We start from the raw sequence: 51,713 nt of genomic DNA on the forward strand, positions 1-51,713 counted from the left end.
GAGCGTAGAGTTCGGGATAGATATACGGTGTGTCACTCGTCCAACCGCCTACCGTAGTGGACTGGCTCTTGATTTCGCGGAGGATCGCCATCGCCTCCACCAACCTGTCAGGATTGCTCGGGGTGGCGGGGCGAGCGTAGAGAGCGCGGCATTCCTGACCTTGCGCACGGTAATGCGGCAGGTCGTCCTCACTCGCGTCAATCCAGCCCCGATCCGGATGCTTGCGCTGCCACGCCACCGGCTCCTCGTCCGCAGGTTCGGCGGGGCGGGATTGCAGGGCGGCGATGGCGGCCCGGGCATAGTCCCACACCGGATGCCCTTCGCCCATGTCCTCAAGCTCCATGTCGCAACGATCCTCATCGTCGCGAAGCCTGTTCCAGATCGCTCTCGCCACTGTCTCCACCACATCCTCTGCGGCCGGGGTGGGGTTCATGGTCGCGGCAAGTTCTTCACGAGTGTTCTCGACCAGCGCCGCATAGGCAATTGCCGCCATCTCGTCGGCATCCATGGAAACCAGAACGTTACCCTGAATGTCTTCGTCAAAGACTTCGATCTCGTTGCGCGCAATCCGTTGCAGCGCCGCCTTCAGCTTCTCATCGCTCATGTTCTTGGGGTCCTTGGTGGAGGGAGGGAGGTCATGCCGCGGTGTCCCGGCCGTTATCGGGGAGGGCGAAGATCGCGACGGCCGGCGCCGCAGCGGGCAGATCCTTCCCGTCCTTGCCGGTGATCTCGCGCTTGTTGGTGTAGGCGTTGCCCATCTCTTCGGCGGCTTGCTTGTGCAGCTGGGCGGCCAGCGGGAAGTTACCCTTGTCCTCGGCCTTCGTAGCCATGCGCTGGAGCGCGCGGAGCCGGGTCGAGCGGTGTGCGATTGCGATCTGCGAGGAATCGTCCACGAACGATTTGCGGGCAGCCTCGAACAGCGCCCGCCACTTCGGCGCTACCTTGGCGCCGGCAACCTTCGTCGGATCATACTTCTCAACGTTCTGCCGGGTGATCGTCCGGCCAAATTCCTGGTTGACGGCGGCCACCACCTGAGATGGCGTGTCGAAGCATGCGAGAGCCTGCACGATGAAGGTTTTCACGTCGTCGGTAAGCTTGGCATCAGCCACGTTTCTGTCTCCTCTCGGTCAACTAGGCGACCGCGCGCAGGCAGGTGCCGCAGGCCCCATCGATCGAGGCCCGTCCGATCATCGGCGCGCGCTGGGCGGCATCCACCATCGCCGACACGCCAGCAGCCTCCGCGCCATACCGGGCGACGACACCCACGAACTCTTCGACATCATGCCCGCGGATCGCGAACGACGGCGTCCCGTCCTGCTTGAACTTGGGCATCCCGTAGTCGTCGAGCTTCTGGGCGCAGTGGTAGAGTTCATGCTCCACCAGGGCGCAGAACGAGGGATCATCCATCCCGGCAGCAGCCGGCGCGCTGAACGTCAGCAGGAAGTCGGGCATCCCGTCGAACCAGTCGGCGATCTGCTGCTCGGCGCGGGCCTTCTGCCACTTCCCCATTGCCATAGGCGGCATCAGCTCGGCCTGGCCGACGACGGCGCGCATGTTCCGGCTGTTGTCGCAGTTTGTCCAGAGGATGCCGAGGGCTGCATCACGCAGGTGGGCGTGGTCCGGGTTGTAGAGCTTGCTGTCCTCATTGAGGAAGGTCATGCGGATCCAGCTGCGCAGGTCCGGCGCGGGGACGAACCGGTCCATCATCTCCAGATCGGAGAAGGTGGCGAGGTCGTGGGGCGGGTAGGGGCGGCTCACAGCATCTTCTCCGCGCGATTGTCGCTACCCGCAGCGGACCGGCGCGCCAGAAGGAAGTCGGCACTCACTGTTTCGCCTAGGCCGGGCCACGAGATCGACAGGCCGTCGGGCGCGATATCGAACTCTTCCAGCATCGCCGGGCGCGCGGCGCTGAGCATCGGAAACCACTCAAGCGGGGCACAGAGCGTGCGACCGTCGGCGAACTCGACGCAAAGCGCCTTCTTCGCGATCGTGACATCGCAGATGGTATGGTCGAGAGGGACAATCATGCGTGGCGAAGCTCCCGGAGGCGTTGGCGGTAATCTCGGCGCTGCTGGATCAGGGAGCATCCGCCGCACTCCTCCACCCAGCGCTTGTTGCATTCGGTGCGGGATCCGAAGACGGTTTCGACACCTCGCCATCCCCAGCGGATGAAGACCTCTGCGAAACCCGGAGGGGCTGGCTTGCGGCGGGTGTTGCGCTGGAACAGGTGCGCGGCGGAAATGACGGTCGCGGTCTGCATGTTCAGTGCACCTCCTGCTGATCAAACGGCGATGTGCCGGGCTTCCATTGGGTGAGCGCGTAGGCGCGGCAGCGCATGCGATGCGCTTGGGCCGCGCTGTTCATCTTCCGCATGTCGAGGTCAGCGGGGAGGACAGTCACCACCTTGCACATCATGCAGGGCGATGTGCTGGCCGGTGGAGAGATTGACCCAGATCGAGCCGACCGGCGCGAAGGCGGCGGCGCACTGAACTGCTCGGCACGACAGGATGTTGATCGCCTCTATCTCGGACTTGAGGCCGGGGATGCGCTGCATGGCACGGTGGATGGCGTGGGCGGTGATGGGGATCATGCCGCGCGCTCCTCTGCAAACCGGCGCACGCGCGCGATGATGGCTCCCGAGGTTTCTGCGGTGAGCCGTGGGCCTGCTGCGGCGGTTGCGATCGCGACGCTCACCAGCAGAAGGGCTGCGCGCAACTGGTTCACATTACGCACAGAATCCGACGGCCAAGGGCGTTGCCTAACAAAAAAAGGAGACGCCAATGCGCGTACTGGTCGCAATCGCAGCAGCCTCGCTGGCCCTGATGGGAACCGCGAACGCTCACCCTTATGATCACCACCGGCCACCGCCGCCGCGTCACGGCTATCACCGCCCGCCACCGCCGCGACATGCCTATCACCGGCCGCCGCCGCACCGCGATCGGTACTACGATCGCCACCACTATGAGCACTCGCGGTATCGGCATGATGACAGGCACCGGTACTACCGCCACTGATCCCAGTGCGGTCTAACAGCCTCTGGCTTTGAACGGGGGGAGTGGTGCTTGTCGCCGCTCCCCTTTTGCGTGGCGAGGGGCCCTTGAAGCTGGTCGTCCAGATCATGCCACCTCTCCCGCGTCGATCTGTTGCTGGATCAGGTTGCCGTCCACGATGGGGACGAACCACAGGTGGGCCTCGTCCTCTTTCCCGAATGGCCAGCCACCGACATCCCGTGTCGGCAGTTCGATCTGCTCGACGCCGATCTGGATTTCCACGGACATGGTGCGGCCGAGGTCCAGCGGCGATCCGAAATAGGGCGGCTCGGAAATGGGCGAGCGGAACCAGAGCACAGGGCCCAGATCCTCATGCCAGACATCGAACGGGCGTGGCGTGGTCAGCTTCTTGAGGCTCATGCCGACTTCTCCTGCGACCATTCGAGGCCGTTGGGCCCGTCCACGATCCAGCCTTCCTTCAGGCCGATGCGCTTGAGGCTCGGCATGAGGGTGTCCGGGTGGGGCAGGGGTTCGTGATGTGCCGGACCCTCTGGCGCGACCAAGCGCAGCACCGGCGGATGCTTCGGCCGGTTGTGCCAGGCCAGCGCGTCCTTGGTCGCTGCCACCACGGCCGGGACGATCTTCGACGGGTGATCGCAGGTCAGCCGGGCGGCGCGGATGCCGTCGCGGAAGATGTGCAGCGGCAGGTGGGCAAGAGCGTCAAACGCCGCGTCCAGCCAGTCCTCGGCTTCCTTCGAGGTCATCCCGGCGGGCTTCACCAGCGCGAGGCTGGCAGACAGCATCGCGACCATTTCGATTTCAGGTTCATCGTGCACCGATTGCGATCCTTTCCTCTTGCTCCACGCGCTCGCGGCGCTTCCGGGCGGCCAAGTCCATGCCGATCTCCCGGACGGACGCGCGTTCCTCGGTTTGGTGCTGGGGTTGTGGTGCCTGACCGGCCGCGCGCTGTTGCTCGGCTTGCAGGGCCTTGGTGATCCACTCGATCGGGCTCGAAGGCGCGGGCTGGGCAGTCTGGCAGCGAGCCAGAACAGCGAGCACGGTGCCGTCCGAGTAGGTTTTTCTCCACCGGCCGATGATCGAGCGGGCTGCGGGCTCCTTGTGGCCAGATGCCATCAGGAGCTTGAGGCCGGTGCGGAAGATTGCTCCTGCGAGGTCCAGTGCCAGAGGCTCCGGCGCGTCGCGCCCGTCACCGATAGGTGACGGAATATCTTTGGTTCCCTTGTTTCCTTGTTCTTTTATGTCCCGCTTCTGTCCCAACTCTGTCCCATTTTCAGGTTCAGATGCTGTCCCAGCTTGCGGGTTGAAGTCCTGATATTTGCCGTAATTACATACGTTTATGACGAGACGGTCTGTCCCAACGCTTGTCCCACGGGCTGTCCCGGTTTTTGCGCGGGTCAGATTCACCATGCCTTCGGCTTCGAGGCGCTTGAGGAAACGGTCGACCGTCGACTTTGACCAGCCCCACTGATCTGCAAGCTCACGGATCGAATAGGAGAGCTGGCCGCGCTCCAGGGTGATCATCTTGCCACCTACATCGAACGGTGCCGGCTGCCACCGCGCGCGAGCGACGATCCAGAACCACGCACGGAAGCGCTCCGCATCCTTGAGGAGCGGGTGATCCAGCGCGCCGCGGTCCATGGCGATAAAGCCGCTCACAGGTGGGCGCCCCCGTCGATCAGCAGGGCACGCGCGTGCAGGTCAGCACGGGCAACCTTGGCCGCGTCAGCAGCAGCGAAGTCGCTGGGGTAGGTTTCCTGAGGGTAGACCAGGGCTCGGCCGCAGCTGCCGATCAGGCGCCACGAGAAGCCACCGTCTACCGGCACAACCTCGAAGGGGGCAGGGACGCTCAAATGGTCCTCCAGTCGATCGAGGGCCACATGGAGCGCGCGAAGGCGAGGCGCAGGGTGGAGGCTTCCGTGTTGGTCGCGGATCCGCCCTTCACGTCTTCGCAGACCTTCCGCCCCGCCTCGATGTATGAGAAATCGGGCGTGTAGACGGCGCGGCGGCCGTTCAGGTGCATCACCGGCTTGCCCTCGATGGCGAAGGTGAAGACAGGCTCGACCTCAAGGCCGACGATCTCCCCGGCGCGCTGGAGCAGGTGCAGCTCATTGCAGCGGCGCGCTTCCTTGGCACTGGCGTGCTTGTGGCCGTGCTGGCAGGGCGTCTTGCGGGCGCCGAACTTGTTGGGGCGTCCGGTCATTGGCCGATCTCCATCAGTTCGCTGACCTTGCGGGTGGCGCGCTCGACACCACGGCTCCACCAGAAGCCGCGCTTGGTGCCCCGGCTGTACGGGTTGCTCAGAGGCTCGCCGCGGAACCGGTGCGCGATCAGGGCGTCACGCCCCTCGCGCATCAGCTGTTCGATACCGATCACAGGGTGCTCCAATCGATCGGCTCCATGTCGGTGCGCCCCTTGGCGCGCAGGTCGGCGCGGATCTGGTCGACCATCGCGCGCTTGCGCGCCTTGGCGTCATCCCGTGCGATCTGGCCAAGGGCGCGCCCGGCTTCGCGGGCGGTGGTGGGCGTGGTGGCACGCCGGAAGAGACGGCCCAGCACGGTTAGAATTCCAAGCCGAGTTGGACGGAATAAGTCTCGATCAGAGCTTCGCGCTCGGCCAGTTTCTGGCGGTCCATCGCGCGGCGCTTGATCATTTCCTTCATGATGACCGGGTCGAAGCCCTCGGCCTTTGCCAGGCTAAAACGCTCCTTGATGTCTTCGTTGAGGCCTTTCCGCTCCTCGATCAGGCGTTCGGCAGCCTCGATGTGCTGGCGGAGGATCTTGGCGGTGGTGCTGTCGTCAGCCATTGCAGGCGGCTCCCTTGATCTGATCGGCTTCGAGGCAGATGGCCGTCAGTGCGGCCATGATCGGGCGAATGGTGTCGGCGAGCTGGCAAGTTTCGCGGTGGTCGCGATGTCCATCGGACAGGGCCTCGGCGAATTGGCCAGCGAGATTAGACAGGCGCGAAATGGTCGCGAGGTCGTTGGCAGGCTCGGAGGTCAGCGGCTTCAGCGCTACGCCATAGAGCGCCAGAACCTCGTCCAGCGCTGTGGGGTCGAATGCGAGGCTGTTTAACGCGGTGTGTAGTTCCGGGAGGGAATCGCCGGTCAGCGCGCGGTTGACGGTCGCCATGCTGCTGTCGATCGTATCGACGAAGGCACCCTTCTTCCCGGCAGATACGCGAGCCCAACCAGCGGCAAGTTTGCCCTGCACATCCGATTTCGAATTACGGCGAATTGCTCGGACATGATTTGTGCGGTGCGTCATACGTTCACTCATGTTCGAAGTGGTTGAAATCGTTGGCGGGCGCCGAAACGCGGGTGCAGTGGTGGCGCCAGTGCGTCAGGGCGGCAGTGCGAACGATCGCTCGGAAGAGGCAGGGAGCCATGGGTTATGGCCGCCGGTCAGCGCCGAGAGCCTGCGCGACTTCATGATTGGGCTGGAGGACGGCGACGCCCCGGCGGGCCAGCTCGGCAACGAGTGCCTCGGTGGGCACGCCGTTCAGGGGGCCGATGTCCACGAGTTCAATCGCGCGCGCACGGTGCGGCACCCGGCGGATGAATCCGCGCTCTTCGAGGGCCATCACGAGCCGATACGCCGAGGACTTCCCCGCGCAGCCAACTGCAACAGCCATCTCGTCGTACGAGGGAGCTATTCCGCCCGCGCTCGCGAGATTGCTCTTAAGGTAGGTGAGCAAGCGGCTCTGCTGTGCGGTGAGGCCGATCATGCGGCAGCGTCCCGAAGCTCCTGCGGAAGCAGGTCGGAGACGCTCAGGGCGCTTCCTTCGTTCTTCGCCGCGCCGAGCACCTCTTCCCAACGATCCAGTGGAATCCGGTTTCGGTCGAACCAGGCCTGCACGGTCGTATGACTGTTATGGCCGAGCTTGCGGGCCAAGGCGCGAATGCCGCCAAGGTCGGTGATGATCGTTTGGTGGTCCATACGCATGGTGTACACAGCGTGCGTACGCTGGTCAACGTGGAAAGTGTACCCATCCCGCGCGATAAGGCGGACATGGAAAATGTACGCACTACAGGTCAGACGATAGCCGGGCTGGTGGCTCGCGCAGGATTATCCATGCGCGCCTTTGCTAAGGCGTGCGGATATGCGGCGGCTTCGGGCGTGCAGCGCTACATGGATGCGGACTTTGATGGGAAACTAAGTCCGGCAGTCGCGGCGCGGATGGTTGAAGCGCTTGCAGGAAAGGGTGATCCTTCCATTTCTGCCGATGAGGTGTACGCGCTGGTCGGAATTCCCACGACAAATGCTGAACCTGTCCAGTACGAGGGCGCGTCTACGCAGCGGATGCGGCAGGATGTGCCGATCCTTGGAACTGCATTGGGGGCAGACCGCATCGACGACGATATCGCCATTGAGCAAACATACCTCTTTGCAGACGAGATCGTTGGATTTGCTAAGCGACCGGTGATTCTGGACGGTCGAGCTGATGTTTACGGCATCTATGTGCAGGGTTCTTCCATGTGGCCGGCATTTGAGGACGGGACGATTGCGTTTGCCGAGACCAAGCGCCCGCCGCGCATAGGCGACAGCGTTATCATCTATCTCCGTAGAAACGGTGAGGAGCACGAGGGTGATGATGGTGAAAGTGCCAGGACCGTCCTTGTGAAACGGCTAATCAAGCGCAGTGCATCGTTCGTCGAGCTGGAGCAGTACAACCCGCGCTTGACGTTTCAGGTGTCGACGAAAGAGGTGCTGAAGATGCACCGCGTGCTCACAATGAACGATCTGCTTTCGTGACTTCAAGCATCGATAAGCATCGAGACAGCACCGAGAAGGCGCTGAGGCAGGCGCGGCAGGCTGGGATTGATACTGTTAAGTTTCGCTTCGGCCATATGTTGGCGGGGCACTGCGCATACTCCAAGAAAATGGATGGCCGAAAGGTGCCTATAACTCGCGCCGGTGCGCTTCCGCATGAGAGTTGCGAACACCCCGATCAGTGCGGATGCCGCTGGCAGTCGTGGATGCCCTTGATGGACTGATTCTGGCGTACATGGGGTGTACGCAAAAAATGTATGATTGAGTATTGACGGGGCGTACACACCGTGTGTACATAACCTTCATCAGGCAAGAACGCCTGCATGGAGGTTCCCTTGAACGCCATCACCAAGATTTCGAGCGCGGCCTGGCACGAAACGCCTGCCGTCGCTGCATACCTCGCCACTGTCACCGTTGACGATCTGTCCCTGATCCGTCCGCTGATCGTGATGGGCGACGATCAGCTGCGCTACACCGGCGATCCGGTCGAGCAGCTTTCGGAAATGCGCCGCGAGGTCATCGACGCTCTGTTCGGTTGCACCTTCCGCAAGGCGCACGCTTCCGGCCGTGCCTACGAATATCTCGACTTCGAAGACGAGAATCCGAGTGTCGATGCGGTGCTTTCGGAGCGCTTCGGCGATCCGCGCCGGTTCGGCAACGAGCATCCCGACCGGGCCACGCGCCTGATGCGCTTCGATGCCCAGATCAAGGCCGCTCACCAGCGCCACGGGATCGGAGAGGCGGCATGAGCGCGCGCTACACCTTCACCACTTTCATCGCGTGGATGGACGGCGAGGACGAGCGGGATGCGTGCGTGGCCGTGACCTACACGCATTACAAAGGCTCGCGCCAGACGATGACTGATCCGGCTGAGCCCCCTTCGGTCGAGATCGTCGAAATCACGCCGATCGATCCCAGCGTGACCCTGCCCGGCGAATGGACCGACGGCAGCCGCGACGAGGAACTGCACGACGAGTGCTTCGAAGATTTCGCCGCCGAGATGGAGGAAGCCGCCGAATGGCGCGCCCAGTCCCGCCGCGACCAGATGATGGAGGGCTTCTAATGTCCAGCACCTATCGCGACTGGAACGTCTACTTCGACCCCAAGCCCATCCCGCACGCCGGGTTCGACTGGGAAGCCACTCACCCCGATTACGACGGGGAGAGTGATACCCGCATGGTTCACGCCGCCACTTTCAAGGAGCTGGCTGCCGAGATCGACAGCGCAATCTACGAGGCCTTGGAAGGCCCGGAGAGCGGCGCGGTTGACGCGATCACCGGCTACTTCGGCTACAGCTCCTTTTCGAGCGAGAGCAAGGCGCGCCAGATCGTGGCCGTGCTCGACAAGGCCGGTTTCGAGATCGTGGTTCGGGAGCGGACGGCATGATCCGCGCCGTATCCATCACCGTCGCGCTGGGCGCCGCTGCGCTGTTCGGCCTCGATCACTGGTCCGCCAGCTACATGGAAAGCCACCGCGCCGCGCGTGAGTTCGCGATGACGGACGCCTTCGGCACTGCCGTCGTCATCCTTGGCGGATTGGCGCTCTCCATGATCGCTTTCGGCGCGCTGGCGCTGATCCTCTTTCCCCGCCCGACGGGTCGCCCGGAGCTGGAGGATCACAACCAGTGACCTCCGGCTCCACCCTGACCCGCCACGATCTCGGTCGCATCGCTCTCATGCTCTCCAGCGGCTTCGCCATCGGCGCGGCTTGGGCGCTCTGCGGCTTCTGACCCTCTCCCAACCGCTGCGTCGCCGGTACCCCCCCCACCGGAAGCGGCAACAGTCCCCAGGCATCGGCGCTGTCTCGGGCAAGGATTCCAGCAATGAACGCTGTGACCCCCATTGAAGCTTCGGCCAGTGCTGATGTCCCGGCTGTCTACATGGCGATTTCAAACGTCATGGAGCAGATGGCGAAGGAAGGCATCGGCAAGGATCGTCGCAACACCCAGCAGGGCTACAACTTCCGCGGCATCGACGACGTGTACAACGCGCTCTGCGGCGTGCTGGCGTCCAACCGGCTGCTGATGCTGCCCTTCGTCGTCGATCAGAAGCGGGAAGAGCGCCAGACCGCGAAGGGCGGCGTCCTCAACTACACGATCCTGACTGTCGACTTCAAACTGGTCTCGGCGTTGGACGGCTCCAAGGACACTGTCCGCATGGTCGGCGAGGCCATGGATAGCGCCGACAAGAGCAGCAACAAAGCTCAGTCGGCGGCCATGAAGTACGCCGCGCTGCAGGTCTTCATGATCCCGACCGAGGGCGACAACGACGCAGACTCGACGACGCACGAGCTGGCGCCGCGCGAGCAGGGCATGCCCAATACTGAGTTCGCGCGTCTCGCCCAACTTCAGCAGGCTTCCGGCATCTCCACGGCCCGGCTCTGCAAGGAATACGGAGTCAGCGACCTCCGGCAACTCAATCAGGACCAGTACGGCAACGCTGTCGAGCGCCTGACCAACGCCATCGCCAACAAGGCGAAGGAAGAGACGAACCGCGCCGCGAAGGCCGAGCAGCCCGCCGAGAACAGGCAGGCCAACCGGACCGGACAAACCGGCGGCGATTTCACCGACATCGACGAATCCGACGTCCCTTTCTGATGGAAGCGATCGTGAACACTCCTCTCCTCGAATTTGAAGAATGGCGCGCGGTGCCGGGATTTGAAGGTCGTTATGAGGCATCCAGCTTCGGGCGCGTCCGCAGCCTGCGCAACGCAGGACACGGCTATGACCGGCCGCGAGCTAAGCCGCGCGTCCTCAAGGACTATACGAATAGTCGCGGTTATCGCGTGGTGACCCTTGGTCGTTCCGAGAATCCGACTGGAGTGCACCGCGTTGTCTGCCTGACGTTTCACGGGCAGCCGCCCAGTCCAGACCATACCGCCGCGCACCGTGACGGATACAAGCCCAACTGTCGCGCGGACAATTTGCGCTGGGCGACGTGGGACGAGCAGGCCGGTGATCGTCGCCGCCACGGCACCATCGCGCGCGGTGAGAGACAAGGTCTCTCCAAACTAACGCGCGGGCAGGTCGACGCAATTCGCGCGCAGTCCCCCTCCAAGCCCCAGTCCCAACTCGCCGCCGAGTTCGGCGTTGGCCAACCCCACATCAGTTCAATCATTCGCGGAGCCGTATGGTCATGATTACGCACTACGAATCCTCGTCGCGCGGCAGCATCGAAATTGCGACGATGCCGCTTTCGTTCGCGAAAAACTCGCTGAACAAGCTCACGCGCACCGAACCCGGCCGTACCGCTGAGATCGAAGCCCTTCAGGCCCACGTCGACAAGCTGGCAACGGAGGCCGAGGCCGCTGCGCTCGCCGGTGGCGAAGATGTGAACCCCCGTGCCGTGGTTGGCGGAAACAATCCCCCCGCCGACGAAGAGACTGCCGCTGTGATCGAACCGAAGTGGGATGCCGTGAAGGTCCACCTCGACGACCTGCTGACTGAGGCCCAGAACTGGGCGGACGGCATCGCGATCACAACGCAGGGGCAGGCCGACCAGGTCGCTACGCTGCGGCAGAGCCTTCAGGAGGCGATGAGCCTCGCCGACGAAGCCCGCAAGGTCGAGAAGGCGCCGCTCGACGCGCAGGTTGCGGAGATCCAAGACCGCTACAACGAGTACATCGCGCCCCTGAAGAACAAGAAGGCGGGCAGCGCGACCAAGGCGGCCTATGCGCTCGGCAACCTGCTGACCCCGTGGCTCCAGAAGCTGGAGGACGAGAAGCGGGAGCGCGAGAAGAAGGCCCGCGAGGAAGCTGAGGCAATCGCCGCCGCCGCCCGCGAGGCGCATCAGGAAGCAGCCGGTTCGGCTGACCTTGGCGCGATCGATGAGGCCGCCGAACTGATGGACGCCGCCGATCAGGCCGCGCGTACGCTCCGCTCGGTCGAGCGCGAAAAGGTGCAGGCAGTCGGCGATAACCGCGCGGTCGGCATGCGGTCTTACTGGAAGGCCATCCCGGTCGAAGGGCAGGGCGGCAAGGCTCTGGTCCACTACGCCCAGCGCCAGCCCGAGCGCATGAAGGCCTTCCTTCAGCAGCTGGCCGACGAAGACGTGCGCGCCGGTATCCGCACCATCCCCGGCTTCACGGTCGAGGAAGAGCGGAGGGTTGCGTAATGGCCGGCTCTGTCAACAAGGTCATCCTCGTCGGCAACCTCGGTGCCGATCCCGAGGTGAAGAGCTTCCAGAACGGCGGCCGCATCGCAACCCTGCGCATGGCGACCTCGGAAAGCTGGAAGGACCGCGCCACCGGTGAGCGCAAGGAGCGTACCGAGTGGCATTCGGTCACCGTCCAGAGCGAAGGTCTCGTCGGCGTGGTCGAGCGCTTCCTGCGCAAGGGCTCCAAAATCTACGTCGAGGGCCAGCTGCGCACTCGCAAGTGGCAGGACCAGAACGGCAACGACCGCTACACCACGGAGGTTTCGGTGGGCGGCGTTGGTGGCGTGCTGACGATGCTCGACGGCGCAAACAGCGGCGGGGACGGGCAGGGCGGACAGCGCCAGTCGCGCGGCAATGGCCAGCGTGACGGCAATGACCGTGGCGGCCAGCGCACCGGTGGCAGCTGGGGCAAGCAGTCGGGCGACAAGGAGGTCTACAACTCCGGTCGCGGTGGGTGGCAGGACGGCGGCGATGGCAGCCGTGGGTCGGCGGCCGACAACTGGCACAATGACGGCGGCTTCGGGGATGACCTCGACGACGATATCCCGTTCATGACCGACCGGAGCATCTGGTGATGCTCGGCGCCGAGCTGATTGCCGCGCCGGGGCGCGATGACGAGCCCGAGAAGTTCGACTTCGATTCACCCGAAGACGTTCTCATCGAGGTGCTTGCTCACGACAATGCGGATCAGACCCTTCCGCATTGGCCTTTCCACACCATCGAGACCTGCACGGTTATCGGCGGTGTCGGGGGTGTCTCCGGTGCTGCAAGCTACGAGAGCAGCTACGGGGGATTCCTCGACTATACGGTGCAGGATCTGATCGATTGCCCCGGTGAAGGCTGGTGGATCGTGGAAGGCGTGACCGGCGATTACCGCAAGGGTGATGGCTGGATGACCGACGATGACATGCGGTTCGATTGCAAAGGCTTCCGCCGAGCAACCGCCGCTGAAATCGCGGAGGCCTGAGCCATGGCACTCCCACCTCGCAAGTTCAAAGAGCCCGCGCCCAAGAAGGAGCGCCGCGAAGGCCGCTGGAAATCTCAGGCTCACCTGAAGTTCGTCCGGTCGTTCCATTGCGCTTGGCCCGGTTGCCAGCGCGCGCCGACCGAAGCGGCTCACGTCCGCATCGGTAGCGGGGCGGGAATGGGCCAGAAGCCGGACGACCATCGCGCAGTTCCGTTGTGCGGGGCCGATCTCGACTTCATGGGCCACCATGCCCAGCAGCACGCGATCGGCGAGCGCTCATTCTGGCGCGCCTATGAGGCCGCGTCGGGCCAGCCCGTGGAAAAGCTCATCGACAGCTTGTGCGACGCCTCGCCGCGCCGCCGGGAAATCCGGGAGCATCGCAATGGCTAAGCCTGTCTCCATGGCATTCAAGGACATGTCGTGTTCGAAGCGGTGCGAGAACTGCGGCAACCCGTTCTATCGCGATAAGCGGAACACCCGTGCCTACTGGCAAAAGGCGAAGTTCTGCTCGCGCGAGTGCTTCGGGGCCTTCGATGCACGTCGGAAGGTCGATACCCGTCTGCCGTTTGAGCAGGATTTTCTGCGCTGGTTTTCAAAGGGCGACGGCTGCTGGGAATGGATCGGCGCCATCGATCGCGATGGATATGGCATCTTCTCGTACGCCGGAAAGACTTATCGCGCGCACCGGATCGCCATGCAACTCGATGGCCGTGACCCAGGCGACATGATGGCGTGCCATCACTGCGACAACCCGGTGTGCGTCCGTCCCGACCATCTGTTCGCAGGCACCAACGCTGACAACATGCAGGACATGGTGGCGAAGGGCCGGAACCCCAATCGCTTCGGCGCCAACAATCCTAATTTCAAGCACGGCAGAACCGCAAGGGAGCACTGCAATGGCTAATGGCCAGACCCTCATTCTCGCGAATGCAGAAGTACGCCGTCGTGCGCATCGTCTGATCGATCTCGCGCCGGATCGGGCAGTGGTGAACATCCGCGCCGAGGCTCGCAGCCTCGATCAGAACGCGAAGATGCACGCAATGCTGTCCGATATCGCGCGGGCCAAGCCCGATGGCCGCGTCCTCACTACCGAGGTCTGGAAGGCGCTCTTCATGAACGCCGCCGGCTTCACGTGCGAGTTCGAGCCCACCCTGGACGGGCGCGGCGTGATCCCTCTCGGCTTCAAGTCGAGCCGCCTCAACAAGGCCGAGTTCTCGGATTTGATCGAGGCCATCCACTGCTTCGCTGCCGAGCACGGCATCGAGTTCACCGATCCCATCGAAAGGAAGGCTGCATGAGCACCACCTCAGATATCGCTGCGGGCGATGACCGCACCACCGCTCAGTTCTTCTTCGATGTCGGCTATTTCGCGGCTTGGTCCGACGCCTACATGCAGAACGGGAAGAAGGCCGCCTTCACGATCAGCGACGGGGATCTTGACCGGGCTTGGGCTATCGCGCCGGAAGCTCATGACGACCGCGAAGAGTGGGATCGCCACATGGCTGCGACCCAACCTGGCTGGCAGCCTATCGAGACCGCGCCGAAGGACGCGCCTTTCGGCACCTGGATCATCGGCTGCCGAGCGGGCCAGCCCGAAAGTGTAGGCCCTGTGACTTGGCGCAACGGCTTCTGGTTCCAGACGGACGGCGAACGTTGGATTGAGAACTGGCTGACCCACTGGATGCCTCTCCCCTCCGCCCCCTCTCAGATCGAGGAGGGGAAGGACAATGGCTGAGAACAGCGCAATCGAGTGGACGCACCACACCTTCAATCCGTGGATCGGCTGCACCAAGGTCGGGCCCGGCTGTGACAACTGCTATGCAGCCGACCTGTCCAATGCCCGCCTTGGCGTTGAATGGGGACCGGGCAAGCCGCGCCGCCACACCGCTGCATCGACGTGGAAGCAGCCGCGCGCGTGGAACCGGAAGGCGGAGGCTGCTGGCGTTCGCTACCGCGTGTTCTGCGCCTCGCTGGCGGACGTGTTCGACAACGAGGTTCCGGCCGAGTGGCGCGCCGAACTGTTCCAGTTGATCCGCGAGACGCCGCGCCTCGACTGGCTGCTGGTGACGAAGCGCATCGGCAACGTCGCGAAGATGGCCGATGCCGCTGGCGGGCTTCCGAGCAATGTCTGGCTGGGCGCGACGATCGTCAACCAGCTCGAAGCTGACCGCGACATTCCGAAGCTGCTCCAGACCAACGGGCCGCGTTTCCGCTTCCTGTCCATGGAACCTCTGCTCTCCGATGTGAGCATCGAGCCATGGCTGAACCCGGACCTGACCTGTCAGGGATGCGACGACGGCGAAGGGTACGGCAACCGTTGCGCCAGTGATCGCGTCCCGCGCGGAGAGCAGTGCCCCTGGAATCGCGCTGTGCAGATCGTGACGGATCATGGCCCTTATTCCGATGACGGCGAACCGACATCCGTCACGTGCGACGTGCGAACGCTGGATTGGGTCATCGCTGGCGGCGAGAGCGGTCCCAACGCCCGGCCTATGCACCCGGACTGGGCGCGTTCGCTGCGCGACCAGTGTGCAGCTGCGGGCGTCCCGTTCCTGTTCAAGCAGTGGGGCGAGTGGTTCCCCTTCGGCGAGCGGGACGCTGATGGCCACATCAACTCGCGGACGATGGGCGAACAGTCAGGCAAGTGGCTGGAGTGGCCAGATGCTCGGGGTTTTAGCGCCCGCATCGGCAAGAAGCAGGCAGGCCGCTTCCTCGATGGCGTTCAGCACGACGGATATCCGAAGGACGCATCCAATGCCTGACACCCGCACTGAGCATACGCCGGGGCCTTGGGGCTGGTTCGGCAACGCCAACAGCCACAGCCTCTATCTCGCCACCAAGCATAGCGGCCGCCGCTACGTCATGGGCTTCAAGCGGTGGGGCTTCTCCGGCGGGCAGCCGGAGTTTCAGCCTGGCGGGCGCGGCATGGTCGACGCTAGCGAGCTTCTGCAGTTCGAGGTCGGCGACCGCGATGTCGTCGGCGTCGAGGCCGCGCGCAAGAACACCAGCGTCTATCGCATGGACGTTCGCGGGATCGATTGCGCCGACGCCCGCCTGATCGCCGCGGCACCATGCTTGCTGAGCGCGTTGGAGACTGCCCGCGCCGCCCTCCACCAGCATTACATCGACTGGGACGGTGAGCGGGAAGACGCGGTTCCGCTGCAAGAGGCGCGCGCCGCCTGTGACGCCGCCATCGCCAAAGCCCGAGGTGAAGCATGAGCCTGCCGAGGGACATCCGCTGGCTTCGTAAGGATGCCGAATACTTCCGCCTCGAACGTGAAACCTGCACCTACGAATGGAGGGGCACGGAGGACCAACAATGGCGGGAAGGCCGCAAAGCCTGCATCGACCGGCGCAAAACCTGGGGGCAGGACGACTGCGAAGAGCGGGGGTCTGATCGCGGGACCTGCGCGGAATGTCGGCAGGACATTGCGGAGGCGCTTGAGACCAAAGCCTCCAAACAGCGCCGCGCCGACGCCTGCGCCGCCATGCGTGCCCGTGCAACTGCCCTGCGCGCAGAGAACCGCCAGCGCAAATCTGGCGCCGCGAAAGCGATCGAAGCCCGCAGGGCCGAGACGGGAACCGGCTCGGTTCACGAGAGCGCGGTGCCGCAGGCATTCGCCCAGAATATCCCCGGAGACTCCGCATGAAGACCTTCACCGTAGAGGTGACCCAGGTTGTCACCGTGGAGCTGGATGAGACGAAGTTCGACGAGGCTTTCCTCGCTGAGTTTCGGAAGCATTTCTATCGGTTCGACGACATCGATGAGCATGCGAAGCACATCGCCCAGTTGGAAGCGCGCGGGCTCATCACGGGCTGGCCGGTCTTCATCGAGGGGTACGGCCCCACCGAGGACATGGGCATCAAGGCCACCGCCGTAGTGGAATCCATCGAGATCGTGAAGGAGTACGCCAATGGCTGAGGAAAAGACCGGCCTTTCGGTAGATCAGATCGCAGCCACCCGTCCCGCACCCATCAGCCTGAAGCCTGATGCGACCGATATCCGCTTGGTGCTCGAAGGGACGCTTCCGCGCTGCCCATTCTGCAACGGCACGCCATCGACCCACACACGGTTCTTTCCGCATTCCGGGATATACCAGTCCATCGTGCATTGCGCGGGCTGCATGGCGGAAGTCATGGTCAACCAGCGCGACCGCGAAGAGGCGCGGCAGGATGCTATTGCGCACTGGACAGTCCGCGCGCCGGTTCAACCCGACGACCTCACCGCCGCCGCCCAGCTTCAGCGCTCCGGCCTCATCACCCCCGAGAAGTACAATCACATCTGCGAGAACATCAGGGCTCGCGATGCTGTGCGGGAGGCGATGGCGTGACATGGCTGTTCGTACCCGGAATATCCTCTCCTGCTGCGCCGGAGTTGGCGGCCTTGAACTCGGAATTCTGCTCGCCCTCCGCCATCGGGGAGAGGATGGGCGCGGTATATGTTACCTGGAGGGGGAAGCCGCAGCTGCCGCAAGTCTGGTCGCGTCGATGGAAGCAGGGTGGTTTCATCCGGCTCCTGTCTGGTCTGACATGCGAACCTTCGACGCTCGACCGTGGCGTGGCCACGTTCATATCCTCGCTTCGGGTGACCCCTGCCAAGACAACTCAGTCGCAGGAAAGCGCGCCGGGGCCGATGGCGAGCGCTTCCTTGCCTCCGAAGTCACCCGCCTTGCCGAAGAGTGCCGGCCTGATTCTATCTTCCGCGAGAACGTCCCGGGGAACGCGGACGGACAGCTTGCGGCCATCGCTCCGTCACTGGAAGGGCTGGGCTACCGCGTTGCGGCAGGAATATTCAGCTCGGCCGGAACTTACAACACCATGCGACGTGAGCGACTGTTCATCATGGCCGTCCGCCAAGACGGTGAGTGGGGGATGGGAGCGGGATCGGAACGGGAACGTCTATCCGACGCTGGAAGGTGCGGCCGAGATGTGGCCCGGCCCCATGGCGGGTGCGGCGGGGACGGATGCATACAATGCGGCGGGGAATTCCGACTTCTCGCGGAAGGCAATGCTGCAGGCGGAAGAGTTGATCTCGCGCTGGTCGAGCCCGAAGGCGTCGGATCCGGAAAAGGCCGGGCCGAACATGCGGGGCAGCAAGGGCGACGTGCCGTTACCGGGGCAGGCGGCACAGTGGGAAGCACCTTCGGTTGCGGTGACGGACGGGTCGCGGATGACGCGCGGCGGGGATCGATCGCACGAATTGCTCCTGACGGGTCAGGCGACGGACGCCTCGAAGCGCTGGGCAGCACCAGCAGCACAGAACCACAAGGGCAGCAGCGAGGGCAGCAGCGAGGGCAGCATCACGCGCTCGGACGGCAAGTCAAGGGAGGACATCCTCTCGTATCAGGCCGAGCAGTTCTTCCGCCTGCCGTCATCCCTGGACCGACCGATAGCCGGTGGATCGACATCCTCGACCGATTCTCCGAACTCCAACCAGCCCTCAGTGAAGAGGAAGCTGAATCCCATCTTCGTCGAGGCGTTGATGCGATGGCCCACCGGATTGAGCGGCTTCGAGCGACAGGAAATGGCGTGGACCCGTTGGTGGCTGCTCATGCCTTCCTTTCTCTCGGCGCTCTACTCGGCATCTGAGCCGGATCAGTTGGACCTTTTCGGAGCAGCAGCATGACCCGCATCGAACGCATCGGTGATGCGAGCCTCACCGACTTGGCTGCCCAGCTCGAAGCAATGCTGCGGACCGGCAAGAGCGCTGAAGAGGTAGCGACCGAACTTGGGGGCTTTGTCATCACTCTCGAAGCGAACAGCGTCGATGATGCGGCCAAACAGGCCCAGCGGATGCACGAACAAATGGGGACGAAGCAGTGACCCAGAACACCAGCAGCGCAGTCATGCAGCAGCGGCGTGAAGCAAAGGACGCGCTCGATGACTTCCCAACACCGCCCTGGGCGACGCGCGCGTTGTGCGAGTGGATCAAGGCGAACATTCGCGAAGACCTCCGCTATGACAGTTGCCGTGAACCCGCGGCTAACCGCGGGCACATGGTCAAGCCGCTGTCCGAGTACTTCGCGACCGTTTTTGCCGCCGACGTTCACGATTATGGCGCCGGCTTCGCAGTGGAGGACTACCTCTTTGGCCCTCTACCAACCCCTGTAGACTGGACGATCACGAACCCGCCTTTCCGGCTTGCCGAGCAGTTCATCGAACGGGCGCTCGCAACGAGTGACTGCGTGGCGGTGATCGTGCGCGCCGCCTTCCTTGAAGGGCAGGGCCGTTTCGAGCGCCTGTTCGCCAAGAACCCGCCCAGCCACGTCCTGCAGTTCACCGAGCGGGTCGTGATGCACAAGGGCAGGCTCGCGCCCGAAGGCTCGACCGCGACCGCTTACGCCTGGTTGGTTTGGGCAGACCGGGCCGCCGACACGAAACTGCGCTGGATCGCGCCCTGCCGGAAGAGGCTGGAACGCCCGGAGGACTACCTATGAGCCTGAACGTGACTGACGAGCGATGCGAATCGCTGGTGAAGCTCGACCGCAAACTATCGCGGGCCAGCTTCAACCAGAGGGGCATCAATTTGACTGCCGAGGAACTTAGCCTTCTGGCAGAATTGGGAACGCTGGCCGACGTTTCGGCCGCAAAATCGAAATCTCTGGAGGAGCGCGCCAAGTGTCGGCAGTTAAGGGTGGTGTCTACCAACGAGGGCCTTTCTGGCTCGACCTCGAAAGGGGAGCAGCCGGCGCGCCCAAGAGCGATCGATGGTACATCTGGTGGTACGACACCGGGGCAGGGCGCCAAAAGCGGAGAAGCACGAGCACATCGGATGTTCGGGTAGCCTGCGACAAGCTTGATGAGCATTATCTAGCTACCCACCGGTCTACCGACGATGATCTCGACACCTATGGGGTCGCGGACGCCATGGCGGACTACTGGATCGAGCATGCCCAGAACATCGCCAGCAAGGACGCGAAGCGCGCGCAGCTGAAGCTGTTCAACCGCTTCCGCGAGATCGAGCAGGCCGCCGGGCGCATGCCCGTTCCATTGATGCCCGCTCAAATCGATGATGCCATGCTCACCCGGTTTCGGGCATGGGGCGTGGCAGATCCCATTGTCGCGCGAAAGAAAGACGCTGCCGGCAACTGGGTGGCTGGCAAGTCGCGCAAGCGCTCGGCCTCCACCGTCGAGGAGAGCGTCATCACCCTGAAGGCGGCGCTCAACCATGCCTTCCGGAACCGGCGCACCAGATACGTGCCCCCGCTCCAGCACAAGACGCGGGATCAGGTAACCCCCGAGCGAGATTACCGCCTATCGGTCGACGCGATCGGCGAGCTGTTGGACTTCAGCCTAAATGGCGCTGGGAACTACGCAGGGCATGGCGACAGGCTTCTGCCGCTGCGCAGGTATCTGATCGCCGGTATTTGCACTCTCGCGCGCCCGGACGCCATTTTCGATATGAACGTGCTGATCAACCGCGAGCAGTGGATGCAGAATGAGCGCCGGTTCGCGCTCAACCCGGCCGGGCGGATCCAGACAAAGAAGGTGCGCCCGGTCGTGCCCATCGTCGACCTGTTGCACTCATGGCTTCAGCAGACTGACGAATGGTTCGTTTGCAGCGAGCGGACGAGTTTCGATGCGAAACAGCAAATCGACGTGGTCACGCAGCATGGGGTGCGGTCGATTCGCAGTGCTTGGGGATCTGCACGCGAGCAACTTCGAATTCCAGATGGCTGGGGACCGAAGCTGATTCGGCACTCGATGGCGACCATCCTCGCGAATCGCGGCGTCGATCTGATCCAGCTGGAAATGGCGCTTGGGCACCGCGTGCTCGGCAAGACTTCGAGCCGCTATGCGCGCTTCGATCCGGAGTACCTGGCGACGGTTCGCGACGGCATCAACGATGTGGTTGGGGATTTGATGAAAGCGGCCGGATCGGCCCTTCACCCGAAACTCACCCGAAAATCGGAGAATGTAACGGTGTTGAGGGCTTGATGAAAAACCGGCTAAACCCTTGGTTTTCAAGGAGATTCCGAATGGTGGGCGTAGCAAGGATTGAACTTGCGACCCCTACGATGTCAACATAGTGCTCTACCACTGAGCTATACGCCCACACCATTCGGTCGGTCCGTTGCAGCGTGGTGTGCCGCTCGGAGGACTGGCCCTCTAGCTGCGGTGTTTCGGGTTGGCAACAAGGAATTTCAAAAAAGTTCAGCCTTGGTTTTTCGAGGCTGTGGAAGACCTGTGGATGAAATGAATCAGAGCTGGGCGTGCTCGGACAGACCGAACACCCGCTGCACTTCCATCACGATGTCGCGCAAGTGGAAGGGTTTCGACAGCACCTTGGCATGCGGCGCCTCGCGGCTGGCGCGCAGGGTGACGGCGGCGAAGCCGGTGATGAACATCACTTTCGTCGTCGGCGAAACTTCGGCGCAGCGCTGGGCCAGTTCAATGCCGTCCATCTCGGGCATGACAATGTCCGAGAGCAGCAGGTCGTAATGCTCGCGCTCCAGCAGGGGCAGGGCGGCCGTGCCGCGATCGACCGCGGTGACATCGTAGCCGGCGTTCTCCAGAGCCCTGGCAAGGTAGGTGCGCATGGCCTGGTCGTCTTCGGCAAGCAGGATGCGGATCATCGGCGTCATGTCCTGAATCGTTCGTCTACAGCGTGTCGCGCTGGTTAAGAGCACCAGCATAGCGCTTAACCGGTTAAAATTCTCGCCTGGAATAACGGGTGACCGGTTACGGGACGCTTTGACTTGTAGATGTTGAAGCGCCAGTTTTGGGCCATGGCGACAGGCACCGGCGAGAACGATTCGCAAAGGCAGGCGGGTGGCTGGATTCCCGGGGCTCCCGGGATTCCGGCCTTTACCTTCGAAGGTTCGGAACCGTCCGTTGTGCCGGTGCTGATCGCGGCGCCGCATGCAGGGCGCGCCTATCCCCGTTCACTGCTCGACGATTTGCGCCATCCCGATTCGGTCGCGCTGCGGCTGGAGGATCGCTATGTCGACCGGATCGCCCAGGCGGTTGCGCGCGAGACGGGGGCAGGGCTGCTGCTGGCGCAGGCGCCCCGCGCGATGATCGATCTCAATCGCGCGCCCGACGATATCGATTGGGACATGTTCGGCCGTGGTGCCCGTCCCGAATCGCCGGGCTTGCCGAGTCGCCGTGCGCGCAGCGGCCTTGGCCTGATTCCCCGCCGCCTGCCGGGCGTGGGCGAACTCTGGCGTCGTCGTCATGAGCGTGCAGACCTTGCCGCGCGGATCGAGGGCATTCACCAACCCTATCATGAGGCGCTGGCGCGCGAACTGGCCTCGCTTCGCGAGCGCTGGGGCGCGGCACTGCTGCTGGACCTTCATTCGATGCCGCCGCTGCCGACGCGGATCGGCAGTGAGCCGCCGCGATTCGTTATCGGAGACCGCTTCGGCGCGACGTGCCATGGCAGCCTGATTGCCGGTGCCTTTTCGTGGTTCGCGGCCCATGGCTGCGTGGCTGCGCACAATCGCCCTTATGCGGGCGGCTATGTGCTCGAACGTCATGCCGCGCCTGCCGAGGGCATCCACGCGGTTCAACTCGAAGTGGACCGTACTTGCTATCTGGATTCGCGGCTGTCGGAGCCGGGGCCGGGCATGGCTGCCACCGTGGAACTGCTATCGGGACTGGTACGCCGGCTTGCGGCCGGTGTCAGCGAACTGGGCGGCAAGGGCTTTGTGCAAGCGGCCGAGTAGCTGATTCGCGCTTGAGGGCGCGTTCTCTCCAACCGTCATGGCGAAATGCTGGAGGTAATAAAAAACCACCCCGCGCTATGCGCGAGGTGGCCAAGGTTCAGGGAGGAGGTGCACGATGTGCACCAAACCTGACCGGGCCATGAGGGTAGCGCCGATCAGGCATTGCCAACATAGCAAACCTTCGGCGACATTCAACCCTTAGAATGAAGCAAAGTGTATCGGCTTTGCAAGCGTGGGAGAGAATGCCGATACAGATTGGGGTGGAACTGTGACAAAAATGTCAAAATTCCACCCCGAAATCAGGATTTAGGCCGGTTCGCGGCCGAGAGATCAGGCGTTGACCGGGATCTGCGGACCCTTACCCTGCGCAACCTGGCGACCGAAAATGTCGCGCACGAGGTCGAGCGAGAAGAGGTGGGCGTAGATCAGCGGCAGCATACCGTTCTGGTTCCACTGGCGCAGCACGTCGCCGCGCATTTCGCGCAGCTTGGTCTCGTCAACCATCTGGAAGCCGCGATAGGTGAAGGGCTGGCCGGTGCCGACGTCGATGTTCAGCTCGCCTTCCATCAGCAGGTTGTGCTTGGCCAGCTCGGCCATGAAGTTGGCGGTCTTGGTGCCGGCGATCTCGAAGTTCTCGCAGAACTTGAGCATGTTCTTGGTGGCGTCGGTCGGCTCGCCTTCGGCGAACAGGGCCTCGCCTTCCTCGATCTCACCCACGAGGTCGCTCGACGGGTCGACGCAGAGCGAAAGCTCTTCGCTGTCCGGGCGCAGGCGGGCGAGCATGAAGGGATAGCGGCGGGCGTAAGCCGGGATGTAGACCGGCTGGCCGACAATGCCTTCATCGTCGACGAAGACGTTCACGCCTTCGTTCATGCCCATCAGGATGAGCGGAACGGGGTTTTCGCCCGAAGTGAAGATGATCGGGTAGTTACGCTGGGCCTGCGGAAATTCCTCAACCGTGAGCGGTACCGAATTGATGCCGACCAACCACGTCGCCTTGTCGGTCGAACGGGTCTTCCAGCTGGCGTGCTGCTGCGAATTGAGCGGCACAAGGTCCTTGTAGAACAGGGGCAGGGCAGGATTCTGCGGCGCGGTGGCCATTGCGATACTCTCCGCAAGTCTGGGAATTTTCCGAGTGGGTGGCTTTAGAAGCAGGAAGGGGTGTGCGCAAGCGGGCTGCCGGGGCGATGCGGGGATATCCGGCGAGTCGGCGTGCGCTGTCCCTCGAAGCTAGATCAGCTTGCCGGGATTGAGCAGTCCCTGTGGATCGAGCGCCTGCTTGACCGAGCGCATGATGGAGAGCGCCACCGGGTCGCCAAGACGGGCCAATTCGTCCCGCTTGAGCTGGCCGATGCCGTGCTCGGCCGAGATCGAGCCGCCCCATTCGGTCACGAGATCGTGGATGTAGCGGCTGATTTCCTTGCCTTCCCGGGCTTGCCAGGCGGCGCCGTCGGTCACGCTGGGCGCGATCACGTGATAGTGGACATTGCCGTCACCCAGATGACCGAAGGCGACCGCCTCGGTGCCGGGCCACTTGGCCTCGATCATCGGCGCGGTGGTTTCCACGAATTCGGGCATCTTTTCGACCGGGACCGAAATGTCATGCTGCACGGCCGGACCGCGCGCGCGCTCGGCGGGGGAAATCGATTCGCGGATCAGCCACATGGCCTCGGCTTGCGCTTCGCTGGCAGACATCGTGGCATCTTCCAGCAGTTCGGCTTCGAAGGCATCGGCCATCATCGTCTCGCAGCGGTCGCGCAGCGTGTCGGCTCCGGCGCGGTCGGCCACGACTTCGATGAGAACGTGCCAGCCATGACGCCCTTCGAGCGGCGCACGGGCGTCGGGCAGGAGTTGAAGCACGGCATCGAGACAGGCCTGCGGCAGGACCTCGAAGCCCTCAAGTGCTTCGCCTGCCGCATCCTCGCAGTGGAGCAGCAACTTGCGCGCGTCGACCAGCGTGGGAACGCCTGCCCAGATCACCACGCGCTCGGCCACTGCGGGCAGCAGTCTGAGCGTCGCGGCGCTGACTAGGCCCAGCGTCCCCTCGGAGCCGATGAAAAGCTGCTTGAGGTCGAAACCGCGATTGTCCTTCTTGAGCGGGGTGAGCATCGAGTAGATTTGCCCGTCGGCCAACACGGCCTCCAGCCCGAGCACCAGCGCGCGCATCGAGCCGTGGCGTAGCACCTGGGTGCCGCCGGCATTGGTCGAGATCAGGCCACCTACCGTCGCCGATCCCTTGCCGCCCAGCGACAGCGGGAAGCGCAGCCCTTCCGCCTCAGCCGTTTCGTGGAGCGTCTGGAGCACGAATCCCGCCTCGCAGGTGATCTGACGGGCCTCTACGTCGAAATGGCGGACCGCGTTCATCCAGCGCAGCGAGAGTAGCAGGGCATGGCCGCTGTCATCGGGAGTGGCGCCGCCGGACATCCCGCTGTTGCCGCCTTGCGGAACGATGGCGATGCCGTGGCGCGCGCAGAGGCGGACCAGTGCCGAAAGCTCTTCGGTCGATCCGGGAGACGCCATGGCCAGCGCCTTGCCGGTATAGCGGCCGCGCCAGTCGGTCAGCCAGGGGGCGAGAAGGTCGGGATCGGCGGTCAGGCCGCGCGGGCCGAGCAACTCGGCGGCTTCGGTCAGGAAGGCGCGGGCGGTGGTGCTTGCGGCGGTCAGGCTGTCGGAGGTCGTCATACCGGCGATATGGCACACCGATCTGCGCGTTTCACGCGGTTTGCACGCGGGGTGACTTGCCGAATGGGTTAAGCGGTGGTTCAAGCTCTCCCGCTAAGGGGAGGGGGCTCGGCCTTTATTGCGCCCCGGGCCGTTCGGGGATCTGCTCTTTTTCATGAATCTCGCTTCCGTCCTGCTGTACCCGCTCATGCTGCTGCTTCCAGCGGCAGGGGGCGGCGAATCGGGCAAGGGTGATTCGTCCGTGCGAGGCGACGAGGCGAGGCAGTCCGATTCGGCAGGGTACGCTGCGCCTGACGCAGACGGTCCCGGCGGTTGGCCTGCCGACTGGTCCGAATCGGCGGGCAAGCATCCTTTCGCGGTGTTCGCCTTTCCGCATCCCGAGCCCGAGAGCGCCTGGCAGATTCGAATCGAGCAGCGCATGACCATCCGCATCAGCCCGCGCGCGCCGCTTCCGGCCGAGCCGCTTGGCGATCCCGACGCACCGGAAAGCCGTCCGCGCTTCACCGAGCGCAAGATCGGCAAGTGTCTGCCGATTGCAGGAATTGCGGGCGTTCAGCCCGACGGGCAGCGCAACCTGCTGCTTTATATGCGTGACCGCCGAATCATTAGTGTCGAGCTGGAACGGGCCTGCCGCGCGGGCGCGTTCTACTCCGGGTTCCTGCTCTCACGCTCAGCGGACGGGCAGCTTTGCGTGGACCGCGACTCCCTGTTGTCGCGCAGCGGTTCGAACTGCAAGCTCACCCGCATTCGGCAGCTTGTCGCCGTCGAACACTGAAATCGACTTCGAAATGGAGGCGAATCGCCTTCTTTTGCGGATTTTCTTGACTTTGGGAGTGGTTCGCGCAAAGGCGCCGCAAAGGTGCACGTTCGACACGCGCGAAGGCCTAGGCCGCACCCGTCGCGACATCGGCGAATACTCTTGCTTCCCTGAACTTCGGATAAACCAGTCTGCCTATGAGCTTTGCCGATCTCGGCCTGTCTGACGAATTGCTGCAAGCGGTGGAAGCCGCGGGCTATAGCGAACCGACTCCTATCCAGGCGCAGGCCATTCCCCCGGTCCTCATGATGAAGGACCTCATCGGCATCGCACAGACTGGGACGGGAAAGACCGCCAGCTTCGTGCTTCCGATGATCGACATCCTTGCCCATGGCCGCCGCCGTGCGCTGATGCCGCGATCTCTCATTCTCGAACCCACGCGCGAGCTTGCCGCGCAGGTTGCCGAGAACTTCGAGAAGTACGGCAAGAACCACGATCTCAAGATGGCGCTGCTGATCGGCGGCGTGCAGATGGGGGATCAGGTGAAGGCGCTTCAGGAAGGCGTCGATGTGCTGATCGCCACGCCGGGCCGCCTGATGGACCTGTTCGAGCGCGGCAAGATCCTGCTTACCGGCTGCGAACTGCTCGTGATCGACGAAGCGGACCGCATGCTCGACATGGGCTTCATCCCGGACATCGAAAGCATCTGCTCCAAGCTGCCGACCAACCGGCAGACGCTGCTGTTCTCGGCGACGATGCCGCCGCCGATCAAGAAGCTGGCCGACCGCTTCCTGTCGAACCCCAAGAACATTGAAGTCGCCCGCCCGGCGACGGCCAACACCAACATTGTCCAGCACAAGGTGGCGGTGACGTCCCGGGGCAAGCGGGAGGCCCTGCGCCACCTGCTGCGGACCGATAACGTGACGACCGCGATCGTCTTCGCCAACCGCAAGACCACGGTGCGTGAACTCGCCAAGAGCCTCAAGGGCCACGGTTTCGCCGCTGGCGAGATCCATGGCGACATGGATCAGGCGGGACGCAATGCCGAGCTTCAGCGGTTCAAGGACGGGGCGATCAACATTCTGGTCGCATCCGACGTTGCCGCGCGCGGGCTTGACGTGAAAGGCGTGAGCCACGTCTTCAACTTCGACACGCCCTGGCATCCGGACGACTACATCCACCGCATCGGCCGCACCGGCCGTGGCGGCGCAACGGGCCGTGCCTTCACACTTGTCACGCCCGAGGATGCCGAAGCAATCGAAGGCGTTGAAAAGCTGACCGGCGGCAAGATCCCCGTTTACACGCTTTCGCCGGATGAAGCCGCTGCGGCCCCGGCACGCGAAGAGCGGCCCCGCCGCGAAAAGCGTGCGCGGACCGAGACGCGTGAAGCGCCTGTGGAAGATCGCGCCGAACACAGCGAAGAGCGTTCCGCGCGCCGTGAACGCCCCGAGCGTCAGCGCGAAGAGCGCAGCGAACGTCCCGCGCGCCGCGATGAGCGTGCGGACCGTCGTCCCACGCGTGATACCGCGCCGGAACGCGAAGCGAAGGCACCGCGCAGCGACGCCCGCCGTGGCCGCCGCCGTGAGGAAGAACCGGCGGACATGGGCTGGAACGGCCCGGTTCCCGAGTTCCTCGGCGTTTCCGCGCTGGCCTGATTTCGAACCTATACCGTTTTCGGGGAGCCCTTCGCGGCTCCCCGTTTTCGTTTGGGCACCCCTATGTCAGGGGGCGGCCGCTGCCCGCAGCGGCAATCCGGTTACCTATTGTTTTTGCGGGCAGAGGATGACTTTCCTGCGCCTGTGCTGCAAGCGGTGGCGAGGGGCAGGAGACCTGCTTGTCGGGCGCTTGTCGGGCAAGGCGCTGCTGTGTCAGAAGCCTCGGGAAATATGCAGGGGAGTTGCCGTATGCGATGGGCCGGACACAGAGGGGCAAGGCTGGTTCTGGTGCTGTCGCTGTGCATGGGCGCGGCCTGTGCCGCCAAGGCCGATCCGAACGCGATCGTGCAAGTGGACACCGGCAGCCTCGAAGGACGTGTTGAGGATGGCGTGATCAGCTGGAAGGGCATTCCCTTCGCCGCGCCTCCGGTGGGGGACCTGCGCTGGCGTGCGCCGCAACCGGCGGCCAATTGGGACGGCGTGCGCCCGGCCACCGAATACGGCCACGACTGCATGCAGAAGCCGTTCGAGGGCGATGCGGCCCCGCTTGGTACCCCTCCGGCCGAGGATTGCCTCTATGCGAACATCTGGCGCCCGGCGGAGGCCAGCGGCAAGCTGCCCGTCGTCGTGTGGATCTATGGCGGCGGCTTCGTCAATGGCGGTGCCTCGCCGCCGACTTATTCGGGGGCGGAACTGGCGAAGCAGGGGGTCTTGCTCTTCAGCTTCAACTACCGGGTCGGCCGTTTCGGGACCTTTGCCCATCCCGCGCTGACGAAGGATGGCGAGGACGGCGGCCTGATCGGCAACTACGGCTATCTCGACCAGATCGCGGCGCTCGCCTGGGTCCAGCGCAATATCGAGGCGTTCGGCGGCGATCCGGAGAACGTGACGATTATGGGTGAAAGCGCGGGCGGGATGTCCGTGCATAATCTCGTCACGTCGCCGCTCGCCGATGGGCTGTTTGACAAGGCCGTGGTGCTGTCGGGCGGCGACGGCAAGATGCTTATCGGTCCCGATCTGGCCTCCGCCGAAGCATCCGGCCTGCGCTTTGCAGAGAGCAAGGGCATCGCGCCGGACGATCCTGACGCGCTGGCGAAGCTGCGGGCCTTGCCGGCGGACGATGTGGTGGACGGGCTCAATCTGGCCAGCCTTTTCGCGCCGTCCGATGCGCCGCGCAGTTTCGCGAGCCCCTTCATCGATGGACGCATCGCGCTCGACCAGCGCAAGGCCTATGCCTCCGGCCAATTCCACCAGGTGCCGATGATAATCGGCGCGACCAGCGACGACATGGGCGGCGTCACTGGCGGCATGATCGCGGGCGCGAGACAGCTATCCGGCCTTGTTGCCGATCTGGGCGTGCCGGTGTGGGAATATCGGTTCGGCTACGTCGCGAGTTCGATCGCGGCGGACGGGAAGGGCGCGCAGCATGCGAGCGACATTCCCTTCTTCTTTGGCACACAGGCGATCAAATACGGGGATGCCACCAGCGAGCGCGACAATGCGATGGGGCGGATTGCCAGCGCTTATATCGTGAATTTCGCGAAGACGGGCGATCCCAACGGCGCAGATCTGCCCATGTGGCAGCCGCGCTCGCGACAGGGAGAGGCGATTCTGGAATTCACGCCGGATGGGACCGCAGCCGATGTGCCCGATCCGCTGCTGCCGCAGATCGAGGCGGCAGGGGAAGAGCAGTAAGACGAACCGTCAGGTTTCCAGAATCTTGGAATCCGATGTCTGTGTAAGCTGCCCCCGGAAAGGGGCGACGAGGTGATCGACGAAGTTTTCGGCAGGCGGCATATCGACGCCGAAACGCGACGGACGCTCGGCTTCCGGACGATAGGCGGTGCCGAACATCCGGTCCCATATCACCAGTTGCGAGCCGAAATTGGTGTCATAGGCTTCCACCTGATCCGCGTGATGCCAATGGTGGATGCGCGGAGGCGTGAACACGGCTTCGAGAGGCCCGAACGAAAGCCGGGTATCGGCATGGAGCAGGTTTGCGTGCAGCGTGTACACACCGATGTAGATCGCCACGGCCATGGGCGAGAACGAGGCGAACAATATCGGCAGCGTTAGCGCCGCAGAGAATACGACTTGCTCGACCGGATGAACGCGCGCGGAGGCCAGCCAGTCGAGATGAGGGCTCGAATGGTGGATCCGATGGAAGCGCCAGAGAAAAGGTACGGCGTGGAAGCTGCGGTGAATGCACCAGATGATGAAATCGCACACCAACAGCAGGATCACAGCCTGAAGCCAGACCGGAAGCGTTCCGGAAAGATCCACGAGAGGTTTGGCCGGGGCAACCAGCGCCACGAGCAGCATGGCTCCGAATCGGATGATCAATGAGCCTACCGTTGCATGAAGCACATCAGCTGCCAGCCCAGCGCGAGTGCGGCGGCTCGTCCCGCGCGCGGGCAGCAGGCGCTCCAGCGGTACCAAGAGTATCGCCACGATAAGGAGCGGGCGCAGGACGGCTATGACTTCATGCATCTGATCTGCGTCCGGTAAGGAGGAGCGGAAGCCGTGATGTTAGACGCCTTATGGTTTCCCGAACCTAAATGCGGATGCGGTTGATCGGCCCGGAACCTCGATTAAACGGCTGTTTACCAATATTCCGCTAGAGCTTTTCCATGCCCGGCCGTTCCGGTGGGGTGGGGGATATCAATGACGCTGGCTCGCCTGATCCATCTTGCCGAATGCGCCTTCCTGCTCCTGCTGGCCGGTCTGGCGGTCTGGCGGCTGTATCCGGCGGTACCGCAGCATCCCCAGCTTGTGATCTTCCTTATCGCCGAACTGCTTGGCGTTGTCCTGATTGTGATACAGCGTCCGGGCGACGTGGCGACCGGACTCAAGCCGGTGTTGTTGGGTTTCAGCGGAACCGGCGTGGCTCTGCTGATCGTGCCCAACGGCGTGCAACTCGCTCCCGATTTCGTGTCGACAGTACTGGTCGTCGGCGGCGTTACGCTGTCGATCCTCGCCAAGCTTTCGCTGCGACGCAGCTTCGGGCTGGTCGCGGCCAATCGCGGGGTCAAGGAAGGTGGGCTCTACAAGCTGGTCCGCCACCCGATGTACATGGCCTATATCGTCAACCATATCGGCTATCTGATGCTCTATCTCTCAGCCTGGAACGTGGCGATCTATGTCCTTACCTGGATCCTGCTGTGGATGCGCACGGATGAGGAAGAGCGGGTTCTCCGCACTGATCCGGCCTACTGTGCCTACGCCTCCAGAGTCCGTTCGCGCCTTGTACCGGGGCTGATCTGAGCGCCTTTCAGGCTTCGCCGGCGGGTTTCACGAAGCTGTCCAGCACGCGCTTATGGCCGGACTGTTCGAAGTCGATCTCCAGCTTGTTGCCTTCCTGCCCGGCGACGGTGCCGTAGCCGAACTTTTCATGGAAGACGCGCGCGCCGATGGCGATGTCGGTGCGTGGTTTGGCGGCAAAGCTGGCGGCGCTGCGGGTTGATTCGGCGATTCGACGCGGCTTTGGATCGTATTCCTGCGCCGAGGCCCGCTGCCAGCCGGGGCCGCGCGTCATTGTCCGCGCCGGCTGCGCGCGGGCAACATCAGCGAAGGGATCGCCATGTTCCGACCATTGCGCGCGCCAGAGCGACGCGCCGCCGGACAGCGTGGTCTCGCTGTCGACATGATCGTCCGGCAGTTCGCCAATGAAGCGCGAGGGGATCGAACTGGTCCACTGGCCATAGATGCGGCGATTGGCGGCGTGGAGGATCGTGCACTTGCGCCGCGCGCGGGTAATCGCGACGTATGCGAGGCGCCGCTCTTCTTCGAGGCTGGCCAGCCCGCCTTCATCCATCGCGCGCTGTGAGGGGAACACGCCTTCCTCCCAGCCGGGCAGGAACACGTTGTCGAACTCCAGTCCCTTGGCCGCGTGCATGGTCATGATCGTGACCTTTTCCTCGTCCGAGGCCGCATCGTTGTCCATCACGAGGCTGACATGTTCGAGGAAGTCGCCCAGGCTCTCGTATTCTTCCATGGCGCGCGCGAGTTCGACGAGGTTTTCGAGCCGGCCATTGGCCTCGGGCGTCTTTTCGGCCTGTAGCGCGTCGGTATAGCCGCTCTCGTCGAGCACGGTGCGCATCAGGTCGGCCGGGTTCTCCGTGCCCGCTACATCGCGCCAGCGTGCGAAATCGCGCATCAGTGAGAGGAACGTATTGCGCGCGCGGGCGGGCAGTTCGTCGGTATCGGCGATCTCGATCGCGGCCATGGCGAGCGGAATGCCCCGCCGACGGGCCAGCGTATGCAGTGCTTCCAATGCCTTGGCGCCAAGGCCACGCTTTGGGGCATTGTAGATGCGCTCGAAGGCAAGGTCGTCCGCCGGTTGCGCGATCACGCGCAGATAGGCGAGGGCGTCGCGAATCTCGGCGCGCTCATAGAAGCGGAAACCGCCGATGATGCGGTACTTCATGCCGATCGAGATGAAACGGTCTTCGAACTCGCGCGTCTGGTACTGGGCGCGCACGAGGATGGCGATCTGGTCCAGCGCCGCGCCTTCGCGTTCGAGCCGCTCGATCTCGTCGCCCACGCGGCGGGCTTCTTCGGGCGCGTCCCAGACTCCGATCACGCGGACTTTCTCGCCGGGATGGCGTTCGGTCCACAGCGTCTTGCCAAGGCGCTGGCTGTTCTCGTTGATGAGGCCGGAGGCAGCAGCGAGGATCTGCGGCGTGGAGCGGTAATTCTGCTCCAGCCGGATCACCTTCGCGCCCGGAAAATCCTTTTCGAACTTCAGGATATTGGCCACTTCGGCGCCGCGCCAGGAGTAGATCGACTGGTCGTCGTCACCCACCACGCAGATGTTCTTGCGCACTTGCGCGATCAGGCGGAGCCACAGGTACTGGACCTGATTGGTGTCCTGATACTCGTCGACCATCACGTACTTGAAGCGCTGCTGGTACTGTTCCAGCACCTCGCGGTTGGTGCGCAGGATGTTGAGCATGTGGAGCAGCAGGTCGCCGAAGTCGCAGGCGTTCAGCGTCTTCAGGCGGTCCTGATAGAGCTGGTAGAACTTCTGCCCGCGCCCGTTGGCATAGGCCTCGCTCTCGCCCGCATCGAGATCGGCGGGGTTGAGGCCACGGTTCTTCCAGCGATCAATGCAGCCGGCGAGCAGGCGTGCGGGCCAGCGCTTTTCGTCCAGTCCCTCTGCCTGAATCAATTGCTTGAGAAGGCGAAGCTGATCGTCGGTGTCGATGATCGTGTAATTGGGCTGAAGGCCTACAAGTTCGGCATGGCGACGCAGCATCTTCGCGGCGATCGCGTGGAAGGTGCCGAGCCAGGGCATGCCTTCGACAGCCGGGCCGATCAAGTGTCCCACGCGCTCGCGCATTTCGCGCGCGGCCTTGTTGGTGAACGTGACGCAGAGGATCTCGCTGGGCCAAGCCATCCGGCTGCGCACCAGATGCGCGAGCCTGCGCGTGAGCGCGGCGGTCTTGCCCGTGCCCGCGCCTGCCAGCATCAGCACCGGCCCCTCGGTCGTCAGAACCGCCTCGCGCTGGGGCGGGTTCAGACCTTCGAGCAAAGGGTCGGAAGCGGCGTCAGGCAGGGAGGATTGCAGATCGTTCACCCGTGAACATCTAGGGAACGGGGCATCGCGGCGCAAGGCCGCTTCACCGCATCACAGGAACAATCCCCGGCGCGGGGCGTCGGTTTGTCATCAACGGCCATAACGACCAACAGGAGAGTGAAGCCATGCGAACCCTTCTATTTGCCGGCGCCGCCGCGCTTTCGGTCGCGGCACTGTCCGGCCCCACCTTCGCCCAGAGCACAGTCGGTGATCCGACGCCCGATGCCCCGCCATCGCCCGCAGCGCCTGCCAGTTCCGGACCGATGACGGCGGATCAGAAAGCCCAGTACGATTCGTGGCCCGCCGACATGCGGGCGGACTACGATAGCTGGTCTCCCGAATATCAGGCCTATTTCTGGCATCTTACCGGCGAGCAGCAGCGCGGTTACTGGGCGCTGACGCCCGACCAGCGCGGACAGATCTACAAGATGAGCCCCCAGCAGCAACAGGTCGCGTGGAACGCAGTGAATCAGCAACTCGCCGGTCAGACACCCTCGACGCCGACGGCGCAGGCCAACCCTCCGGGGGAGGGCATGCCGACGACCGGCGTGCCCGATCCGAAGGTCGCCGCGCAGACGGTGCCGCCGGCGATGCCGGCCGACGAGAACTATCAGGGCGGGCCCTACAAGGGGGCGCTCACACCGCCGCCGGCAACGGCGATGAACAAGAGCTATCCGTTCTGTAGCAAGACAGTGAAGGACAACTGCCGCAACCGCGGCGGCGTCTGATTTACAGAGAAAAAGTATGGATGGGAACCAAGGCCCGCCCGGTGTATTTCACCGGGCGGACGGACTCGTCCCGTTGAAGGAGAAATCCGGATGTCTCGCTACTTGCTCATACTTGCTGCTGCTGCCGTCGCAGCGCCTCTTGGTTCGGCTGCGATGGCGGCGGATCCCCCGCAGAAGGCCGATGTAACCGCGCGTGACAGCCGTGGTCGGCCCACCGAGGTCTCAATCGATGGTACGACCTACAAGGTCTGCTCGGCGACGATCAAGGACAGCTGCATCAATCCGAGTCAGATCGGCGTCAAGCGCGACGCTACCCGCAGCAAGTCCACCAGCCACAAGAAGAAGTAACGATCAGGGGGCGCGGCGCAGAAAATGCAGCCGCGCCTTGCCTACGTCGCGCGTTGATTCGATCTCGAATCCCCGGATCGAGACGGCTTCGTCGCGCCCTGTTTCCAGGCTGATCCAGGTCTGCTCGCCGATCCAGCCGAGCCGCGCCAGCTTGTCTATGGCGACGGCGCCCGCCCCCGTGTCGTAAGGCGGATCCAGCAGCACGAGGTCCAGCGTGTCTTTCGCCGGACCCAGTGACAGCACCGAACTCGCCCGCACATCGCATTGGGCCTGCGCGCGCAAGTTGGCGATATTGGCGCGAATTGCGCGGATCGCTCCCGCGTCCTGATCGACGAAGAGGCAGTGTGCCGCCCCGCGTGAAAGCGCTTCGAGCCCCAGCGCCCCCGATCCCGCGAAGAAATCGGCCACTTTCAGCCCCTCGAACGTGCCGAGACGGCTTGCCAGCATCGAGAACAGCGTCTCGCGCGTGCGGTCCGCCGTCGGGCGCGTAGTGTCGCCCTCGGGCGTCACCAGCTTGCGTCCCCGCCATTCGCCCGCGACGATCCGAAGGCCGGTCTTTGCGACGGGTGCCTTCACGACTTGTCGACCGGCAGCGTCTTGCGGAAGTTTTCCAGATCGCGCTGGGATATCTCGATGACCATGCCCTTGGGCAGGTCGAGCAGGCGGATCGGACCGTACGACGTGCGAATCAGGCGGCTGACCTGAAGGCCGAGATGTTCGAGGACACGGCGGACTTCGCGGTTCTTGCCTTCGGTCAGCGTCATTTCGATCCACTGGTTGCGCCCGGTGCGGCGCTCCATGTTGGCGTCGATCTTGCCGTAGATCACGCCGTCGACCTCGATACCTTCAATCAGGTCTTCAAGCTGCGCTTGCGAGATGTCGCCGAAGGTGCGGGCGCGATAGGTCCGCGGCACGCCGGTGGCAGGCAGTTCCAGCCTGCGCTTGAACTCGCCATCGTTGGTGAGCAGCAGCAGCCCTTCGGTATTGAGATCGAGGCGGCCGATCGGCATCACGCGGCCCGCGCCTTCAGGCAGGGCATTGCGCAGCGCGGTGTAGATCGTCGGGCGCCCGGCGGGATCGCGCTCGGCTGTCAGGAGACCGGCGGGCTTGTGGAAGGCGAAGAGGCGGGTTTCCTCAGCGTCCTTCACCGGATTGCCGTCGACCGTGACGCCGCGCAGATTGGCGAGCACGGTGGAGGGGGTCTCGATGACCTCGTCGCCCAGTTTCACGCGGCCTTCGATGATCAGGCGCTCCGCCTCGCGGCGGCTGGCGATGCCTGCTCGGGCGAGCAGCTTGGCGATGCGTTCGCCTTCGCGGACGGGCATGCCGGGAGTCTTGGCCGTGGGCGCAGCCGCGCGCGGAGCGGCGGATACGGGGCGAGGCGGGCGAGGGCGCCGCTCATCGCGATATCGGTCGCCGGAGGGGCGTTCGTCCCGATAGCGGTCGCCTCTGGGGCGATCGTCGCTTCGGTATGCGCCGGGCTTGCGGTCGCCGAAACGGCGTTCGCCGCCTTCACGTTCACCGGAGCGACTGCCGGACGGCTTGGTTCCGAACGACAGGGCGTCATCGGGCCTGCGCGGACCACGGCCGTATACAGGCCTGTCGCTGCGGGGGGCATCGCTGCGTGGGCCGTTGCTGCGAGGATTCTCGCTGCGAGGTCCGTTATTGCGGGGATTATCGCTGCGGCCGCGTTCGCCGCGAGGGAAGCCATCGCGCGGGGCGCCGCCGCTGCGGCCGTCACCACGTTCGCCGCCGCGGCTGCCGCTGCGGCCACCACTGCGACCACCACCGTTGTCGTCGCGACTGCGGTTATAGCGGTCGCCGCTAGGACGATCGTCGCTCCGGTATTCGCCGGATTTCCGTTCACCAAACGTGCGCTCACGGGCCTTGTCGCCAAAGGACTTGCCCTCGGCAGGTTTGCGCGGGCCGCGACCGAATTGGGGCCGATCGCCACGGGGAGCATCGCCGCGCCGGTTCTCGCTGCGGGGGCCATCACTGCGTGGGCCATCGCTACGGGGGCCATTGCTGCGGGAACCGGCGCCACCGCCACGTTCGCCACGGGGAGAGCCATCGCGCGAACCGCCGCCGCCACGCTTCGGGCCGCCGGATTTAAAAGGAGGTTTGGACATTCGCCCGCCCATACCTGTTGATCGTCACTTCATCCAGCCTTCCCTTCGGCCAAGTGCGCGCTAGGTTGCTGCAGGATCGCATTTTGGAGGGATTACAGCGTGGACGCCCATAGTATCGAACAGCGTCGCGGCGTCTGGGATTCCGTCAAACCCTATTTCGAGAAAGAATCGCTCGCCGCATTCGCGCTGGGGCTCTCGTCGGGCTTCCCTTATGCGATGATCGGCGCAACGCTGACGACGCGGCTGGCGCAGGACGGAATCGACAAGAAAACCGTCACCGCCTTCACGCTCGCGTTCCTCGTCTACAATCTCAAGATCTTCTGGGCCTGGATCATCGACGGCGTGCGCCTGCCGGTAATCGGTGGTCTGGGCCAGCGTGTCTCGTGGATGCTGGTCTGCGGCGTTCTGGTGATCGCGGCGGTGCTCAACCTTGCGTTCGTCCAGCCGCTGCCCAATGCCATGGCCGCGACCGTGATCGCCGCCGTGCTGGTAGGCGCGGCGGGCGCCAGCTTCGACATCGTGATCGATGCTTACCGGATCGAGACGCTCAAGCCATACCAGCTCGGCACCGGCTCGGGCATGAGCCAGTATGGCTGGCGCATCGGTTCGGCCGGGGCGGGCGCGCTGGCGCTGGTTGTCTCGGCACGCCATGGCTGGAGCGCCGGATATGCGGTCTGCGCCCTGTTCGCACTGCCGGCGATGCTGACCGCGGTGCTTCTGGGTGAACCAGCACGCCGCAAGGTGGTCGTCCAGAAGCGCGGCGTCGTCGAAGTCTGGAGCTCGATCGCCGGGCCTTTCGCCGAGTTTTTCCGCCGCAACGGCGCGTGGCTGGTGCTGACCTTCATCCTCGTCCACAAGATCGGTGACACGCTGGCGAACCTGACCTTCCGCCTGCTGTTCGATGACCTTGGCTTCTCGAATGACGAAATCGCGCTCTACGATGTCGGGCTCGGTTTCTGGGCCTATCTGATCGGCGTGTTCATCGGCGGCGTGGCTTTCGCCAAGATGGGCCTGAAGCGATCGGTCATGCTTTCGCTGGTGCTGATGGGCTTCTCCAACCTCAGCTTTGCGGCGCTGGCGGCGGCCGGACATAGCAATTGGGGCATGGCCGGGGCGATCGGCTTCGAGAACATTTCGTCGGGCTTCGGCGGCGTCGTCGTGATCGCTTACTTCTCGGCGCTCTGCGACCTTCGCTTCACCGCCGCGCAATATGCGCTGATCTCGGCAGGTGCGAGCGTGGTGGGCCGGTTCCTCACCGGCACCACGGCGGGCGCGATGATCGAGACCTTCGGCTACGTGAACTTCTATCTGCTCACGACCGTCGCATCGCTGCCCGGCATGGTGATCTTCTGGTGGATGTGCCGCACCGGACTGGTCGATCAGGCAATGGGCACGGCAGGCGAAGACGTTGCCGAGCTGGAGGCGGACGCCTGAGCAGTTAGTCCGGGATCTCGTCGTTGGCGCGCAGCACTTCACCAGAGAGGTAAAGCGAACCGGCGATGAGTACCGGCAGGCCGTCCTCCGGCAAGGCGGCCAGCGCCTCTTCCACGCTGCCTGCGGCCAGAGCGGAGGGGCCGAAACTGGTGGGACCGTGGCAGTCCTGACCCGGCACCGGCACTGCATGGATACTGACGATGGAGTCGCGGAGCGGCCCGTTGAGCGCGCGCGGGTCCTTGTTCGCCAGCATGCCGATCACGAGATGCAGTCGCTGTCCCGCGAAATGGCGGGCGATGGCAAGCCCCGCGTCGGGGTTGTGCCCACCGTCCAGCCAGACCGCTCGCGCACCGGCATGGCGCGTCAGCGGGCCTTGCGAGAGCAATTGCAGGCGGGCGGGCCAGCGCGCGGCGCGGATGCCGTCCGCCATGGCCTCAGCGGAGACGGTCACCCGGTCCTGATGCCTAAGCATGGCCACGGCGAGCGCTGCGTTTTCGGCCTGATGCGTGCCGGGCAGGCTGGGCAGGGGCAGGGTGAGTTCGCCGTGTCGGTCCGAATATTCGATCACGTCGCCCACGCTGGCATCCCAATCGCGCCCGCGCATGTGCAGCGGGGCACCGGCGGTGAGGGCGGCACGCTCGATTTCGAGTTCGGCGCTTTCCGGATAGGCCAGCGTGATGACGGGTGCGGGGCTGCGGACGATGCCGGCTTTCTCGAAAGCGATGCGGGCGAGCGGCTCTTCGGGCGCGCCGTCCTCGGGCCGCAACAGGAAGGCCTCGTGATCGATGCCGAGCGTGACAATGCCGCAGGCCGCCGGATGTTCGAGGACATTGGTGGCGTCGAGACGGCCGCCGAGGCCCACCTCGATCACGCAGGCGTCGGCAGGCTCGCGCGCGAAGGCGAGGAAGATCGCTGCCGTCGTCACTTCGAAGAAGCTGGGCTGAAGGTCTTCGCCAGCGTCGAGCACTTCGGCCAGCAGGTCGGCCAGCATGGCGTCGGAGATCAGCTTGCCGCCGAGCCGGATGCGCTCGTTGTAGCGCACCAGATGCGGCTTGGTGGCGGAATGGACCTTCAGGCCCTGTGCCTCCAGCATGAAGCGCAGATAAGCGCAGGTCGAGCCTTTGCCATTGGTGCCGGCGACATGGAACGTGGGCGGCAGGCGCTTCTGCGGATTGCCCAGCCGTTCGAGCAGGGTGTGGATCGTCTCCAGCCCGAAGCGCCCTTGCGGAAGCGAAAGCGCGGCGAGTCGGTCAAGCTGGGCCTGAACGCGCGGGTCTTCGGAAACGGCGAAGTCTTTCATGGCACCCGTCCGGAAAAGCACATCGCGGCAAGCCTTGGCGGCCGCCGCGATGCACGGATTGCGTCGTCGTCACGCGTTGCGCAATGACGAAATTAAGTGGGATCAGCGCGCGGCGTGGACTGCCTCAGCCAGCGCCGAGGTCAGCGCGCGCAAATGCGCCGGTGCTTCGGCGCCGTGCTGCTTGACCAGATCGACCAGCGCCGAGCCTACCACCACGCCGTCCGCCACTTTGGCGATCGCGCTGGCCTGCTCGGGCGTGCGGACGCCGAAGCCGACCGCGACGGGGATCGAACTGGCGGCCTTGAGCCTGGCCACGGCATCCTCGATCGAGCCTTGCGCGGCCTGCTGCATGCCGGTCACACCCGCAACCGAGACGTAGTAGAGGAAGCCCGAGGAGCCTTCGAGCACGGCGGGAAGCCGCGCGGCGTCGGTGGTGGGCGTGGCGAGGCGGATCAGCGAAACGCTCTTTTCGCGCAGGGCAGGGCCGAGTTCGGCGTCTTCCTCGGGCGGAATGTCGACGCAGATCACGCCGTCGACGCCGGCCTTCGCGCATTCGTCCGCGAACCAGTCGGCGCCGCGCGCGATCATCGGGTTGGCGTAGCCCATCAGCACCAGTGGCACCTGCGGATGACGGGTGCGGAATTCGCTGGCCATGCGGAAGATATCGGCGGTCCGGGTGCCGGCATCGAGGCTGCGGATGTTCGCTTCCTGGATCGCCGGGCCGTCGGCCATGGGATCGGTGAAGGGCATGCCGAGTTCGATCACATCGGCGCCACCTTCGACGAGCGCGTCGAGATTGGCGGCGGTGTCACCGTCCCCCCCGGTGATGAAGCAGACGAGTGCCGGGCCTTTGGCGAATGCGGTTTCGAAGCGGGTCATGCTTAAAGCTCCACACCCAGCGCTTCGGCGACGGTGAAGATGTCCTTGTCGCCGCGACCCGAGACGTTGACGACGAGCAGCTTGTCCTCGTCCATCTGCGCCGTCAGCTGCGGCAGCGCGGCCAGAGCGTGCGAGCTTTCGAGCGCCGGGATGATGCCCTCCAGTTCGCAGCAGAGCTGGAACGCTTCGAGTGCCTGCGTATCCGTGATCGGCACGTAGTTCACGCGCCCGCTCTCATGCAGCCACGAATGCTCGGGCCCGAGGCCGGGGTAGTCGAGACCGGCCGAAATCGAGTGCGCCTCGGTGATCTGGCCGTCCTCGTCCTGCAGCAGGTAGGTCTTGTTGCCATGGAGGATGCCGGGCTTGCCGCCGGTCAGCGAGGCGGCGTGCTTGTCGGTATCGATTCCGTGGCCCGCTGCCTCGATGCCGGTCATCGCGACATCGGGATCGTCGAGGAAGGGATGGAACAGGCCGATCGCGTTCGATCCGCCGCCCACGGCTGCCACCAGCATGTCGGGCAGGCGGCCTTCCTTCTCCAGCATCTGCTCGCGGGTTTCCTTGCCGATGATCGACTGGAAATCGCGCACCAGCTCAGGATAGGGGTGCGGGCCAGCGGCCGTGCCGATGATGTAGAATGTGTCGTGGACGTTCGCGACCCAGTAGCGCAGCGCGTCGTTCATCGAGTCCTTGAGGGACTGCGAACCGCTCTCGCAGGAGATCACTTCCGCGCCCAGCAGCTTCATGCGGAACACGTTGGGCTTCTGGCGCTCGATATCCTTGGCGCCCATGAAGATCTTGCAGGGCAGGCCGAAGCGCGCGGCGACAGTGGCGGTGGCGACACCGTGCTGGCCGGCGCCGGTCTCGGCGATGATCTTCGTCTTGCCCATGCGGATCGCGAGCAGGATCTGCCCGATGCAATTGTTGATCTTGTGCGCGCCGGTGTGGTTCAGCTCTTCGCGCTTGAAGTAGATCTTCGGGCCCTTTCCGGCAGGCGCAAGGCCCCGGAAATGCTCGGTGATGCGGGGCGCGAAGTAGAGCGGGCTCGGGCGGCCCACGAAATCCTTCATCAGCGCGTCGAATTCCGCCCAGAACGCCGGGTCCTGCTGCGCCTTGCGGTATTCCTTCTCCAGATCGAGGATCAGCGGCATCAGCGTTTCGGCGACGTAGCGGCCGCCGAACTGGCCGAAGTGGCCGGTCTCGTCGGGCATGTTGCTGAAACTGTTCACGGGCGTCTGTGCGGTCATGATCCGGCCGATTGGCAGAGCCGCGCGGCCAAGTCCAGCGCGCTTTGTCGGTTCGGGGATGTTCCGCGCCGTTCTGCGCGCTTCAGACCTTGCATGGGGACGGTCGGCCCGTTTTCAATTGCAAATCATGCAACTATGCAAACGCTATTAGCAATATAATGTCTGTAAGTGGCAGTTTCATGACGTTTCCGGGCAATTATGAATTATTTTGTTCATCCGGGCGAAAGGATGGGGGGCGCAGCGGGTCCTTCCCCGGTGAGGGCCGGGGGAAAATTTGGAGAAAAAACATGCGTATTGCACTCGTTTCGCTCGCCGCGGTTGCTGCCGTGGCCGCCGCCACTCCCGCCCTGGCCAATGAAGCGCGCGTCGAAGCTCGCACCGGCATCATCTGGGACGGTAGCGACAGCGACGCAGTTGCAGGCGTTGCCGCTGGTTACGACTACGACCTGGGCAACAAGTTCTTCGCTGGCGTCGAAGGTTCGGCCGACAAGGTCCTGACCGGCGGCACCCGCGTTTCGTGGGGCGTTGGCGGCCGCGCTGGCATGAAGGTCACCCCGACCACCAAGCTCTATGCCAACTCGACCTGGCAGTCGAAGTTCAGCAAGTACGGCAACAGCGCCGTTGCTGTTGGCGGCGGTGTTGAGCAGGCTCTCGACAGCCGCTTCTACGCCAAGGCTGAATACAAGCACCTGCTGGTTGGCGACAACACCCCCGACGCGGACCTCGGTCTGGTCGGCGTTGGCGTGAAGTTCTGATCTAGCTGCTTCCGGCCCGAATCTGCCACCGAGGCGTCGGGCCGGGGGCAACTGACTGGAATCGCTCCACTGTGAGCGTAAGCCAGGAAAGGGCGGCCCATGAGGGGGCCGCCCTTTCTCGTTTGTGGGCCTGCTCAGAGGCTGCGGACGGCGCGCACGAAGGCGTCGATCCGGTCGGTGTCCTTGACGCCGGGAGCACTCTCCACGCCCGAGGACGTGTCCACGAGCGGCGCGCCGGTCAGCCGTACGGCTTCCGCCACATTGTCGGGCGTAAGGCCGCCGGCAAGGCCCCAGGCCACCGGGCCCTTCCATTGGGCGACAAGGCTCCAGTCAAAGCTCAGCCCCATGCCGCCGGGCAGCGTGCCCTTGGGCGTCTTGGCATCGAACAGCACGAGATCGACGGCACCGGCATAGGCGGCGGCTCTGTCGGCATCCTCGGCCGTCGCGACGGAGAGGGCCTTCCACACCGCGACACCGTAGCGTGCGCGCAGTTCGGCGGCTCTTGCGGGGCTCTCGCTGCCATGAAGCTGGAACGCGTCGAGGCGGGCGCTCGCCACGGCCTCTGCGATCGTTGCATCATCGGCATCGACGAACAGGCCGACGCGGCCGATCCGCCCTTCGGCGCGCGCCGCCAGCAGGGCAGCCTCGGCCGGCGTGACGTTGCGCGGGCTTTTCGGAAAGAACACGAAGCCGGCATGGTCGGCGCGGCCGCGAATCGCGGCTTCGAGGGCGTCGGGCGTGCTTATCCCGCAGATCTTGATCGCCGCTGTTGGCATGTCGTTTTTCTGGCCTAGATTGCGGCCCCGATGCTTAGGGGACCGATGATGAACCGACTGACGCGCTATCTAGTGCCATTTGCGGCCGTCGCAATGCTGGCGGGTTGCGGGATGAAGGAGTCGTTCGCGGACGCCGGGCTGGAAGTGGCGAAGTTCCACCGCGCGCTTGATGCCGGACGTTCTCAGGAAATCTGGAATAACGCGGATCCGCAGTTCCGCAGCGCCAGTCAGCAGGCGCAGTTCGCGAAGCTGATTGACGCGGTGCATCGCAAGCTCGGCAAGGTGCGCACCAGCAAGCAGGTGGGTTGGAACGCCAATGCCACCACCGACGGCACGTTCGTCACCCTGACGATGCAGACCGCGTTTGAGCATGGAACAGGCGTCGAGCAGTTCGTCTATCGCAAGCGCGACGCGGGGCACATGGCGTTGGTCGGCTACAATATCCAGTCGCAGGACATGATGCTGGATTGACCAGCTTGCCGCCTCTTTTGGGGCGGGCATTGGATTTTTGGGATTCGCGCAAAGACGCAAAGGCGCAAAGAGGTTGTGTCATCGGCGAAGCCGCTTTGTTATTCGGCGGTATCCGATGGCGCGCCCTCGCGCGGGAAGGAGTACCTGCGGTGCAGGGCAACTCCTTCGTCCCTTCGTGCCTTTGCGCGAATTTATATTTTACGGTGCCAGTTCGAACTGGACGGTGAGGTTCATCGACATCTGGAGTTCACCGGCGGCAACCGGCGGGGCTGCTGGGGCCATGTCCATCGACGCCTTGCGGGCGAACATCACCGGCATCGGCGCGTTACCGCCCCCCTCGTTGATCGAGACCACGCGGACGACGCGAAGTCCTGCGGCGCGGGCGTAGAGGTCCGCGCGAGCGCGGGCGGTCTTGATCGCGTCGGTGCGGGCCTCGTCCTGCGCGGCGGCGGGTTCGGAGAGCGTGAAGTCCGGGCCGTTGACCTGGTTGGCACCAGCGGACACCAGCGCGTCGATCACCTTGCCGGTATCGGCCAGCTTGCGCTGACGCACGGAAACGGTGTTGGTGGCCTGATAGCCGACGATCTCACGCGGTTCGCCCGCGAAGCTGCCGTCCGGCTGGCGCTGCATCGGGGCATAGACCGGGTTGAGGCTGAGGTTGGTGGTCTGGATGTCCTTGTCCGCCACGCCTGCCTTCTTCAACGCAGCGATCACGCGGGTCATCGCCTGCGAGTTGGCGCCCATGGCCTCGCTCGCGGTCTTGCCCTGGGTGGTCACCCCGGCGGAATAGCTCGCCATGTCGGGCGTGCGGGTGGAGGAGCCATCGGCATTGACGGTCAGCAGCGTGTGCCCGGCCTCGATGGCGGGAACGGTCTGTTGCGCCATGGCGGCAGGGGCGGACGCCATCGCAAGCACGGCGAAGGCCGTTGCGGCAAGAAGCTTGGGGGATTTCATATAGTCGCACTCTCCATCCATCGGGATCGGGCCATCAGGACCGGATCAACGATCTGCGTCCCCCGAGGTTGCCCGGCGCTGAACCGTGCATTTCCGGGGGATGAATGGAAAGACGGAGCCATGGTCCTGCAACCTTGGCTCCGCTGCGGATCACACCCCGATCAGAGTGTCGCCTCGATCGCACGCGCGGCGGCGAGAGGGTCGTCCGCGCGGCTGATCGGGCGGCCGATCACCAGTACGCTGGCGCCGTCGTCACGGGCCTGGCGCGGGGTGACGATGCGCTTCTGGTCGCCATTGCCCCCGTTGTCGGGGCGCAGGCCGGGAACCACGAAGAAGCCGTCCTTCCACTGGCTGTGGATCGCGCCGACTTCGTGGCCGGAGCAGACGATACCGTCGAGGCCGGCAGAATGGGCCAGTTCGGCAAGGCGCATGGCCTGCGCGTGAGGCTCGTCGTTGACGCCGATGGCGGCAAGGTCGTCACCGTCGAGGCTGGTCAGCACGGTGACCGCCACGACCTTGGTGTTCTCTCCCGCCGCAGCCTTGGCATCTTCCATCATCGCGCGGCCACCGGCGGCATGGATGGTGACGATCGAAGGCTGCAGCACGTGGATCGCCTGCATGGCGCCGGCAACGGTGTTCGGAATGTCGTGCAGCTTCAGGTCGAGGAAGATCGGCAGGCCCAGCTTGTGCAGTTCATGCACGCCGTGGTGGCCGTGGGCGCAGAAGAACTCCAGCCCCAGCTTGATCCCGCCGATGTGCCCGGCGACCTTGCGGGCCAGCGCCTCGGCAGCGTCGAGGCGGGGCAGGTCGAGGGCGAGATAGACGGGATTGTTGCTCATGGGATCAGACTTCCGGGGTGGGATCGAGAGTGGAGGGAACGGGCGTGGTGGACGCCGGTTCGGGGGCGGTCATGGACGGCATCGAGCTGGCGCGCAGCGAGTTCTCCAGCGTGGCGATGCGGCGGTTCAGCCGCCAGCGCACCGCACGCAGGTAAAGCCAGACCGGCGTCATGCCGAGGCAGAAGAACAGCAGCGCGACGACCCCGATGGGCCATTCGAAGTGAACGTAGTTGCCATCATCGAGCGGCCAGAAATTCACCGGAACCTTGGCCCAGTTCATCGCAATGAAGGCGACGAGGATCGCAGTGATGGCGATCCACAACACGGTGCGGATGATGTTCATGCTTCCTCCGGCAATTCCTGCAGGTGTTCCTGCAAGTAGGTCCCGCCAATCGCGCCGATGCTAGGCGCGATTGGCGGCCATGGGAAGTGTCGGTGGACCGCTTAGTTCCCGAAAACGCGCGCGAAGATCGTATCCACGTGCTTGAAGTGGTAGTCGAGGTTGAACTTGTCCTCGATCACTTCGACGGGCAGCGCCGCCGTGACTTCGGGATCGGCCTTGAGAAGTTCGAGCAGCGAGAGCTGACCGTCCGATTCCCAGACCTTCATCGCGTTCCTCTGGACCAGACGGTACGACTGGTCACGGCTGAGACCGGCCTGCGTCAGCGCCAGCAGCACGCGCTGCGAGTGGACGAGGCCGCCCATGCGGTCGAGGTTCTTCTGCATGCGCTCGGGATAGACGAGCAGCTTGTCGATGACGCCGGTAAGGCGGGCCAGCGCGAAGTCGAGCGTGATCGTCGCGTCGGGGCCGATGAAGCGTTCGACCGAGGAGTGCGAGATGTCGCGCTCATGCCAGAGGGCCACGTTCTCCATCGCCGGCACCACGGCCGAGCGCACGACGCGCGACAGGCCGGTGAGGTTCTCGGTCAGCACCGGGTTGCGCTTGTGCGGCATGGCCGACGAGCCCTTCTGGCCGGGCGAGAAGTATTCTTCCGCCTCAAGCACTTCGGTGCGCTGGAGGTGGCGGACTTCGATGGAAAGGCGCTCGATCGAGCTGGCGATCACGCCCAGCACCGCGAAGAACATGGCGTGACGGTCGCGCGGGATCACCTGGGTCGAGACCGGCTCGACCGCCAGGCCCAGCTTGTCCGCGACATAGTCTTCCACTGCCGGATCGACATTGGCGAAAGTGCCGACAGCGCCCGAGATCGCGCAAGTGGCGACTTCCTCGCGGGCGGCGAGCAGGCGGGTCTTGCAGCGCGCGAATTCGGCATAGGCTTCGGCCATCTTGAGGCCGAAGGTCACCGGTTCGGCATGGATGCCGTGGCTGCGGCCGATGGTGGGGGTGTACTTGTGCTCTTCGGCGCGGCGCTTGATCGCGGCGAGCAGGGCGTCGAGGTCTGCCAGCAGGATGTCGGCGGCCTTGGCGAGCTGGACGTTCAGCGTGGTGTCGAGCACGTCGGAGCTGGTCATGCCCTGGTGCATGAAGCGCGCTTCGGGGCCGACCTGCTGGGCCACCCAGTCAAGGAAGGCGATCACGTCGTGCTTGGTCACGGCCTCGATCGCGTCGATCGCGGCGACGTCGATGGTCGGGTTCGTGGCCCACCAATCCCACAGGGCCTTGCCGGCGCTGGCGGGCACGGTGCCCATTTCGCCCATCTTCACGGCGGCGTGGGCCTCGATCTCGAACCAGATGCGGTAACGGGCTTCGGGCTCCCAGATCGCGGTCATCGCGGGGCGGGCGTAGCGGGGGACCATCTTTAGACTCCTATGGCTGACGCGCGTGCCGCTAGGCTGGCAGGGCTCCGAAGGCAAGGGCGGAGACGCAGCGCCCCCTCCGAATTGCCGCCCAAGCGCACAAGGTGACAGTCAGGTTGACACAGTTGACACGGTCTTGAAGCGAATTTTTCGCCCGGTCCTGGAGTGGCCGGATCCGGGCGGCGGGGAAACGAAAAGCGGCGTCATCGCGTGCTTATGACAGGCGAGGCGGAAGTAGGAAAATTCCGCCGCCGGTCCCGTCCGGCCAGCGCCCCGCAGCCCGGCGTGCGGGTGAGCGCGGCGTTCCAGCGCAATTCGTACGTGACCAGAAAACCATCGTGATCGGAAAGCTGCGGGCTGCCGGGGCTGCCGTCGAACATGGCCTCCACCCGGATCGGGCGAATCCGCACATCCTCTCCGGTCCACAGGAACTGGAGGTCCTGCGTATCCATCCACGGCGCGTCGCCGTCCCATGAAATCTTGACGTCGCAGCCCGAAACGGGGGCGGCGCAGATCCGGTGAACAAGGCCCAGCGCCTGATACTTCGCGAAATTCTCCCAGCGGGGTTCGGAGCGGCGCATGTTGAAGTCTCCGCCGAAGATCAGCGGATTCTCGTCATCGTGGGTCTCGTCGATGAAGCGCGATGCTTCCCGCGCCTGCCGGTCGTGCGCGGAAAGATTGCGGACCGCCGGTGCCCGGGACGCGCCGCGTGAATTCATGTGGGTGTCATAGATGTCGATCAGCGAGGGAACGCCCGGGATCTCGATCCGGGCAAGCGCGATACCCTTGTTCGAAAGACAGTCGAATCCCGCGCAGGAGCGCCGTCCGTAGGCCCGCTTGCCGTAATCGACGATGGCATAGCGCGAGGCGATGGCAAGGCCGCTGCCGAAGACATGGATGCCGATCTCTCCGCGCGCGAGGCTGGAATGGCCCGGCAGACGCTCACGCGTGGCGCCCTTGGCGCTGGTGGTCCGGTGGGGGCCGGAGTAGATCGCCGGATAGCCGGTGGCGATGACTGCGCGCTTGGCGGCATCGCTGAACATCTCCTGGAACAGCACGACATCCGGCGCGGTCCCCGCTGCGCGCATCGCTGCTAACCGGCTGCCGATCTGTTCAAGAAACGGCGCGCGGCCGCTGCGCGCGGGCCAGCCGAGCCCTTCCATATTGTACGTGAGCACGGTCAGCCGGGTCGTGGCGATGGCACCGCCGGAAGGTGTCGTGCCCGACGTTGCGATCACCGGCGCATGGGTATTGTCACACGTGACGTGCGCGCGCGGCGGGGGCAGGGTGGAGCAGCCGGTGGCGAACAGCACGGCAAGGCCGGCGAGATAGTGAGGCGGACGAAAACCGTGCATGCCGGTCGGGACGTATTCCTGCTGGCGGGACCGAAAGTGTCACCTTGTGCCGGCGTCACCTCAAGCGAGTGTCATCTTATGCGTTAGGTGTCACCTTGTGCCAAGCCTGTCACTTTGCGGGTTTTTGAATGGGGTGAGGGCGGGGGTGGCAAAGTGGACAGTACCTCACGATACGTCATCCTGAACTTGTTTCAGGATCCATTTGGCCGCTCACCCAGACGACCGCGCGAAAAGCCCGGCAATCGCGCATCGCCGATCGAAGCACCGCGCCGGCGGCGAGATGGATCCTGAAACAAGTTCAGGATGACGTGGTAAGGTGTCTCGACGGTCGCTCTTTCGTGCCATTCTGGCCATTCCCGCCATTCTGCCAGTCCCCAGTCCCCAGTCCCGCTCAGGCTGAGCTTGTCGAAGCCCCATGAGGCGTGGCGCGAGTTTCCATCCTTCGACAAGCTCAGGATGAGCGGGGTGAATGAGGAGAGGAGAGGTGGTGAACGGAATGAGTAGAACGGGTTGAGCGAAGCGAACCCATCCCGCTCAGGGTAAAGCGGCCGCTGGCCATTCAAACGCCACGGTGACTTCACCGGATACACTGCCATCCGACGCGAAACTGCGTTCCACGATCCGCCCTTGGCCGGAGCGCGAGAGCACAAGCACAGTGCTGCACCGCGTGCCGTAAACGAAGTCACGAATGAACACCGGCGCGAAGCGCGGCTCCGGGCCGTCCTCCATGCGGGCCGTCCGCCGGTCTGGCCTTTCCACGCGCAGGGCATCGAACAGCGGGGAGAGATCCTCACTCCCGGCGTCCAGCCAACGAGCCACTGCCTGTTCCACCGCGCGGGTCTTGGGCCAGGGCAGGTCGAAGCCGCCATTTGACAGCCCGTGGATGCCCGGGGTGAGGGCCCGTGTCTCGGTGTGCGGATAATTGGTGAGGAACCGCGCCGCGCCGCCCGCCACTTCGACAAGGTTGAACGGATTCATCGTCTCGACCGGTTCCGACGTGCGGCCTTCAAGCAGGTCGGTGACGAGCACCCCGCGCGAGGGACGTCCCGGCTGCGCGCCTTCGGGCACGCGGTAATTAGTGACGAGCGTGAAGCGGCCGCTGTCGGTCACTCCCAGCCACGTCCCGCCGCCGACGAGATCGCGCCCGGCGATCACGCCCGAGCCGTCTTCCCAGCGCGCCAGCGGAGCGGAAGCGCGCGCATGGAACTCGTCCCGATTGCCGGCAACGACCAGTGGCCAGTCGGGATGGGCTCTCCACGCGACGGCGGCAACACACATCAGATATGGCCTTTTGCGCGCAGGCTGACATGCCCCTCGCGCCCGATCACCACATGGTCGTGCACGGTGATGCCCAGCAGGCGCCCGGCGGCGGCGAGGCGATGCGTCATTTCGATGTCGGCCTGGCTCGGCTCCGGCGAGCCGGAGGGGTGATTGTGGACAAGGATCAGCCCGGTCGCGCCGATATCGAGCGCGCGGCGGATCACTTCGCGCGGGTGAATTGCGGCCTCGTCGATAGAGCCTTCACCGACCATCTCGTCCAGGATCAGCATGTTCTTGGCATTGAGATAGAGCACGCGCACGCGCTCGCGCGTGAGGTGGGCCATGTCGATGGTGAGGTAGTCTATCAGGACCTGCCACGATCCGATCACCGGCGCCTCGCGCAGGCGCTGGCGGGATAGCCGCGTGGCGGCGACGGTGACGATCTTCAGCGCGGCGGCGGTCGCCTCGCCCATGCCGGGGTGGCCCGCCAGCGTGCGCGGATCGGCCTGGAGCACGCCCGCCAGCGAGCCGAAGCGCTTGATCAGGCTGCGGGCGAGCGGCTTCATGTCCCGCCGGGGCACGGCCTGCATCAGCAGCAGTTCGATGACTTCGTGATCGGCCAGAGCCTCCGCGCCGCCTTCGATCAGGCGCTTGCGCAGCCGGGCGCGATGTCCGCTGGGGTCGTTGCCTGCCGCCTTCGCGTCCGGAGCCGTGATTTTGCCCGCGTAGGCCTCTGCAAGGCCGTTCTTGCCTGAGGCTACGGGCATGCCCGTTTCGGCGTCGTTTCCGGCGCCGAATGCCTTCGCGGAAGGCGGTTCATCAAAGAGACTGTCCTGATCGGGCATAAGCTCCACGGACAATTGCCTTTCCCGGCGCACGCGCGCAAGTGAACGATCTGAATGCCTGAGGTGCCCGACCAGTCCAACGCCCCGGCGGAGCTTATCCGGCCGTTCCTGCGCACGCGCCGCGGCGCGGCGGTAACGGGCGTGCTTGGGCTGTTCGCGCTCGGCGTCAGCGCGGTCTGGGTCATGCGCGAGGACATTGCGGACAACCTGATCGAGCATGAACTGGCCAAGCTGGAGCTACCCGCCCGCTACCGGATAGTGCGGATTTCCCCGTCCGAGGAAGTGATCCGCGATCTTGTGATCGGCGATCCCCGGCGGCCGGACCTGACGATCGAGGAAGTCCGCGTGACGACGGATTTCTCTTGGGGGCTGCCCGGAATCGGCCGCATCACTCTGGTCCGCCCGCGCCTCTACGGCAGCTTGCACAAGGGCAAGCTGAGCCTCGGCACGCTCGACAAGGCGCTCGCATCGGGCGGTGGTGACAAGGAACACCCGCTGCCCGACTACGACGTGGCGCTGGTGGACGGCCGGGTTCTGATCGAAAGCGATTACGGCCGCGTTGCCGCGCAGATCGACGGAGCAGGGCCCTTGCGCGGCGGTTTCGCGGGGCAGCTTGCGGCGATCTCGCCGGGGCTGACCTATCAGGGCTGCCGGACGGGGCGCACCACGCTCTATGGCAAGCTGCGCGTGCAGGGCGAGAAGCCTGCGTTCACCGGGCCCTTGCGGATAGCGGGGCTCGACTGTCCCGACCGGACCTTGCATGCCGACCGGGCGGATACGCAGCTTGAACTGACGTTCGACCGCCCGCTAGACGGCGTCGAGGGACGGCTGGGGCTTGAGGGCGGCGCGGTGCGGTTGGCCGACAACCGCCTCGCGGGGCTTACGGCCTCGGGTCGTTTCACATTCCGCAAGCAGGCACTCACTGCCACCTACAAGCTCGCCGCGCGCGGAGTTGCCACGCCGCAGGCCCGCGCCGATGCGCTGGGCTTCGATGGGCAAGTGCGCACGGATGCCGGCTTCGCCCATGTCGATATCGACGGCGATGTGACCGGCAGCGGGCTCGTTCCCGGAGCGATGGGAGACCGCGCGCTTGCCGATCTCGCGAAGCGCGGAGAGGGCACGCTGGTCGCTTCGCTGGCGAACCGGATTCGCGTGGGGCTGGCGCGCGAGGCGCGTGGGTCGCGGCTGGATGCCAACCTCGTCCTGCGGCGCGACGGTGCAAGCTGGAGTCTTGTCGTCCCGCGCGGCAACTGGCGCGGGACCAGCGGCGCTTCACTGCTGGCGCTTTCGCGTGTGCAGGCGGTGTTCGGCCAGTCGCGACCGGTGATCACAGGCAACTTCGCGAGCGGAGGCGCGGGCCTGCCGCAAGTCTCCGGCCGAATGGAAAGCGGCACCGA

At 64.6% G+C, this 51,713-nt stretch carries 73 protein-coding genes and 1 tRNA gene (2 of these 74 cut by a window edge); 37 read left to right on the forward strand and 37 right to left on the reverse strand.

The features are described 5' to 3' along the window. From EDF56_RS00785 to EDF56_RS25790, 7 genes are all read right to left on the reverse strand, one after another. Nucleotides 1-604 carry the 5' portion of a hypothetical protein gene (locus EDF56_RS00785; protein WP_165912038.1) on the reverse strand. Its footprint begins 128 nt before the window's first position, so 604 of the gene's 732 nt are visible here — the first part of the coding sequence; its start codon is at nucleotides 602-604; the stop codon falls past the left edge of the window. 31 nt (nucleotides 605-635) lie between these two features. Beyond that, on the reverse strand, nucleotides 636-1,109 hold the full coding sequence (locus tag EDF56_RS00790) for a DUF2280 domain-containing protein (protein ID WP_132384849.1): 474 nt from the start codon (nucleotides 1,107-1,109) through the stop codon (nucleotides 636-638). A 22-nt stretch (nucleotides 1,110-1,131) separates the two neighbouring features. After that, the gene (locus tag EDF56_RS00795) at nucleotides 1,132-1,758 is read right to left on the reverse strand and encodes a putative metallopeptidase (protein ID WP_243652311.1); all 627 of its coding nucleotides are present in this window, start codon (nucleotides 1,756-1,758) and stop codon (nucleotides 1,132-1,134) included. Next, the gene (locus EDF56_RS25780; RefSeq protein ID WP_165912039.1) at nucleotides 1,755-2,027 is read right to left on the reverse strand and encodes a DUF2442 domain-containing protein; all 273 of its coding nucleotides are present in this window, start codon (nucleotides 2,025-2,027) and stop codon (nucleotides 1,755-1,757) included. Before EDF56_RS25780 ends, EDF56_RS00795 begins: the two co-directional genes overlap by 4 nt. Beyond that, nucleotides 2,024-2,260, reverse strand: a complete 237-nt coding sequence (locus tag EDF56_RS25785; protein ID WP_165912040.1) for a hypothetical protein — start codon at nucleotides 2,258-2,260, stop codon at nucleotides 2,024-2,026. The genes EDF56_RS25780 and EDF56_RS25785 overlap by 4 nt, the downstream gene beginning before the upstream one ends. A 120-nt stretch (nucleotides 2,261-2,380) precedes the next feature. Beyond that, complete coding sequence (locus EDF56_RS00805) at nucleotides 2,381-2,590, reverse strand: hypothetical protein (protein WP_132384851.1); 210 nt, start codon at nucleotides 2,588-2,590, stop codon at nucleotides 2,381-2,383. Then, nucleotides 2,587-2,724 carry a hypothetical protein gene (locus EDF56_RS25790; protein WP_165912041.1) on the reverse strand — a complete coding sequence of 46 codons (138 nt, stop codon included), beginning with the start codon at nucleotides 2,722-2,724 and terminating at the stop codon, nucleotides 2,587-2,589. Before EDF56_RS25790 ends, EDF56_RS00805 begins: the two co-directional genes overlap by 4 nt. 123 nt (nucleotides 2,725-2,847) lie before the next feature. On the opposite strand from EDF56_RS25790, the gene EDF56_RS00810 reads away from it, so the two are divergent. Continuing rightward, a complete protein-coding gene (locus EDF56_RS00810) occupies nucleotides 2,848-3,030 on the forward strand; it encodes a hypothetical protein (RefSeq protein ID WP_165912042.1) in 183 nt (60 codons plus the stop codon). A gap of 86 nt (nucleotides 3,031-3,116) precedes the next feature. Here the strand turns inward: EDF56_RS00810 and EDF56_RS00815 are convergent, their stop codons facing one another. The 11 genes from EDF56_RS00815 to EDF56_RS25800 form a co-directional block, all read right to left on the reverse strand. Then, nucleotides 3,117-3,410 (reverse strand): hypothetical protein, encoded by a 294-nt coding sequence (locus EDF56_RS00815; protein ID WP_132384853.1) that lies wholly within the window; start codon nucleotides 3,408-3,410, stop codon nucleotides 3,117-3,119. Beyond that, the gene (locus EDF56_RS00820; RefSeq protein ID WP_132384854.1) at nucleotides 3,407-3,826 is read right to left on the reverse strand and encodes a hypothetical protein; all 420 of its coding nucleotides are present in this window, start codon (nucleotides 3,824-3,826) and stop codon (nucleotides 3,407-3,409) included. Before EDF56_RS00820 ends, EDF56_RS00815 begins: the two co-directional genes overlap by 4 nt. Next, complete coding sequence (locus EDF56_RS00825) at nucleotides 3,816-4,667, reverse strand: helix-turn-helix domain-containing protein (RefSeq protein WP_132384855.1); 852 nt, start codon at nucleotides 4,665-4,667, stop codon at nucleotides 3,816-3,818. Before EDF56_RS00825 ends, EDF56_RS00820 begins: the two co-directional genes overlap by 11 nt. After that, on the reverse strand, nucleotides 4,664-4,861 hold the full coding sequence (locus EDF56_RS00830; protein ID WP_132384856.1) for a hypothetical protein: 198 nt from the start codon (nucleotides 4,859-4,861) through the stop codon (nucleotides 4,664-4,666). The genes EDF56_RS00825 and EDF56_RS00830 overlap by 4 nt, the downstream gene beginning before the upstream one ends. Beyond that, nucleotides 4,858-5,211 (reverse strand): DUF1064 domain-containing protein, encoded by a 354-nt coding sequence (locus EDF56_RS00835; protein WP_132384857.1) that lies wholly within the window; start codon nucleotides 5,209-5,211, stop codon nucleotides 4,858-4,860. Before EDF56_RS00835 ends, EDF56_RS00830 begins: the two co-directional genes overlap by 4 nt. Then, on the reverse strand, nucleotides 5,208-5,384 hold the full coding sequence (locus EDF56_RS25795) for a hypothetical protein (protein ID WP_165912043.1): 177 nt from the start codon (nucleotides 5,382-5,384) through the stop codon (nucleotides 5,208-5,210). The genes EDF56_RS00835 and EDF56_RS25795 overlap by 4 nt, the downstream gene beginning before the upstream one ends. Then, the gene (locus EDF56_RS00840) at nucleotides 5,381-5,566 is read right to left on the reverse strand and encodes a hypothetical protein (protein ID WP_132384858.1); all 186 of its coding nucleotides are present in this window, start codon (nucleotides 5,564-5,566) and stop codon (nucleotides 5,381-5,383) included. The genes EDF56_RS25795 and EDF56_RS00840 overlap by 4 nt, the downstream gene beginning before the upstream one ends. A 2-nt stretch (nucleotides 5,567-5,568) precedes the next feature. After that, nucleotides 5,569-5,814, reverse strand: coding sequence for a GapR family DNA-binding domain-containing protein (locus EDF56_RS00845; RefSeq protein WP_132384859.1), 246 nt, complete (start codon nucleotides 5,812-5,814; stop codon nucleotides 5,569-5,571). Continuing rightward, on the reverse strand, nucleotides 5,807-6,286 hold the full coding sequence (locus EDF56_RS00850) for a hypothetical protein (RefSeq protein WP_132384860.1): 480 nt from the start codon (nucleotides 6,284-6,286) through the stop codon (nucleotides 5,807-5,809). The genes EDF56_RS00845 and EDF56_RS00850 overlap by 8 nt, the downstream gene beginning before the upstream one ends. A gap of 112 nt (nucleotides 6,287-6,398) precedes the next feature. Continuing rightward, nucleotides 6,399-6,734 (reverse strand): hypothetical protein, encoded by a 336-nt coding sequence (locus EDF56_RS00855; protein WP_132384861.1) that lies wholly within the window; start codon nucleotides 6,732-6,734, stop codon nucleotides 6,399-6,401. Beyond that, nucleotides 6,731-6,952 carry a hypothetical protein gene (locus EDF56_RS25800; protein WP_165912044.1) on the reverse strand — a complete coding sequence of 74 codons (222 nt, stop codon included), beginning with the start codon at nucleotides 6,950-6,952 and terminating at the stop codon, nucleotides 6,731-6,733. The genes EDF56_RS00855 and EDF56_RS25800 overlap by 4 nt, the downstream gene beginning before the upstream one ends. A 12-nt stretch (nucleotides 6,953-6,964) precedes the next feature. Here EDF56_RS25800 and EDF56_RS00860 point away from each other — a divergent pair, with 12 nt between their 5' ends. The 24 genes from EDF56_RS00860 (at nucleotide 6,965) to EDF56_RS00975 (ending at nucleotide 20,839) form a co-directional block, all read left to right on the forward strand. After that, a complete protein-coding gene (locus EDF56_RS00860; protein WP_165912045.1) occupies nucleotides 6,965-7,762 on the forward strand; it encodes a helix-turn-helix transcriptional regulator in 798 nt (265 codons plus the stop codon). Nucleotides 7,763-8,115: 353 nt separating this feature from the next. Then, the gene (locus tag EDF56_RS00865; RefSeq protein ID WP_132384863.1) at nucleotides 8,116-8,529 is read left to right on the forward strand and encodes a hypothetical protein; all 414 of its coding nucleotides are present in this window, start codon (nucleotides 8,116-8,118) and stop codon (nucleotides 8,527-8,529) included. Next, on the forward strand, nucleotides 8,526-8,843 hold the full coding sequence (locus EDF56_RS00870; RefSeq protein ID WP_132384864.1) for a hypothetical protein: 318 nt from the start codon (nucleotides 8,526-8,528) through the stop codon (nucleotides 8,841-8,843). The genes EDF56_RS00865 and EDF56_RS00870 overlap by 4 nt, the downstream gene beginning before the upstream one ends. Then, nucleotides 8,843-9,166 (forward strand): hypothetical protein, encoded by a 324-nt coding sequence (locus tag EDF56_RS00875; RefSeq protein ID WP_132384865.1) that lies wholly within the window; start codon nucleotides 8,843-8,845, stop codon nucleotides 9,164-9,166. The genes EDF56_RS00870 and EDF56_RS00875 overlap by 1 nt, the downstream gene beginning before the upstream one ends. Further along, complete coding sequence (locus EDF56_RS00880; protein WP_132384866.1) at nucleotides 9,163-9,408, forward strand: hypothetical protein; 246 nt, start codon at nucleotides 9,163-9,165, stop codon at nucleotides 9,406-9,408. The genes EDF56_RS00875 and EDF56_RS00880 overlap by 4 nt, the downstream gene beginning before the upstream one ends. Before the next feature lie 194 nt (nucleotides 9,409-9,602). Beyond that, nucleotides 9,603-10,376, forward strand: coding sequence for an ERF family protein (locus tag EDF56_RS00885; protein WP_132384867.1), 774 nt, complete (start codon nucleotides 9,603-9,605; stop codon nucleotides 10,374-10,376). After that, a complete protein-coding gene (locus EDF56_RS00890) occupies nucleotides 10,376-10,918 on the forward strand; it encodes an NUMOD4 domain-containing protein (RefSeq protein ID WP_132384868.1) in 543 nt (180 codons plus the stop codon). Before EDF56_RS00885 ends, EDF56_RS00890 begins: the two co-directional genes overlap by 1 nt. Next, nucleotides 10,915-11,892 (forward strand): hypothetical protein, encoded by a 978-nt coding sequence (locus EDF56_RS00895; protein WP_132384869.1) that lies wholly within the window; start codon nucleotides 10,915-10,917, stop codon nucleotides 11,890-11,892. The genes EDF56_RS00890 and EDF56_RS00895 overlap by 4 nt, the downstream gene beginning before the upstream one ends. Continuing rightward, on the forward strand, nucleotides 11,892-12,509 hold the full coding sequence (ssb, locus tag EDF56_RS00900; RefSeq protein ID WP_132384870.1) for a single-stranded DNA-binding protein: 618 nt from the start codon (nucleotides 11,892-11,894) through the stop codon (nucleotides 12,507-12,509). The genes EDF56_RS00895 and ssb overlap by 1 nt, the downstream gene beginning before the upstream one ends. Further along, complete coding sequence (locus EDF56_RS00905) at nucleotides 12,506-12,901, forward strand: hypothetical protein (RefSeq protein ID WP_132384871.1); 396 nt, start codon at nucleotides 12,506-12,508, stop codon at nucleotides 12,899-12,901. Before ssb ends, EDF56_RS00905 begins: the two co-directional genes overlap by 4 nt. Before the next feature lie 3 nt (nucleotides 12,902-12,904). Continuing rightward, nucleotides 12,905-13,291 carry a DUF968 domain-containing protein gene (locus tag EDF56_RS00910; RefSeq protein WP_132384872.1) on the forward strand — a complete coding sequence of 129 codons (387 nt, stop codon included), beginning with the start codon at nucleotides 12,905-12,907 and terminating at the stop codon, nucleotides 13,289-13,291. A gap of 10 nt (nucleotides 13,292-13,301) precedes the next feature. Next, nucleotides 13,302-13,805 carry an HNH endonuclease signature motif containing protein gene (locus EDF56_RS00915; RefSeq protein ID WP_207904593.1) on the forward strand — a complete coding sequence of 168 codons (504 nt, stop codon included), beginning with the start codon at nucleotides 13,302-13,304 and terminating at the stop codon, nucleotides 13,803-13,805. After that, nucleotides 13,798-14,199, forward strand: coding sequence for a recombination protein NinB (locus EDF56_RS00920; RefSeq protein ID WP_132384874.1), 402 nt, complete (start codon nucleotides 13,798-13,800; stop codon nucleotides 14,197-14,199). The genes EDF56_RS00915 and EDF56_RS00920 overlap by 8 nt, the downstream gene beginning before the upstream one ends. Next, nucleotides 14,196-14,636, forward strand: coding sequence for a hypothetical protein (locus EDF56_RS00925; RefSeq protein ID WP_132384875.1), 441 nt, complete (start codon nucleotides 14,196-14,198; stop codon nucleotides 14,634-14,636). Before EDF56_RS00920 ends, EDF56_RS00925 begins: the two co-directional genes overlap by 4 nt. Then, nucleotides 14,629-15,663, forward strand: a complete 1,035-nt coding sequence (locus EDF56_RS00930) for a phage Gp37/Gp68 family protein (RefSeq protein WP_132384876.1) — start codon at nucleotides 14,629-14,631, stop codon at nucleotides 15,661-15,663. Before EDF56_RS00925 ends, EDF56_RS00930 begins: the two co-directional genes overlap by 8 nt. Further along, nucleotides 15,656-16,120: a hypothetical protein gene (locus tag EDF56_RS00935; RefSeq protein ID WP_132384877.1), complete on the forward strand. Its 465-nt coding sequence runs from the start codon at nucleotides 15,656-15,658 to the stop codon at nucleotides 16,118-16,120. The genes EDF56_RS00930 and EDF56_RS00935 overlap by 8 nt, the downstream gene beginning before the upstream one ends. Beyond that, the gene (locus tag EDF56_RS00940) at nucleotides 16,117-16,551 is read left to right on the forward strand and encodes a hypothetical protein (RefSeq protein ID WP_132384878.1); all 435 of its coding nucleotides are present in this window, start codon (nucleotides 16,117-16,119) and stop codon (nucleotides 16,549-16,551) included. Before EDF56_RS00935 ends, EDF56_RS00940 begins: the two co-directional genes overlap by 4 nt. Further along, nucleotides 16,548-16,823, forward strand: a complete 276-nt coding sequence (locus EDF56_RS00945) for a hypothetical protein (protein WP_132384879.1) — start codon at nucleotides 16,548-16,550, stop codon at nucleotides 16,821-16,823. Before EDF56_RS00940 ends, EDF56_RS00945 begins: the two co-directional genes overlap by 4 nt. Next, entirely contained in the window at nucleotides 16,816-17,232 is a 417-nt protein-coding gene (locus EDF56_RS00950) for a Lar family restriction alleviation protein (protein ID WP_132384880.1), read from the forward strand. Before EDF56_RS00945 ends, EDF56_RS00950 begins: the two co-directional genes overlap by 8 nt. A gap of 677 nt (nucleotides 17,233-17,909) precedes the next feature. Continuing rightward, the gene (locus tag EDF56_RS26290; RefSeq protein WP_243652312.1) at nucleotides 17,910-18,527 is read left to right on the forward strand and encodes a hypothetical protein; all 618 of its coding nucleotides are present in this window, start codon (nucleotides 17,910-17,912) and stop codon (nucleotides 18,525-18,527) included. Next, entirely contained in the window at nucleotides 18,524-18,724 is a 201-nt protein-coding gene (locus EDF56_RS00960) for a hypothetical protein (RefSeq protein WP_132384882.1), read from the forward strand. Before EDF56_RS26290 ends, EDF56_RS00960 begins: the two co-directional genes overlap by 4 nt. Beyond that, nucleotides 18,721-19,338 carry a hypothetical protein gene (locus EDF56_RS00965; protein WP_207904594.1) on the forward strand — a complete coding sequence of 206 codons (618 nt, stop codon included), beginning with the start codon at nucleotides 18,721-18,723 and terminating at the stop codon, nucleotides 19,336-19,338. Before EDF56_RS00960 ends, EDF56_RS00965 begins: the two co-directional genes overlap by 4 nt. Further along, entirely contained in the window at nucleotides 19,335-19,685 is a 351-nt protein-coding gene (locus EDF56_RS00970; protein WP_132384883.1) for a hypothetical protein, read from the forward strand. The genes EDF56_RS00965 and EDF56_RS00970 overlap by 4 nt, the downstream gene beginning before the upstream one ends. Nucleotides 19,686-19,768: 83 nt before the next feature. Beyond that, nucleotides 19,769-20,839: a tyrosine-type recombinase/integrase gene (locus tag EDF56_RS00975; protein WP_132384884.1), complete on the forward strand. Its 1,071-nt coding sequence runs from the start codon at nucleotides 19,769-19,771 to the stop codon at nucleotides 20,837-20,839. A 42-nt stretch (nucleotides 20,840-20,881) separates the two neighbouring features. Here EDF56_RS00975 and EDF56_RS00980 read toward each other — a convergent pair. Beyond that, nucleotides 20,882-20,956: transfer RNA gene (locus tag EDF56_RS00980), tRNA-Val, on the reverse strand. A 146-nt stretch (nucleotides 20,957-21,102) separates the two neighbouring features. Continuing rightward, on the reverse strand, nucleotides 21,103-21,477 hold the full coding sequence (locus EDF56_RS00985) for a response regulator (protein ID WP_132385716.1): 375 nt from the start codon (nucleotides 21,475-21,477) through the stop codon (nucleotides 21,103-21,105). A 153-nt stretch (nucleotides 21,478-21,630) separates the two neighbouring features. Between EDF56_RS00985 and EDF56_RS00990 the strand changes: the two genes are divergently transcribed. Next, the gene (locus EDF56_RS00990; protein WP_132384885.1) at nucleotides 21,631-22,569 is read left to right on the forward strand and encodes an N-formylglutamate amidohydrolase; all 939 of its coding nucleotides are present in this window, start codon (nucleotides 21,631-21,633) and stop codon (nucleotides 22,567-22,569) included. A 330-nt stretch (nucleotides 22,570-22,899) separates the two neighbouring features. Here the strand turns inward: EDF56_RS00990 and EDF56_RS00995 are convergent, their stop codons facing one another. Beyond that, complete coding sequence (locus EDF56_RS00995) at nucleotides 22,900-23,670, reverse strand: SapC family protein (RefSeq protein WP_132384886.1); 771 nt, start codon at nucleotides 23,668-23,670, stop codon at nucleotides 22,900-22,902. A gap of 129 nt (nucleotides 23,671-23,799) precedes the next feature. Further along, nucleotides 23,800-25,251 (reverse strand): FAD-binding oxidoreductase, encoded by a 1,452-nt coding sequence (locus tag EDF56_RS01000; protein WP_132384887.1) that lies wholly within the window; start codon nucleotides 25,249-25,251, stop codon nucleotides 23,800-23,802. Nucleotides 25,252-25,405: 154 nt separating this feature from the next. Here EDF56_RS01000 and EDF56_RS01005 point away from each other — a divergent pair, with 154 nt between their 5' ends. The 3 genes from EDF56_RS01005 (at nucleotide 25,406) to EDF56_RS01015 (ending at nucleotide 29,358) form a co-directional block, all read left to right on the forward strand. After that, nucleotides 25,406-26,026, forward strand: coding sequence for a hypothetical protein (locus EDF56_RS01005; protein WP_132384888.1), 621 nt, complete (start codon nucleotides 25,406-25,408; stop codon nucleotides 26,024-26,026). A 179-nt stretch (nucleotides 26,027-26,205) separates the two neighbouring features. Then, nucleotides 26,206-27,663, forward strand: coding sequence for a DEAD/DEAH box helicase (locus EDF56_RS01010; RefSeq protein WP_132384889.1), 1,458 nt, complete (start codon nucleotides 26,206-26,208; stop codon nucleotides 27,661-27,663). A 303-nt stretch (nucleotides 27,664-27,966) separates the two neighbouring features. Beyond that, entirely contained in the window at nucleotides 27,967-29,358 is a 1,392-nt protein-coding gene (locus tag EDF56_RS01015) for a carboxylesterase family protein (protein ID WP_243652404.1), read from the forward strand. Nucleotides 29,359-29,367: 9 nt separating this feature from the next. Here the strand turns inward: EDF56_RS01015 and EDF56_RS01020 are convergent, their stop codons facing one another. Beyond that, complete coding sequence (locus EDF56_RS01020; protein ID WP_165912047.1) at nucleotides 29,368-30,006, reverse strand: sterol desaturase family protein; 639 nt, start codon at nucleotides 30,004-30,006, stop codon at nucleotides 29,368-29,370. Nucleotides 30,007-30,021: 15 nt separating this feature from the next. Between EDF56_RS01020 and EDF56_RS25805 the strand changes: the two genes are divergently transcribed. Together EDF56_RS25805 and EDF56_RS01025 are read left to right on the forward strand one after the other, a co-directional pair. After that, on the forward strand, nucleotides 30,022-30,171 hold the full coding sequence (locus tag EDF56_RS25805) for a hypothetical protein (RefSeq protein WP_165912048.1): 150 nt from the start codon (nucleotides 30,022-30,024) through the stop codon (nucleotides 30,169-30,171). 156 nt (nucleotides 30,172-30,327) lie between these two features. Beyond that, a complete protein-coding gene (locus tag EDF56_RS01025; protein ID WP_132384892.1) occupies nucleotides 30,328-30,927 on the forward strand; it encodes an isoprenylcysteine carboxylmethyltransferase family protein in 600 nt (199 codons plus the stop codon). Nucleotides 30,928-30,934: 7 nt separating this feature from the next. On the opposite strand, the gene EDF56_RS01030 is transcribed toward EDF56_RS01025, so the two are convergent. Beyond that, the gene (locus tag EDF56_RS01030; RefSeq protein ID WP_207904595.1) at nucleotides 30,935-33,241 is read right to left on the reverse strand and encodes a UvrD-helicase domain-containing protein; all 2,307 of its coding nucleotides are present in this window, start codon (nucleotides 33,239-33,241) and stop codon (nucleotides 30,935-30,937) included. 125 nt (nucleotides 33,242-33,366) lie between these two features. Here EDF56_RS01030 and EDF56_RS01035 point away from each other — a divergent pair, with 125 nt between their 5' ends. Together EDF56_RS01035 and EDF56_RS01040 are read left to right on the forward strand one after the other, a co-directional pair. After that, a complete protein-coding gene (locus tag EDF56_RS01035; protein WP_132384893.1) occupies nucleotides 33,367-33,969 on the forward strand; it encodes a hypothetical protein in 603 nt (200 codons plus the stop codon). A gap of 90 nt (nucleotides 33,970-34,059) precedes the next feature. Beyond that, nucleotides 34,060-34,317 (forward strand): hypothetical protein, encoded by a 258-nt coding sequence (locus EDF56_RS01040; protein WP_132384894.1) that lies wholly within the window; start codon nucleotides 34,060-34,062, stop codon nucleotides 34,315-34,317. 3 nt (nucleotides 34,318-34,320) lie between these two features. Here the strand turns inward: EDF56_RS01040 and rsmD are convergent, their stop codons facing one another. Together rsmD and EDF56_RS26200 are read right to left on the reverse strand one after the other, a co-directional pair. Next, on the reverse strand, nucleotides 34,321-34,893 hold the full coding sequence (gene rsmD / locus EDF56_RS01045) for a 16S rRNA (guanine(966)-N(2))-methyltransferase RsmD (protein ID WP_132384895.1): 573 nt from the start codon (nucleotides 34,891-34,893) through the stop codon (nucleotides 34,321-34,323). Then, complete coding sequence (locus EDF56_RS26200) at nucleotides 34,890-35,642, reverse strand: pseudouridine synthase (protein WP_243652314.1); 753 nt, start codon at nucleotides 35,640-35,642, stop codon at nucleotides 34,890-34,892. Before EDF56_RS26200 ends, rsmD begins: the two co-directional genes overlap by 4 nt. 903 nt (nucleotides 35,643-36,545) lie before the next feature. Here EDF56_RS26200 and EDF56_RS01055 point away from each other — a divergent pair. Then, nucleotides 36,546-37,880, forward strand: a complete 1,335-nt coding sequence (locus EDF56_RS01055; protein WP_132384896.1) for an MFS transporter — start codon at nucleotides 36,546-36,548, stop codon at nucleotides 37,878-37,880. Nucleotides 37,881-37,884: 4 nt separating this feature from the next. Here the strand turns inward: EDF56_RS01055 and EDF56_RS01060 are convergent, their stop codons facing one another. The 3 genes from EDF56_RS01060 to trpB form a co-directional block, all read right to left on the reverse strand. After that, nucleotides 37,885-39,180, reverse strand: coding sequence for a folylpolyglutamate synthase/dihydrofolate synthase family protein (locus tag EDF56_RS01060; RefSeq protein WP_132384897.1), 1,296 nt, complete (start codon nucleotides 39,178-39,180; stop codon nucleotides 37,885-37,887). Nucleotides 39,181-39,282: 102 nt separating this feature from the next. Further along, nucleotides 39,283-40,059, reverse strand: a complete 777-nt coding sequence (trpA, locus tag EDF56_RS01065) for a tryptophan synthase subunit alpha (RefSeq protein ID WP_132384898.1) — start codon at nucleotides 40,057-40,059, stop codon at nucleotides 39,283-39,285. A 2-nt stretch (nucleotides 40,060-40,061) separates the two neighbouring features. Continuing rightward, nucleotides 40,062-41,303 (reverse strand): tryptophan synthase subunit beta, encoded by a 1,242-nt coding sequence (gene trpB / locus EDF56_RS01070; RefSeq protein WP_132384899.1) that lies wholly within the window; start codon nucleotides 41,301-41,303, stop codon nucleotides 40,062-40,064. 287 nt (nucleotides 41,304-41,590) lie between these two features. Between trpB and EDF56_RS01075 the strand changes: the two genes are divergently transcribed. Beyond that, nucleotides 41,591-42,058, forward strand: a complete 468-nt coding sequence (locus tag EDF56_RS01075; RefSeq protein WP_132384900.1) for a hypothetical protein — start codon at nucleotides 41,591-41,593, stop codon at nucleotides 42,056-42,058. A 134-nt stretch (nucleotides 42,059-42,192) separates the two neighbouring features. On the opposite strand, the gene EDF56_RS01080 is transcribed toward EDF56_RS01075, so the two are convergent. Continuing rightward, a complete protein-coding gene (locus EDF56_RS01080) occupies nucleotides 42,193-42,834 on the reverse strand; it encodes a phosphoribosylanthranilate isomerase (protein ID WP_132384901.1) in 642 nt (213 codons plus the stop codon). 48 nt (nucleotides 42,835-42,882) lie between these two features. On the opposite strand from EDF56_RS01080, the gene EDF56_RS01085 reads away from it, so the two are divergent. Further along, nucleotides 42,883-43,305, forward strand: coding sequence for a DUF4019 domain-containing protein (locus tag EDF56_RS01085; protein ID WP_132384902.1), 423 nt, complete (start codon nucleotides 42,883-42,885; stop codon nucleotides 43,303-43,305). Nucleotides 43,306-43,503: 198 nt separating this feature from the next. On the opposite strand, the gene EDF56_RS01090 is transcribed toward EDF56_RS01085, so the two are convergent. From EDF56_RS01090 to radC, 7 genes are all read right to left on the reverse strand, one after another. After that, nucleotides 43,504-44,259 (reverse strand): SIMPL domain-containing protein, encoded by a 756-nt coding sequence (locus EDF56_RS01090; RefSeq protein WP_132384903.1) that lies wholly within the window; start codon nucleotides 44,257-44,259, stop codon nucleotides 43,504-43,506. Nucleotides 44,260-44,420: 161 nt separating this feature from the next. Continuing rightward, nucleotides 44,421-45,098: an orotidine-5'-phosphate decarboxylase gene (pyrF, locus tag EDF56_RS01095; RefSeq protein WP_132384904.1), complete on the reverse strand. Its 678-nt coding sequence runs from the start codon at nucleotides 45,096-45,098 to the stop codon at nucleotides 44,421-44,423. A gap of 4 nt (nucleotides 45,099-45,102) precedes the next feature. Then, nucleotides 45,103-45,441, reverse strand: coding sequence for a LapA family protein (locus EDF56_RS01100; protein WP_132384905.1), 339 nt, complete (start codon nucleotides 45,439-45,441; stop codon nucleotides 45,103-45,105). Between the two features lie 101 nt (nucleotides 45,442-45,542). Then, nucleotides 45,543-46,856, reverse strand: coding sequence for an adenylosuccinate lyase (gene purB, locus EDF56_RS01105; RefSeq protein ID WP_132384906.1), 1,314 nt, complete (start codon nucleotides 46,854-46,856; stop codon nucleotides 45,543-45,545). Between the two features lie 203 nt (nucleotides 46,857-47,059). Beyond that, entirely contained in the window at nucleotides 47,060-48,211 is a 1,152-nt protein-coding gene (locus EDF56_RS01110; RefSeq protein WP_165912050.1) for an endonuclease/exonuclease/phosphatase family protein, read from the reverse strand. A 534-nt stretch (nucleotides 48,212-48,745) separates the two neighbouring features. Next, a complete protein-coding gene (locus tag EDF56_RS01115; protein WP_132384907.1) occupies nucleotides 48,746-49,489 on the reverse strand; it encodes an NRDE family protein in 744 nt (247 codons plus the stop codon). Continuing rightward, nucleotides 49,489-50,331 (reverse strand): DNA repair protein RadC, encoded by an 843-nt coding sequence (gene radC / locus EDF56_RS01120; protein ID WP_243652315.1) that lies wholly within the window; start codon nucleotides 50,329-50,331, stop codon nucleotides 49,489-49,491. The genes EDF56_RS01115 and radC overlap by 1 nt, the downstream gene beginning before the upstream one ends. A gap of 39 nt (nucleotides 50,332-50,370) precedes the next feature. On the opposite strand from radC, the gene EDF56_RS01125 reads away from it, so the two are divergent. Beyond that, on the forward strand, nucleotides 50,371-51,713 hold the beginning of the coding sequence (locus EDF56_RS01125; protein WP_132384908.1) for a YdbH domain-containing protein. The gene runs 1,861 nt beyond the window's last position; 1,343 of the gene's 3,204 nt are visible here — the first part of the coding sequence; its start codon is at nucleotides 50,371-50,373; its stop codon lies off the right edge, out of view.

The organism is Novosphingobium sp. PhB165, assembly GCF_004341845.1.
GTDB lineage: Bacteria > Pseudomonadota > Alphaproteobacteria > Sphingomonadales > Sphingomonadaceae > Novosphingobium.

Coding starts and splice junctions, on each gene's coding strand:
- EDF56_RS01010 (WP_132384889.1), top strand. CDS start 26,206: ATGAGCTTTGCCGATCTCGGCCTGTCTGACGAATTGCTGCAAGCGGTG.
- EDF56_RS25780 (WP_165912039.1), bottom strand. CDS start 2,027: ATGATTGTCCCTCTCGACCATACCATCTGCGATGTCACGATCGCGAAG.
- EDF56_RS01040 (WP_132384894.1), top strand. CDS start 34,060: ATGTCTCGCTACTTGCTCATACTTGCTGCTGCTGCCGTCGCAGCGCCT.
- EDF56_RS26200 (WP_243652314.1), bottom strand. CDS start 35,642: ATGCCCGTCCGCGAAGGCGAACGCATCGCCAAGCTGCTCGCCCGAGCA.
- EDF56_RS00960 (WP_132384882.1), top strand. CDS start 18,524: ATGACCCGCATCGAACGCATCGGTGATGCGAGCCTCACCGACTTGGCT.
- EDF56_RS00810 (WP_165912042.1), top strand. CDS start 2,848: ATGATCACCACCGGCCACCGCCGCCGCGTCACGGCTATCACCGCCCGC.
- EDF56_RS01035 (WP_132384893.1), top strand. CDS start 33,367: ATGCGAACCCTTCTATTTGCCGGCGCCGCCGCGCTTTCGGTCGCGGCA.
- EDF56_RS00935 (WP_132384877.1), top strand. CDS start 15,656: ATGCCTGACACCCGCACTGAGCATACGCCGGGGCCTTGGGGCTGGTTC.
- EDF56_RS00815 (WP_132384853.1), bottom strand. CDS start 3,410: ATGAGCCTCAAGAAGCTGACCACGCCACGCCCGTTCGATGTCTGGCAT.
- EDF56_RS00875 (WP_132384865.1), top strand. CDS start 8,843: ATGTCCAGCACCTATCGCGACTGGAACGTCTACTTCGACCCCAAGCCC.
- EDF56_RS00895 (WP_132384869.1), top strand. CDS start 10,915: ATGATTACGCACTACGAATCCTCGTCGCGCGGCAGCATCGAAATTGCG.
- EDF56_RS00975 (WP_132384884.1), top strand. CDS start 19,769: ATGGCGGACTACTGGATCGAGCATGCCCAGAACATCGCCAGCAAGGAC.
- trpA (WP_132384898.1), bottom strand. CDS start 40,059: ATGACCCGCTTCGAAACCGCATTCGCCAAAGGCCCGGCACTCGTCTGC.
- EDF56_RS01115 (WP_132384907.1), bottom strand. CDS start 49,489: ATGTGTGTTGCCGCCGTCGCGTGGAGAGCCCATCCCGACTGGCCACTG.
- EDF56_RS00805 (WP_132384851.1), bottom strand. CDS start 2,590: ATGATCCCCATCACCGCCCACGCCATCCACCGTGCCATGCAGCGCATC.
- EDF56_RS00885 (WP_132384867.1), top strand. CDS start 9,603: ATGAACGCTGTGACCCCCATTGAAGCTTCGGCCAGTGCTGATGTCCCG.
- EDF56_RS00850 (WP_132384860.1), bottom strand. CDS start 6,286: ATGAGTGAACGTATGACGCACCGCACAAATCATGTCCGAGCAATTCGC.
- EDF56_RS25800 (WP_165912044.1), bottom strand. CDS start 6,952: ATGCGTATGGACCACCAAACGATCATCACCGACCTTGGCGGCATTCGC.
- EDF56_RS01060 (WP_132384897.1), bottom strand. CDS start 39,180: ATGAAAGACTTCGCCGTTTCCGAAGACCCGCGCGTTCAGGCCCAGCTT.
- EDF56_RS01000 (WP_132384887.1), bottom strand. CDS start 25,251: ATGACGACCTCCGACAGCCTGACCGCCGCAAGCACCACCGCCCGCGCC.
- EDF56_RS00920 (WP_132384874.1), top strand. CDS start 13,798: ATGGCTAATGGCCAGACCCTCATTCTCGCGAATGCAGAAGTACGCCGT.
- EDF56_RS00880 (WP_132384866.1), top strand. CDS start 9,163: ATGATCCGCGCCGTATCCATCACCGTCGCGCTGGGCGCCGCTGCGCTG.
- EDF56_RS00945 (WP_132384879.1), top strand. CDS start 16,548: ATGAAGACCTTCACCGTAGAGGTGACCCAGGTTGTCACCGTGGAGCTG.
- EDF56_RS00990 (WP_132384885.1), top strand. CDS start 21,631: ATGGCGACAGGCACCGGCGAGAACGATTCGCAAAGGCAGGCGGGTGGC.
- EDF56_RS00930 (WP_132384876.1), top strand. CDS start 14,629: ATGGCTGAGAACAGCGCAATCGAGTGGACGCACCACACCTTCAATCCG.
- EDF56_RS00855 (WP_132384861.1), bottom strand. CDS start 6,734: ATGATCGGCCTCACCGCACAGCAGAGCCGCTTGCTCACCTACCTTAAG.
- trpB (WP_132384899.1), bottom strand. CDS start 41,303: ATGACCGCACAGACGCCCGTGAACAGTTTCAGCAACATGCCCGACGAG.
- EDF56_RS01085 (WP_132384902.1), top strand. CDS start 42,883: ATGAACCGACTGACGCGCTATCTAGTGCCATTTGCGGCCGTCGCAATG.
- EDF56_RS00890 (WP_132384868.1), top strand. CDS start 10,376: ATGGAAGCGATCGTGAACACTCCTCTCCTCGAATTTGAAGAATGGCGC.
- EDF56_RS25805 (WP_165912048.1), top strand. CDS start 30,022: ATGAAGCACATCAGCTGCCAGCCCAGCGCGAGTGCGGCGGCTCGTCCC.
- EDF56_RS00915 (WP_207904593.1), top strand. CDS start 13,302: ATGGCATTCAAGGACATGTCGTGTTCGAAGCGGTGCGAGAACTGCGGC.
- ssb (WP_132384870.1), top strand. CDS start 11,892: ATGGCCGGCTCTGTCAACAAGGTCATCCTCGTCGGCAACCTCGGTGCC.
- EDF56_RS01090 (WP_132384903.1), bottom strand. CDS start 44,259: ATGAAATCCCCCAAGCTTCTTGCCGCAACGGCCTTCGCCGTGCTTGCG.
- EDF56_RS00970 (WP_132384883.1), top strand. CDS start 19,335: ATGAGCCTGAACGTGACTGACGAGCGATGCGAATCGCTGGTGAAGCTC.
- EDF56_RS00950 (WP_132384880.1), top strand. CDS start 16,816: ATGGCTGAGGAAAAGACCGGCCTTTCGGTAGATCAGATCGCAGCCACC.
- EDF56_RS00925 (WP_132384875.1), top strand. CDS start 14,196: ATGAGCACCACCTCAGATATCGCTGCGGGCGATGACCGCACCACCGCT.
- EDF56_RS00985 (WP_132385716.1), bottom strand. CDS start 21,477: ATGATCCGCATCCTGCTTGCCGAAGACGACCAGGCCATGCGCACCTAC.
- EDF56_RS00995 (WP_132384886.1), bottom strand. CDS start 23,670: ATGGCCACCGCGCCGCAGAATCCTGCCCTGCCCCTGTTCTACAAGGAC.
- EDF56_RS00910 (WP_132384872.1), top strand. CDS start 12,905: ATGGCACTCCCACCTCGCAAGTTCAAAGAGCCCGCGCCCAAGAAGGAG.
- EDF56_RS00835 (WP_132384857.1), bottom strand. CDS start 5,211: ATGACCGGACGCCCCAACAAGTTCGGCGCCCGCAAGACGCCCTGCCAG.
- EDF56_RS01100 (WP_132384905.1), bottom strand. CDS start 45,441: ATGAACATCATCCGCACCGTGTTGTGGATCGCCATCACTGCGATCCTC.
- EDF56_RS01015 (WP_243652404.1), top strand. CDS start 27,967: ATGGGCGCGGCCTGTGCCGCCAAGGCCGATCCGAACGCGATCGTGCAA.
- EDF56_RS01110 (WP_165912050.1), bottom strand. CDS start 48,211: ATGCACGGTTTTCGTCCGCCTCACTATCTCGCCGGCCTTGCCGTGCTG.
- EDF56_RS00870 (WP_132384864.1), top strand. CDS start 8,526: ATGAGCGCGCGCTACACCTTCACCACTTTCATCGCGTGGATGGACGGC.
- EDF56_RS01005 (WP_132384888.1), top strand. CDS start 25,406: ATGAATCTCGCTTCCGTCCTGCTGTACCCGCTCATGCTGCTGCTTCCA.
- purB (WP_132384906.1), bottom strand. CDS start 46,856: ATGGTCCCCCGCTACGCCCGCCCCGCGATGACCGCGATCTGGGAGCCC.
- EDF56_RS00845 (WP_132384859.1), bottom strand. CDS start 5,814: ATGGCTGACGACAGCACCACCGCCAAGATCCTCCGCCAGCACATCGAG.
- EDF56_RS26290 (WP_243652312.1), top strand. CDS start 17,910: ATGCTGCAGGCGGAAGAGTTGATCTCGCGCTGGTCGAGCCCGAAGGCG.
- EDF56_RS01080 (WP_132384901.1), bottom strand. CDS start 42,834: ATGCCAACAGCGGCGATCAAGATCTGCGGGATAAGCACGCCCGACGCC.
- EDF56_RS01075 (WP_132384900.1), top strand. CDS start 41,591: ATGCGTATTGCACTCGTTTCGCTCGCCGCGGTTGCTGCCGTGGCCGCC.
- EDF56_RS01025 (WP_132384892.1), top strand. CDS start 30,328: ATGACGCTGGCTCGCCTGATCCATCTTGCCGAATGCGCCTTCCTGCTC.
- EDF56_RS25785 (WP_165912040.1), bottom strand. CDS start 2,260: ATGCAGACCGCGACCGTCATTTCCGCCGCGCACCTGTTCCAGCGCAAC.
- pyrF (WP_132384904.1), bottom strand. CDS start 45,098: ATGAGCAACAATCCCGTCTATCTCGCCCTCGACCTGCCCCGCCTCGAC.
- EDF56_RS00940 (WP_132384878.1), top strand. CDS start 16,117: ATGAGCCTGCCGAGGGACATCCGCTGGCTTCGTAAGGATGCCGAATAC.